This is a genomic window from Leuconostoc sp. XM4 (assembly GCF_055698815.1).
The window spans coordinates 1473089-1530759 of record NZ_CP134507.1; the positions used below are offsets into that span (position 1 = coordinate 1473089).

Sequence of the window (57671 nt, forward strand, 5' to 3'; positions counted from 1 at the left end):
ACTCATGCTTTGGCATACTTTTGCGATCGTGCCCCAGCTTTGTCAATTGTTGCTCAATTGGTAGACCATGTGTATCCCAGCCTGGAACATACGGTGCATAGAAACCTGCCATATTCTTATAGCGAACAATAATATCTTTAGTAATCTTATTCAAAGCATGACCAATGTGAATATTTCCGTTCGCATATGGTGGCCCATCGTGCAAATTAAAATGTGGTTTCAATTGATTTTGGGACAATCTTTTTTGGTATAAATCCTGTGCATACCATTTTGCTTGACGCTCAGGTTCAGTTTTAGGTAGCGAACCACGCATTGGAAATCCTGTTTTTCCAAGATTTAATGTATCTTTATATTTCATTGATAAATTCTCCTTTTTATCATTTTTTAGCCATTTTAAACAAATTTATTTAAACCATAATAAATATAAAAAGCCCCTATGCTCGAAAGCATAGGGACGCAATAGCGTGGTACCACCCAACGTTTAGCAGCATAAAAATGCTGCCCTCAACTGGGGTTTAACGATCCTCACCGGCTTAGCTTACTAAATATTGATATTCAGCTAAACAAAATAGTAACTGATCTGGTCAACATCAGGGACGATCATCTCTAACCACCATGACTCGCTGCACGTATGAATGCCAACCTTGCTGTGTTACGCTTTTTATAATTATTTATCGTCTTTGTTTTGTTCTGATCCCGGAAACACTACCACAGGGCCTTGCTCCTCGCTTGACTCTGGATCCTTCTGTTCTTCATCAGGTTCAGGAATAGCTACTGGCTCAGCCTTAGCGATTTCGCCAATACGATGAGCAGTTACTTGCCCCATTGGTAAACGATGAACTGCTTCTGCTAACTCATCGCTTTCTAATAGTTTACGCTGAGATTCCAATAATTGCAAGAATGAATTTTTAAAATCTTCAACTTCAGTACGTAATTGATTTTGCTCGTTCGTTAGATCAGCATTTTCTTGGGCTAAACGAACAGCATCAGCATCTGCCTTTGCTCGAGCATCATTAATAATTTTCGTCGCTGATTCTTGTGCATGAGTCAACTGCTTTTTCACTTCGACATCAGCATCTTGCTTCAAGCGATCAGCTGCTTCTTGGGCAACAAAGATTGATTGATTCACTTGATCACGTTTTGATTCTAGCTCTTCAATCTTTACTTGAGCTAGTTCATTTTGATGCTTTAATTCATCACGTTCTGCAATCAGGGCTTCATAATCACCGTTAATCTGGTCCAGAAATGCGTCGACATCTGTTGCAATGTAAGCTTTGCTGCCTTTTTTTGTAAATTCATGATTCAAAATTTCATCAGGTGTTAATGCCATAATTTTTCTCCTTTAATATGTTTTGTGCGTTCACAACTACAGTTATTTCATACTTGCTCACTATCTCCGGATAATATTGACAATGGATTTAATCTTGCCTTTTTTACTTATTCCGTCAAGCAATTTAATCTGAACTCGACCATGCTTTCTGACTGAAATAACATCACCGATTGCTAATTCTACATCCGGTTTAGCTATTTCGCTCCAATTCACGCGCACTTGATTTTCTTCAATTAGCTTTTTAGCACCAGAACGCGATAGGTCAAATCCAGCTGAAATTACCGTATCAAGTCGTAAAGAAGATAACAACAAGAAATTTTCTTCCCAGTCATTTATATGGGGTAGTACGTTATTAAGATCACATTCTATTAGAGACACTTGAACATGACCAATTTTGGTAACCATCTGTTGCATGTAATGTTGCATCTTTGAATCAATGATGATTTGCCATCGGCTGTGTGTCTGATCATATAAAATATCACCGATAACATTTCTACTAATTCCACTGTACATCATTGAGCCTAAAATAGTTGAGTGATGCAGGTCATCAAATTTAGTAGGATATTTTATTTCAAGCAATGATATCTCAAATTCCAAATCATCTTGAGGATATTCCTTGGGTATAAGAATAGCACGCTGGCTTTCCGCACCTTGAACACCACCATTAAAGTAAACAGCTAAATCAGCAGCATGATTCACTAAAACATTTAAAATGTACTGTTCCCGTGGATTGAGAAATCGTGTTAAAATACTACGATATTCATTTCTAGATTGTTGAATCCAATTATCAACTTGCTTTACAAATGGTTGTTCATTTAAACGAAAATGTTGACTAATTGTTGATAGCTTGTTTGTCATAGAAACAAATTAACCAAGTGTAATAAACCACTACGAGCAAAATTCAAAGCAATTATGGCGACAATTGGTGAAAAATCAATCATTGCTATAGGCGGAATAAAACGAAACATGCTTAAGTAAGGTTCAACAATTTTTCCAAGGAACCGCCCCAAGCCAGATTCACGTGCGCCAGGAAGCCAAGACATTAAGATATAAACGACAATGGCATATTCATAATATTGAATCAGGTTAAAAACCCATTTAATAATTTCTATTATCATGTGTATTAGTACCGGCTGTTTGGTTCAAGGTTATCCGTCAATGTGCCAGAAATCTCAAATGTATTCGGCGTTACCAAAAAAATTGATTGTCCGATGCGTTCAATTTCCCCATTAACAGCGTATATTGTACCGCCTAGGAAATCTAAAATGCGCTTGGCTTGAGCTTCATCAATTTGAGTAAAATTAACGATTGCAGCCTCACCGCCAAGTATCTGTGACGCAATTGAACGAGAATCTGAATAAACTTTAGGCTCAAATAAAGCAATTTTACTGTTAGCGCTGTTCAATCCTGCAGGAGTTTGTGACTGGGTAGTTTGTCTAACAAATCGTGGTTGTGAAGAAGTTTGTTGTGTTGTCTGCTGCTCTTGCTGCTGACTTTGTTCATACCCATCTTCTTCGTAATAGTCGTCTTCTTCATTGCTGAAAAGACGCTTAATTGTATCACCTAATGCCATAAGTTCTCCTTAACGCTTCTTGAAAAATGGTGGCTGATCATTATCATCATCATTTGACAAATCAACAGATGCACTTGAAGTTGGCGTATTAAACACATCAAAAGATTGCTTTTGAACATCGTCAAAACGTTTTTCCTCAGAGAATACATCTTTTGTATCATTCGTAATGTTCCAGTCTGCAAATGGATCATTTTGTGCCATTGTAGGCTTAGGCGCAGCATTTGAAGGTGCTGGCTTTTCAAATACAGAATTGTTTATTGGCGCTTCATTTGTATTTGTTGTGCTACTTGTATTAACGTTAGAACCAAAAACATTTGCAGCTGAGGCAGCAGTGTTTTCAGTCATTTTAGGTTTTTCAGTCACATTTTGTAAACCAGTAGCAATCACTGTAACTCGAATTGAATCTTCCAGGTTTTCATCAATTGAAGTACCGAAAATAACATTGACATCGTGACCGGCTTCTTGGCTAATCACTTCTGAGGCTGTTTGCGCCTCAAACAATGACATGTCCAAACCACCTGTGATGTTTAACAAAACATCTTCAGCTCCTGCCATATCAACTTCCAACAATGGAGAAGAAATAGCTTGCTTAGTTGCATCAGCTGCACGCGTTTCACCGCTGGCTTGTCCAACACCCATCAAAGCAGGTCCGGCATCTTGCATAACCGTTTTAACGTCAGCAAAATCCAAGTTAATAAAGCCTGGGTTTGTAATCAATTCTGAAATACCACGAACACCTTGTGCCACGACTTCATCAACTACCTTAAAAGCTTCTGACAATGGCGTGCGCAAATCAATACGATCTTTCAAACGTTCGTTTGTAATAACAATCAAAGAATCGACAGATTCTGAGAGTGCTTGAAGACCTTCGGCAGCATAACGACCACGCTTTGGACCTTCCCACTTAAATGGACGAGTAACCACAGCAACGGTTAGAGCGCCTTGCTCCTTGGCAATACGTGCTACAACTGGAGCAGCGCCATTACCAGTTCCGCCACCCATTCCAGCTGTAATAACTACCATATCAGCCCCTGTCATGGCAGAAGCAATTGCCTCTGATGATTCTTCAGCGGCTTTGGTTCCTCTTTCAGGATTAGAACCGGCACCTAATCCACCGGTCAATTTAGGACCAATTTGAATTTTTGTGTCTGCTTTTGATTTGTCTAGTGCTTGTACATCAGTGTTGGCAACGATAAATTCGACACCGCTAACACCTTCTTCTATCATATGATTAACAGCATTGGAACCACCGCCTCCAACACCGATAACCTTAATGATTGCGCCTGCTTGTTGCGCGTCATCAATTGAAAAATCCATGAGTCGTCTCCTTAAATGTTCGATTATTCTTCATTAAATAAATTGCTGAGTTTTTGACGCATTTTGCCAAACCAGCCTTGTTGCGGGTCATTTACAATTTCACCATCATACTGAAAACTTTCTACAGGTTGTTGCACAACTTCATCCCCATACTCTTCTGGTAACATGGAAGTTTGTTGTTCAACTGCATGACGTTGCATAATAGTTTGCTTAATCACCTGTTGTGTCATACTTTCACGAGAAGCAAACATCGCATAGGATAGCGAACGCGAATAGGCTGGATGCCGCAAACCAATTTGATCTGGTACAAACAAGCGGACATTATCACCCAAAACTCGCTTTGCAAAGTCTACCATTTTCGGTAAGGCAGCGTTGCCACCAGTTAGAACAAAACCACCTGGTAGATTCAACGCACCAATTTGCTTTAATTGCTCAAATAGTCGCGTATACATCTGTTCTAAACGTGCAGCGATAATCTCTGAAAGATACTGTTCGTCAAATTGCTTAGTAAATTCTTCGCCGATAACCTCTACTGGAAATTCGTTAGATGACACAGTCTGCGAAGGATCTGCATATCCATAGTCTCGCTTGATTTTCTCAGCGTTAATATATGATGTCCCTAACACAGTTGATATATCTTTAGTAACATTATCTCCACCTTCTATATCGACGAAGGTGAATTTGAGTTTTCGATCATGGATAACTGAAGTACTAGTTTGACCGCCGCCAAGATCTATAAGAACAGTTCCAAAATCTTGCTGCCCATCATTTAAAATGATAGATCCCATGGCCAATGGTGCTAATACAAATTCTCGTAAAGTTAATCCTGCTTTTTGAATAGCCATCCGTGTGTTATCTAAAACTTTTTCCGGCCCAACATAAGCAATGCCATGCATCTCTAACCGAACACCAATCATTTCATGTGGATCTTTGATGCCATCAAAACCATCAACTACAAATTCCTCAGCGACCAATTCTATTACATCATGGTCAGCTGGCAATCCACGCGACAAGGCCTGTGTTGCAACATTTTGTACATCTTGATATGTAATTCTTTTATTCTGATTAGCAATCGACACTAAACCGTCGACATTAATAATTTTAATTTGATTAGCTGGAACACCAGCTACGACTTCACTGATTTGAATATTTGCTTTTTCTTGTGCTTGGTCAATCGCTTCACGAATTGCACTTGCAGTCGCATCAATGTCAACGATGACACCACGTCTCAAGCCCCGAGATGGGGCATTTCCTGCACCAATTACATTGAACTGATTACCAGTCATTTGTGTAATGACAACCTTGATTGAAGTAGTTCCGATGTCTAATCCAACCGTCACGCCTGAATTATTCATGCGTCGTGCCCCTTTATAAATTATTTTTTTAAAATATACCTAGTACTAATGGTACCATACAAATGAGGTGTTTTACCACTCATTTGCCGTTCTATTTAGAACCATATCCGTAGGAATATGCACCATATTGTAAATCAATTATTCCCTTGGTTTGCATTTGAGCTGCAATACCAGGATAATAAATCATTTTTTTCCCAAATGTCTTCAGCGTAGCCAAAACTGTATTCCCATCCGTCATAATAATCTTCAAACGATTATTGTTGTCCTTGGTTGGTGAATATATGATTTGACTTATGTTCTGCCTTAATGATAATTCAAACTGTGAGAAAGTTTTAGCCGTGTTAGTCAGTTGCGCGTTATTTTTGAAGTTACTATAAATTGGTGCATTTCCGTTAGGATTATCAACTTTTTTTGATTTCCCTTGACGGTTAAGTGCATACCATTGACCATCTTTTTTCACAAATCCTGCACTAATATTTTCAACAACTTTGATTGAAACGACATTACTGTCCAAATCAATATCAGCAGAATAAACTTTGGCATCTTTTTTTATTAATTGATGCGCGATGAAAGTCGTTTGTCCAAGAACACGCCAGCGTGGTGTTTTATCGTTAAGGCCAACATATTTTTGAACTTGTTGTTTGGTTAACATATTCGAATCAATGTTAACTGAACTAATCGTACGCCATGGTTGTAAACTCAAAATTAAACCGACAATTAAAACAACAAAAGCCGTCAAACTAATCCAAAGTTGTAACGGTCGTCGCTTCATAAATTGTGATTTAATTTTCTCCATTATTCACCAATTGCATCCAATATTAACGCGTATAAACGATCTCCAGCATCTCTGATGCCAACATTTTTAGCTTGTTCTGTCATTGTTTTGCTAACAGATTCATTTAATAACAGCGAATCCGCTGCTAGCAATAATGCTTTCCCTGACAAAGCTGGTTCAGTAATCATCAATGCAGCGCCTGCATCAACTAGGCTTTGTGCATTTTTTGTTTGATGGTCACCAGTAACATAGGGGCTTGGCACTAGAATTGATGGAATGCCCAGTGCCGTGATTTCAGCAATAGACGTTGCACCAGCTCGAGATACAATAGCCGACGTTTTTGCCAATACCTCTGGCATGTTTTCAATGTACGGTAAAATTCGAACATTATCTGCTGGCTGTGTAGTCAGCCGATCTAAAACATTTTCATATCGCTTTGGACCAGTCACAATAACGACTTGATAATTTCTTTTATTAAACTCTTGCATAGCATCAATGACAGCTAAATTGATTGGCGGTGCCCCTTGAGAGCCTCCAAATATCAATAATGATGGCTTTTCATCGCTCAATCCAATTTGTTGCCATGAAAAATTAGACTTAATAGATGCCACCTGTTGGGCCCGCGGGTTTCCTACAACAAATACTTTGTCTTTAGGAAATTGTGACAGCGCAGCATCAAAAGCGACACCTATCTTAGTTGCACCACGTGACAAAAACTTATTTGTAACGCCTGCCACTGAATTTTGCTCATGTATAACAGTTGGGATGTGCAGCCTTTGGGCAGCATAGACAACAGCGCCACTGACATATCCACCTGTTCCAACTACAACATCAGGATCAAAATCCTTAATAATCTTTTTAGCCTCTTTAACCGCTTTTAAGAATAATGATACTGTCTTGATATTTTCTAATGAAAAAGATCTTTTAAAGCCTTGAACAGTTAATTTTTCAAAAGACATGCCTGTGGCCGGCACAATGTTTGATTCCACACCACGTTCTGAACCAACATACAAAAATTCCGTATCCGGCTCATGTTTACGAATGACTTCAGCTAGTGCCAATGCTGGGTAAATGTGACCACCAGTACCACCACCCGATAGAATTATTTTCATTTTAGTCCTCTCATGAATTCAATGTTTCTTTCAGTGATGCAACAAAATTATCACCGCGCTCTTCAAAGCTACTATATTGATCCCAACTTGCCTGTGCCGGAGAAAGCAACACTACATCTCCTGGTGAAGCTAATTGAACAGCTACTGGCGCAGCATGTTCGACATCAGTCACAGCAATCACTGGTTTTCCAGCCTCACGTGCAAGTGTTACAATTTTTTGTTGCGTTTCTCCAACAGCAATAACTGCCTTCACATTTTTTAGATTTGGTAGCAAACGTTTCAAATCATCGCCACGCTCTAAACCGCCTCCAATCCATATCGTTGGACAATCAAAACTATCCAAAGCGGTTTGAGTGGCTTCAATATCTGTTGCTTTAGAATCGTTATAGTATTTAACATCACCGGCTGTGAACAGATATTGCAGTCGATGTGCTACACCACTAAACGTTTTTAAAACTTCTCGAATAGCTGGTTTAGACACACCGGCTAAATTAGCTACTGTTACAGCAGCTAAAATATTTTCCTGATTATGTGGTCCTACTAACTTAATATCCTTAGTAGGCATCACAATTTCATCTGTTAATGTCAAATTACCATTCGAAAATGCAACTGGAAAATGCTGGTTTGTTCTAGAAAATTCTAAAACTTGAGCCTCAGTTTCATTTTTAAACTTTTCTGTATCTTGCCCATCAGCATTTAAAACCAAGTATTGATTAGCATTTTGATGACGCGTAATACGGAATTTAGCAGCAACATAGTTGGCGCGCGTTTTATGGTAATCTAAATGATTTGAAAAAATATTAGTAACCAACGCGATGTCTGGTTGGATATCAGGTAGTCCTAATAATTGGAAGCTAGATAACTCCAATAATAAAGTATCTTCTCGAGTTAAATCAAAAACCACTTCACTAACTGGAACACCGATATTTCCCGCAGTTATTACATTTTGGCCGTCAGCCTTCAACATATCACGAATTAATGATGTAGTTGTTGTTTTTCCGTTCGAGCCAGTTACTGCTATCAAGCGACCATTGAAAGTGCTCAAGGCAATCTCAACTTCTGTCAATATAGGAATATTAAGTTTTTCAGCTTTTTGCACTAAAGGATGGTCATAATTAATACCAGGATTTTTAATCAGGTAATCATATGTGCTATCAAGCGTTTCGGCATTGTCCATGCCAATCAATGTTACATCAGCAGCCAATAACGATCGATAAGTAGCATCTTGCGCATCAAATTCGCCGCCATTGACCACTGTAACTTTGCTACCTAATTTTGTTAATAGTTGTGCTGCTGCTTTTCCTGAGCGCGCCCAACCAAATACCATTACTTTTTTGTTTTTAAAATCTGTTGCTCGCATAACTAACCTGATTTCTATTATATGTACGCGGCTAATGTCCGCTTTAACTCATATACAAAATACCAATAACTCCTATGATTGCAGTTACAATCCAGAACAAGGCATCAATTTGGCATTCATTCCAGCCAAACTTTTCAAATGAGTGATGTATTGGCGCCATGGGAAAAATTCGCTTTTTCCAGAAATGATAGCCAATTGTTTGAATAACTACTGATAGGGTCTCGATAACAAAAATCAACCCAAACCATAAAAGTGAAAAAGGAATGCCAAGTACAATTGATTCGATTGCCAGCCCAGCACCCAAAGCTAAAGATCCGGTATCGCCCATAAAAATTTTTGCTTTTGGTTTGTTAAATAACAAAAAGCCAACCAACGCACCGATAATTGAGGCGTTAAAAATCACAATTATATGGTTATGAACTCCTAAAGCAATCCACGTATATACGAGATAGACAATAAGACTTGTCCCCGTTAGTAGACCATCTAAGCCATCTGTTAAGTTAGTCGCATTTGACCAACCCACAAGCCAAAACCACAGGAAAATGAAGTAAAAGATTCCTAAATTAAAAACACCAATAAACGGTATATTTAATATGAGTGGTATTTGCATAATCCACATAATAATCATGATGACAACCGCACATAACGTTTGCGCCAAAAGTTTTGGTATGAAGCGGAAACCATCATCCGCATGATGAATCATTTTCAACGCATCATCAATGCCACCAATAATTGCGTAAGCAACAACTGCCAAGATGGGTATAAGTACCATTACAAATCCAATTTTACCCGAATAAGCGACACTACCAATCAGTGCACTCAGCGATGCAGCTGCGATAAACAATGCCCCACCCATACTTGGTGTACCTGCTTTAGATTGATGGTCAGGCCCAAGTTTCCGAATTACGGCCTGTTCTTTAGATTGTTTTAAAAATTTGATCACCGTAGGCATGAATATTACAGTAACAATAAACGCACGGGTGAATGCCCAAAAATACTCTGTCATTTTCTCCCATTACTCCTTCTCTTTTAAAGCAATTGACACAACACTACTTTTTACAATAAGTTGGTTTTCAGCTATACTTTGGCCCGAAATAAATCCAGAACCTTTCCACGTTAGTTTGAAGCCTATTTTATTAGCAAATGTTTGCGCATCAACTAAACTCCAACCAATCATATTTGGCATATATGTGTTTCCTTTTGCAGTCAAAATTACTAATTGGTTTGTCAATGACTTTTGATTAGCTAACAATGACTGACTAGTAATTTTACCTTTTGATCCCACAACTGCAACTCTAAATCCAGCCTTTGTCATTGTAGATTTTGCACTTGAAATAGATTGCCCAACTACATTAGGTACTGTTTGTTTAGTTGTCTTTGATTTTACCGCACTATCACTATCATTTAAAGCCTGGAGCATTAAAGGCTTAAATAGTTTACTCATTGTTGGTTGAATATCACCGTCAGGCAATTTTGAGGGTTGCTTGACAGCCATGTAGAATATATATTTTGGATTTTTTTCCGGCGCTAGAACCATCACCGAATGGATAGCATCTTTATAAGTCTGTGAATATTGACCATTCTCACTGATTTGAGCTGTACCTGTTTTAGCAGCAATCTGATAACCGTAATCACTAAGATCAAATTCCTTAGCAGTTCCATCCGACTTATTAACAACATCTATCATATATTTTCTGACTTGCTTTGCCGTACTAGCTTTGATGGGATGTCCAACTGTCGTTGTTTTGCCTTGTTTAACTATTTCTCCAGTAGACGAATTGACAATTTTATCAATAAAGTACGGTCTAATTTCTTTACCATTATTGGCAATTGCTGAATAAGCTTGTATCATTTGCAAGGGTGTAACACGGATTGCTTGACCAAACGCTGTGTTTGCTTGATCAATCGCATATGAAAACGAGATTGACCCTGCTTCTTCGCCATTTAGCCCTGACTGGGTTGACTGCAAAAACTTGAATTTTTCTAAATAATTTTTCCACGTCTGTGCACCAATTTTTTGCTCTGTTTTTGCAAATGCGACGTTCGATGAACGCCAGAAGCCCTCTCGATATGTCATTTGTCCTTGATCATCACCAAAAGAATCTGTCACTTCCTTTCCGTCAATCAGATAAGTTCCTGACTGGAAGGTTGCGTTAGGCTGCCACTTACCAGTATCAATAGCTGCAGCTAATGTTATGCCTTTCATGGTAGATCCTGGCTCAAAGGCTCCTTGATCTAACAAATTGGACCAAACTGTTGGAGTATCTGATTTATCATTAGGATTAAAATTAGGTCGTTGCGTTGCTGCGACAATACGACCTGTTTTAGCTTCCATTAACACAGCAACTGCTGCTGTTGGTTTAGTGGCTTTCACAAATGTATCCATTCGTGTTTCCAACGTTGTCTGTAGCGAAGAATCTAACGTGAGATAAACGTCATCTCCATTTTTAACACTTTTACTGCTATCAGTTTTTTGCCCCTGATAACTCTTGATACCGTTTTTACCTGATAGCAATTTGTTTTCTGATGCTTCAATACCCATTATGCCAGATATAGTTGACTGACCACTACTACCTTCAACCATGTTCACATTTCCAATCAGATGCGAAGCCATCTGATCATTAGGATATGTTCGAGCCTGATGTGAGGTAAATGAGATACCTGAAAGCTTCATTTTCTCAATTTTATTATGTTGCGAAATCGTCAAGTTTTTACCCGCGGTACCAAACTCAATTTGAAATTGTTTACTGGACAAGCGTTTATAGATTTCTTTTTCTTTTAGATTGATTACCTTGCTTAACTCACGAGCGACTTTAGCTTTGTCCGTTACGTACAATGGCTTACCATCAGTATCTTTCTGATTTTTATTCAATATTGCGTACATATTATAGACTGTGGTATTTTCTGCCAACACCTGCCCGTCCGAATCAAATATTTTGCCACGAGAGGCAATAATATTTTGTTTTCCCATAAAGGCCTCACGTGTGGCTTTTGTAAGATTATGACCATCTACCGATTTATTACCCGCGATAATAAAAAGACGCACACCAAGTCCTAAAATCACGATGGTCGTTGCGATAAGCAGCAGAACGCCAAAGGTCTTGGCGTTTTTCGTGATTTTTTTGTGTGGTATCCGTCTCACTTTGTTTTTCATAATTATTGATTAATATTGCGCACACTGTTGTCAGACAGTGTCATGCCATATTTTTTTGCAACCTTATCTAGATTTTTTTTACTCATGGCTGTTTGCACCTGTGTACGTAAATCGTCATTATTTTGCTTAGTTTCATCAATTTTGGTTTGAACTGCGTTTACACTGGCTGTTGTTTTGGTCGTTTGCATGCTTGTATAAACAACGCCAACCATCAATGCCAAAACAACAGTGGCAACAATAGCTACCATTATTCGCTCTTTTTTTGTCCAAGCGGCTGCTTTATATTTAGTACGACTATGAGTACGCGGCTGAGATGCTGTTAAAGGTGCTTGCTGTGCTAAAGGTGTATATTGATATGCATTTTGTGCCATGTAATATTCTCCAATTTATTTATCATTGCTGATCTTATGTAAGACCACAGCATCTAGTCTATTTTCTTCTTATGCCACGTAGTTTCGCCGACTCTGCACGGTGATTGATAGCCATCTCTTCTGTGCTTGGTGAAATTGGTTTGCGCGTTAATAGCTCATAATCAGCTTCAAATTGCCCCGGTAGCACTGGCAAACCAGCAGGTAATTCTGGTGCCGAAGATTTTTCACGAAACATTTGTTTTACTAAGCGATCTTCTAATGACTGAAAAGTAATCACACTAATTTTGCCGTCAGTTGCTAATAACTCAAGTGCTTGAGTTAATGAATCTTCTAAGGCACCTAATTCGTCATTGACAGCAATACGAAATGCTTGAAATGAGCGTTTTGCAGGATGTCCACCCTTTCGACGGGCGGGTGCTGGAATTGCTTCTTTAATGATGTCTACCAATTCAAAAGTCGTATTAATTGGTGCGTTTTCACGGTGCTGCTCAATCTTTCGAGCAATTTGCTTAGGGAAGCGATCTTCTCCATAACGGCTCAAAACACGCATCAATTCATTAAACGGCCACTCATTAACAATTGTTTTAGCTGTTAATGCTTGGCGTTGATCCATGCGCATATCAAGTTCAGCATCATATTTATAACTGAACCCTCGCTGACCATCATCAAATTGCACAGAACTAACACCCAAATCGTAAACAATACCATCAACTGCTGTCACACCATAATCCGCTAATGCGGAGGTTAATGTCCGAAAATTTTTATGAATTATAACTAATTTACCAGCAGCGATTTCATCTGCGTATTGTTCAGCGTTATATTGGATAGCTGTATCATCTTGGTCAAAACTATAAAGTGTACCGGTTGTGAGTTGCTTTAAAATTTCTCCAGTGTGTCCACCGCCACCTAATGTAGCATCGACATAAGTTCCTTCTGGTTTAATATCTAATAGAGCAATAGCCTCATGTAAGAGTACTGTTACATGTTCAAATGGCATAGCAGCCCTCTTTCTTAAAACTTGTATTATTAATTCGTTTAAAGGTCGAAGTCTACCAAACCTTCAGCAATGTTATCAAAATCATCCGCAGTTTCAGTCGTATATGCTGACCAATTCTCTGCACTCCATATTTCAAATGAATCACCAACACCGGTAACTACAACACTTTTTTCTAGTGACGCGTATTCTCTTAAATTATTAGGAACAACAATTCGTCCCTGCTTATCAAACTCGGCTTCTAATGCACCAGCCATAACAAAACGTCTAAAAGCACGTGCATCTTTCTTGCCTAATGGTAATTGATTTAACTGCTCTTGCAATTTTTCCCAAACTGCCATCGGCATAGCGCGAAGTGATTTCTCCATCCATTTTGTAATAATGAATTGATCACCGAGTTGATTACGAAATTTTGCCGGAATAATTAAGCGACTCTTTGTATCAAGCGTATGTGAATATTCACCCATGAACATAGAGCCACCTCCATTAAAATTTCTATACTATTAATTTACCACATTTCCCCACTTCACTCCACCCAAATTATTGTTTTGTCACAAACTAGTAAATTTTCAGCACACAAAAAGCGCAGTTATCAAGGATAACTGCGCTTCAAAAATGTGGGGTTTAGTGGAGGAATAACCCAATAATTGTTATCAAAATGACAATTATTGCGGCCAATAAACCACTCCATTGCCAGTACCTTCGCCAAAATGTTTGCCATCGCCAGTTATTTTGCAATAAAAACCAAGCTAAAAAGATCCCAACGACCAACCATACAAGTAAAAACCAAGGAACAAAGCTAATACCAAATAGATAACCCATTGTTTGGTGCAATACAATCCAGTTAGGAATCGTAATAATGTCTAATGTTTTAATAGATGCTTGTTTTAAAGCTGTCCATTTCTTAAATATAATGACAACTGTCCAAAAAATAAAACCACCGAGTGGCCAAATCCACCATTGCATGTTAATTACCTCGTATCTAACTTTAACGAATTCGCGTAGAAATTTCAATTATTTTAGAAGATATGTTAGACTAGAAAGTAATATATTAGAGGTGATATCAATGACTGACGAACAAAACCATCGACCGGTTAACACAAAATTACAAGCCGAAATAGAATCAAAGTTAAACCAGCACAAGGTGCCAAAAATTGATAAAAAACCACGGACACGTCTCGAAAAAATGACGTTAATTATGTCATGGTTTATGGTTATCTTAATGGCTGGATCAGTAATATACGCAGCTATTAGCGCATTAGGCTGGCTATAATAAAAAAGACGTAAATTCAGTGTAGTACTGAATTTACGTCTTTTTTATTATTCAACTGATATGAAGAATGGATACAATGGTTGTCCACCATCGTGAACTTCGACTTCTAGACCGTCATCTAATTCTTCCACAAATGCTTTTAACTTTTGTGCAACTTTAGCTTTTGTTCCCTCACCAAAAATAATTGTCACAATTTCAGAATCATCATCAATCATTTTTTGAATAGCTTCTTGCGCAGCTGATTCAACATTGTGAGCTACGACTTCAATGTCACCATCGATAATCCCCATCCAATCACCATGATGAATTTCATGGCCATTAAATTTAGTTTCGCGAACTGCCTGTGTGACTTGCGCCGACTTTACATCAGCCATCATTTCTGACATTTCTGCAGCATTTTGTTCCAAATCAGCATCAGGGTTATAGCCCATCATCGCTGTTAACCCTTGTTGAATTGTACGTGTTTTAACAACTTCTACTGGAATTTCCGCTAATGTAACTGCCTGTTCTGCTGCCATGAAAATATTACTGTTGTTCGGTAAAATAATAGCCCTTTTTGCGCCACTATCTTCAATAACCTTAACAATATCAGCAGTTGATGGATTCATTGTCTGTCCACCAGAAATCACAGTATGAACGCCTAAACTTTTGAAAAGTTCAGCAATACCATCCCCAGCAGCAATGGCAATTACTGCTGTGTCAGATACTGGGACCTGCATTGCAGCTATTTTTTCAACACGTGCTTCTTCTGCACGTTGTGCATCAATAACTGTTTGCTGTTGATCGCGCATATTGTCGACTTTAACTTTAACTAGTGAACCAAAATGTGTTCCCCAACTGATTACCTTACCAGGATTCTCAGTATGCACGTGTACTTTAACAATTTCATCATCGTTGATAACTAATAAAGAGTCACCTAATTCTGCTAAATAATCGTAAAACTTTTGGTAATCAAAATCATGATCATATGTTGTGCCTTTACCAATCTGAACCATAATTTCAGTACAGTAACCATATTTAATATCTGCTGGATCTAAACTGCTACTAGCTTGCGCTCCCGCATGAAGTTCCTTGACCATTTGATCAAGCTCAGCATTATCAGGTGCTTTAATATCTTCTTCATTAAAATCACCACTGATCACTTGATAGAAAGCTTGCAATACGAAAACAAGTCCTTGTCCGCCAGAATCAACAACACCCACTTCTTTTAAGACTGGTAACAATTCAGGCGTTGAATCCAGAGCTACTTGTGCTGCTTCCTGAACAGCAGCCATCAGTTCAACAATGTCGTCTGTTTGTTCAGCCACCTTGTTTGCTTTAGCTGCCGCCTCACGAATAACCGTCAAGATTGTTCCTTCAGTAGGTTTCATCACTGACTTATATGCCACTTGTGCACCACTCATTAATGCATCAGCTAGATCACGTGCCGATAGTGTTTCTTTTCCAGCCATACTATTGGAAAAGCCACGAAAAATTTGTGATAATATCACGCCTGAGTTACCACGTGCTCCCATCAGTAAACCCTTGGAAGTAGCTTTGGCCAAGGCACCAATTTCTGTTTCTAGTGAGTCACGCTCATACTGCGCACCACTCGCCATTGAAAGGCTCATGTTCGTTCCTGTATCGCCATCAGGAACCGGAAATACGTTTAATTTATTAATTTTATCTGCATTAGCAGCAAGTACAGCCGCTGCAGCATTAATCATCTTACCAAATTCAACATTGGTAATCTTTGTTAGTGAATTAACTGACATAATCTCTCCTAGTCACTGACGCGAACACCCTGAACAATCACGTTAACCTCAGAAACATGAATACCCAAAAATGCGTCAAGATTATACTTTACTTTACCTTGAACTGATTTTGAAATCTCGGACAATTTAGTACCGTACTGTGCAACTAAGTAGACATCAACTGCAACACCACTATCTTTTTGATGAACTACAACGCCTTTAGCATAGTTTTCCCGATTCAGAATCTGATTAACGCCATCGCGAAAAGTTGCTTTAGATGCCATCCCAACAACACCAGGATTTTCAATTGCAGATCCACCAACAATTGTAGCAATAACATCATTTTCAAGGCTAATATCGCCATTATTTGTTTTAATTATAATTGCCATAAAATTTAAGAACATTTATCGTTATATTGAGATGTCTTTTATCAACACCCTAAAGTATAACAATAAATGCATTTCCTCCTCACAAAGAGTTTACTAAGTATATTTTACCATACATAAATTAAGTTGCATTGAGAGGTGTTCTATCTATTAATAAAAAAGACCACCCCATGGTGGTCTTACGACGTCAGCAAGCTAACGAAATACTAGCTTAAACGCGTTCGATAGAACCGTTCTTCAATCCAGCCTTCAAAGTACGTGCTGTCAAGTAAACTTTCTTTGGTGCAGCACCATTAATTTTAACCGTAACTTTTTGCAAGTTTGGCTTCCAGCTACGACGACTTGAGTTCAACGCGTGTGAACGTTGGTTACCAAAGCGTGTACGCGCACCAGTAATAGCATCTTTTGCCATGTTTAACCCTCCTTCTTCGAGCTGTTTATTTTTTAAAAGCTCTTTCTACAACAATATTAAATTTTACCAGAAATTCAACCCTTTGACAAGTTAATTTGTATATTTAGCTAAAATCTTTGCTAATTGTTCTTTATTATGGAATCCCGTTAAGCGTTCCACAACTTCTCCATCTTTTTTAATCAAAAGCGTTGGAATAGCACGAATACCGAATGCAGCAGGAGTTTCAGGGTTAGCATCCACATCCATTTTAACAAACTTCACATCGCCGACTTCATCAGATAGCACATCCAGAACAGGTGATTGCATGCGACATGGACCACACCAAGTTGCCCAAAAATCTGTTATGCTAACGCCCGTGTTTGTTTCTTGATTAAAAGTTGCATCTTCTACTGTTTTAACTGCCATGTTGTTTTTCTCCATCTACAGACTGCGTAATCATTATGATTCCTGTATCAAAGGACACGTGAACTGAATTTGATATAAATTCATTCGATGACCACATTTTATACTTATTTTTTGTTAGTGTCAATGGGTACTTGGCATCTATTATTTTGAAGTTCTCAACATCATTGAGCGGCATAAATCCTAAATACTTTGAGTTAGGATACTTTGCAATCTCACTTAAGCCAGGTGTAACATAGCTCACGATGTTTGCATTATCAATAAAATTCGTTTTTTCAACAATACTTTCAAACTTTTCATCAGCCATTAACCACAAATTACTCAACATGTGATCAATTCGTGCACCAGTAGCACCAAATACTTTAATAATATCGGGATCTTTTTCTTGAGCGTACATCAAGGCCAATTCTGTGTCCGTTTCATCTTTTTCGGCCTTGACATGAATAATTTTTTGCGCGGCTAAATGATTTTGAATTGTGGTTAATTCAAAATCTGTTAGAGAATCAAAATCACCAACCGCCATGATCATTGGTATATTTTTTTGGTATAGATACCAAGCACCTCTATCAGCGCCAATCCACATCCCTTGTTCCTGAAATAAATTTTTGGGCCATAATTCCGTTGGCCCACCGGCTAAGATATTAATCTGCATTATTTAATCAAATCTTTCAAAATACCGATTTTTGCAGCAGGATCTACTTTATCGTACACATACGATCCAGCCACAAAAACGTTTGCACCAGCATCATATGCTGATTTAATCGTCTCGTTATTCACGCCACCATCAATTTCAATATCGAAGTCAAAGCCACGCTCCTCACGGAATGTTTGTAGTTGTTCAATTTTTTGCAGCGTTGATGGCAAGAACTTTTGTCCGCCAAATCCTGGGTTTACAGTCATAACTAGTACTTGATCAACCATATCCAGTACTGCTTCAATTGCGGATACTGGCGTTCCTGGATTGATAACAACTTCTGCTTTGACACCTTTGTTCTTAATCATTTGTAAAGCACGGTGAATATGTGGTGTTGCTTCAACATGAACACCAATGATGTCTGCACCAGCATCCGCAAATTCTTCAACAAAGCGTTCTGGATTTTGAATCATTAAGTGAACGTCTAACACTAAATCAGTTTCCGGACGCAATTGCTTGACCCAATTTGGACCATAAGATATAGCGGGCACAAAAGTACCATCCATAACATCGATGTGCAAATACTCTGCACCAGCAGCTTCAACAAGCTTGACGTCACGTTCCAAATTTGTGTAATCTGCGCTCAAAATTGATGGTGCAATGATTCCTGACATGATATACCTCTTTTTAATTGTCTGTTTTATATTTTGGTTTTTGCGCTTTAATCAACTCATAAAACGCCTTATAACTATTATACCTTGACTGTGTGATTGTGCCAACCGCTACAGCCTCTTTAATGGCACATCCTGGTTCATTCAGATGTAAACATCCACGGAAACGACAATCTTGACGTTTTTCAACAAACTCTGGAAAATAATCATCTAATTCTTCAACAGGAAAATCAAACACTTCATATGAAGAAAATCCTGGCGTGTCAGCAATCAAAGCCTCATCTACCTCAATCAACGTTACCTGTCGTGTTGTGTGTTTTCCTCGACTCAACGCTTTAGAAACTTCACCCGTTTCAAGCCCGAGTTGTGGCGATAGATGATTCAGTAATGTTGATTTTCCAGCTCCCGTTTGCCCCATAAAAACTGAAACATGGTCTTTTAACATCATTTTAAGCGCTTCAAAAGCGCTTTTTGAATCTGAAAAAATAACATCATAACCAATACTTTGATAATAATTAGCGACGTGATTTATTTTCTCATGTTCAGATTTTTCCAGCAAATCCATTTTAGAAAAATATATCAACGGTCTTACGTTTGCAGCTTCAAGTGCCACCAACTGACGATCTAACAAATTTGGTGCAAAATCAGGTTCCTTGGCGGCTGTCACAATAACGGCAATATCAATATTTGCTATTGGCGGGCGAACTAAAAAGTTCTCCCGTTCATGGATTGCCCAAATAAAGCCCTCGTCATTTTCACTCTCAAAATCAACAAAATCGCCAACTAGCGGTTTTTGCTTAGATTTCCGAAATTCACCGCGAGCTCGCGTTCTTTGAATGTCACCACTGGGTAACTGTATATCGTAATAACCGCTGAGCGATCTAATAATTCGTCCTGTTTTCATACCATTAATCATAACAAAAAAAGCCGATAATATCGACTTTTAGACACGTTGTTATTGACTCGAAGAGCTCTCAGATGTGGAACTGTCCGATGATGTAGTACTAGAATCCTCACTACTTGTTGAACTGCTTGAGGAACTACTGCTAGAACTAGAAGACGATGAACTACTACTACTTGAGCTCGATTGTTCTGGTCCCTGTGAAATCGTAATTAATAAGGTGTTATCTTTTGTAATCTTTGATCCGCCACGGATTGATTGACTAATAACATGGTCCTTCTTAACAGAATTGGAGTAAGTCGTATTAAAATTAACAGTGACATCATTTTGTGATGCCCAATTTTGAACATCGCTTTGTGTGCTACTTTTAGTGAAGTCAGGGACAGTAATCTTAACCGGTCCTGTTGAGACAGTGAAAGTCACCTTTGTGGCTGTAGGGTCTACCTTCCCATTGGCATTAATAGATTGAGCTATAATTATGCCTGCAGCTACACTATCTGACGCTTGTTGTTCTTTTTGAATTTCGTATCCTTGCGAGCGCAATTGTGCTGCTGTTACATCATAATCCGACCCAACATAATCTCCAAAACGCACTTTTGCCTTACCAGAGGAAATAACCAAGTTGATACTGTCCCCTTTTTTTACGTCAGTTCCTTCTTTAGGCGTTGAACGCACAACACTGCCCTTTTTGATGGTTGTCGAAGTTGTCGAAGTCACACTACCAACATTCAATCCAGCTTCTTGTATTTTCTTTTCAGCCTTGGCTCTTGTTAAGTTGGATAAGCTCGGCACAGTGATTTGACTAGCCTGAATATGAATAAACGCAAAAATAGCAATAATAGCAACAATAAAAAGCACTGCAAAAGCCAAAATTTTAGGTAATTTATTTTCACGATACTTGATGCCATTGCCCCGAAGCACACTTCTAACATAATTAGGTGTCCGGTCAACAATTTTTGCGATACTTTTAACAGCGTAACCTTTTTTACCATACTCAATGATCAGATCTTTTACTGATGGTTCCTCAGGAACTTCCTCCGGTAAAACATTAACAGAGGAAACACCATTCTTGAGCTGGTCTTGAATTTGTTCCATCGGAATAATGCGCGTTTCGTTTTCAATATCCGCAGTTGGCGCAAATCGTTGTTCATTTGAACGACGTGGCGATAGAACTGTTTTTAAATCTTCAGCCATAACTGAGACATCTAAATAACGATCCTGTGGGTTCTTAGCTGTGGCTTTTAAAATAACATTTTCTAGTGCTTGGGGAATTCTTGGATCAAAATCACGTACTGAAGGCATATCAGCAGTTGCATGTTTTAGTGCTACTGCGACCGGCGTATCTCCTTCATACGGCACTTGCTTCGTTAGCATTTCATATAGCATAACACCAAGTGCATAGATATCAGACTTTGCTGATGCCATGCCTCCACGGGTTTGTTCTGGTGACAAATAATGAACTGAACCAATCACGGTATGTGTCTGCGTCAAATCTTGCTCTGATTTAGCAATTGCAATACCGAAATCGGTAATCTTCACTTGATCATTTCTGTCAATTAAAATATTTTGTGGCTTTAAATCACGATGAATAATACCTGCATTATGTGCAGCCTGCACTGCGTTTAATATTTGCATCATAATATCAACAACTTGTTGATATGCAATTGGAAAATGTTCACCAATATATGATTTAAGATTTGTACCATCAACATATTCCATGACAATATATTGTGAACCTTGGTACTCACCAACGTCGTATACTTGGACAATATTGTCATTAATCAGTTCTGTTACTGATAAGGCCTCACGTTGAAAGCGTTTTGCCAAATCTACATCATTTTTCATATCAAGACGCATCATTTTAAACGTTACATCACGATTAAGAAATTCATCATGCGCCAAATAAACATTGGCCATACCGCCATCGCCAAGCGATTTTATAATACGGTATCGATTGTCAACTAGTGTATCTGGTAACATCTCTAATCCTTTTCATGTGTGACGAGTACCGCCGTCACGTTATCTGGTGCGCCTTTTTCATTTGCTTGCTGAATCATATCAAAAACTTTAATATCAAGTGGTTCTTCGTAGCGCATTATTTGCTTAATTGTCTTGTAGTCTAATACTTTTGTAATACCGTCAGATGTTAGAAATAAAATATCATCTGCCACAAAATCGTGTTGAGAAATTTCAATATCTGCGTGTTCATCAACACCTAAAAATCGTGTCACACTATTAGCGTGTACCATGTTACTAGCATCTGCACTGGCCATAGCCCCTCTACGAATGATTTCATTTTTTAAAATATGGTCATTTGACAGTTGGGTTAATTGATTATTATGCAACAAAAAGGCTTTGGAATCGCCTAAATTAGCAATCACAACTTTTTCGTCAAACAATACAGCCAAAACAACGGTCGTTGCCATCTGTGACAGCTCTTGAAAGCGTTGCCCGGCCTTTATAATAGCATCATTTTCAATTTTAGCTTGTTTTTTTAACCACGCAATTGTAGGAACAATTGTCTCCAAATCATTGCTTTCCCAAGCATGTCCGAAGTGCTCAACAGTCATTGCACTGGCAACCTCACCGCCTTCATTCGAAGTAACGCCGTCAGCAACGATCACCATTGTCCGTCCAACTTTATTTATAAAAGAACCTACATAATCTTCATTGTCGTGGCGCTTGGATCCAGGATCCGTACGATAGGCAATTGCCATTAATCATTTTTCCTCAATGTAGCAACGAAAAAGCCATCTGTATGGTAATCATTGGGATACACATGTAAGGCTTTTTCGCCATGATCTAATTTTAATTTATACGTTGTTTCCGTTGGAATTAATTCAAAATTTGGATGGTCTTCCAAAAAATTTGTTACAACATCGTCATTTTCTTGACGCAAGATTGTACAAGTACTGTAAACCATGATACCATTTTTTGCAAGGTTTTGGCTAACTGAATCCAAAATTTGTGTTTGTAAACGAGCTAAACTTTCGACATCTTCCAAGGTTTTATCATATCTAATTTCAGGCTTTCGACGCAATAAACCAAATCCTGAACATGGTGCATCAACTAAAATTCGATCAAATTTTTTGTCAATTTGTTCAGGAACTTTTCTTGCATCTAGGACACGTGCATGAATTTTATCGGCTACGTGTAATCTCTCAGCATTGTTGTTAATTAACTTAATTTTATGCTCATGAACATCTAAGGCCGTAATCACAGCATCTGGAGCGCTGTATTGTGCAAGTTGCGTGGTTTTTCCACCAGGTGCCGCCGCTGCATCTAAAATACTTTTAACCTCAGGCGTCAAATGTAAACTTTCTACTGGTAGCATCGCACTTTCATCCTGCAAAGTTAACCAACCATCATGGTATGCTTTAGAACTGGCCACATGCCCACCGCTGACTAAAAACGCATGTGCAGCAACGCTAGATGCTGTAATAGTGAGATTTTCTGATTCTAGCGCAGTAACCACTGCTTGATCAGTAGCTAGTAACGTATTAACACGAATGGATTGCTTAGGTGCATCATTGATTGTAGCAATGATTTGGCGTGCTCGTTCATCCCCATTTTGCTTAATCAACTCTTCAACCAACCAAACCGGCAAACTTGCTTCAATAGAAAGGCGTTGTATGTCATCACCAATGTCGGCAACACTACGAAGGCCTTTACGACTAATGTTATGCAAGATGGCAGTAACAAATTTTCCTGTTCCAACATGCCCTAGTATTTTAGCTACTTCAATTGATTCATTAAAGATGGCATGCTGTGGTATCTTATCTAGGTATTCCATTTGGAAAATAGCTGTATATAGCAGCTCCCGAACCCATGGATCAATTTTTTTGCTACCTACGAAAGGTTCAAGCCAATACTCAAAAGTTAAGCGATGCTGAATGACACCGTAAACCAAAGTTGTTAATAAACGAGTATCTGCTTCACCCAGCTTATGTTGCTTGATCACTTGATTTAATTGTAGATTAGAATATGCACCATTTTTTATTTTGGCTAGTGTTTGAACTGCTAAAACACGTGGATTGTCACTGTAAACTCGTTTATCGCTCATTAATTGTTGCCCATTTCTGACCTACTTCAAGATCTTTTCCAGCGCCATTTAAATAGGCACTAATCGCCATTTCTGATTTACCTGCCGGCTGTAGTCGGTTGATTTGAACAACCGTACCATTTGCGGAGGCCACTTTTAATTGTTTTTTGCTTTTCTCAACAATGGTGCCCGGTTCTTGCGCTGTTAATTCAGGCAAGGGTGTCACATCAGTGATTTTCACGCGTTGATCCAAAACCTGCACAAAAGCTGGATGAGTTGGATATAAACCACGTATATGCCAGTCTAGTTCTTGGGCTGTTTCTGTCGCAAAATTAAGATTCTGCATGTCGTGCGGTATATTTGGTGAAAAAGTAACTTCTTCTTCATTTTGTACTACTGGGTCAATATTACCGGTAGCGATTTTAGGGAGTGTCTTTAATAGCAAATCACGTCCAGCAATACTTAATTTGTCAAACATCGTGCCAACATTATCGGTGCTCGTAATTGGAACTTTTATCGTATCAATAACATCACCGGCATCCATTTTTTTGACCATGTACATAATTGAAACACCGGTTTCTTTATCGCCATTCATAATGGCATAATGAACTGGTGCACCACCTCGATATTTTGGTAATAGTGAAGCATGCGTGTTAACTGCAGCAATTTTGGCCGCGTCTAATAATTTTGTAGGTAAAAATTGTCCAAATGCTGCGGTCACGATGAAATCAGGATTAATATCAATGACTTGTTGCATCTCAGGAGAACCACTTATTTTTTCTGGTTGTAAAACAGGCACGTCGTGCGCCAGTGCTGCAACTTTAACAGGACTTGGTGTTAAAGTATGCTTGCGTCCCTGTGGGCGATCGGGTTGTGTCACAACCGCCTTCACATCATAATTATTATTTTCAAGAAGCGCTTCTAATATCGGTACTGCAAAACTTGGAGTGCCCATTAATACTACTGAATATGTCATTTTATACCTCTCAAACAGCTGTGTTAGGGTGTTTTATTTTTTATTCGCACGATAACACAAAAATGTCCGAGCAATCTCGGACAGTTATCAGTATTTATTATAACACATCACATAAATGAGACAGGATCACGATCAATGCTTAGCTGCAAATCACCTTTAGCCTTTTGTGCGCGATTTTGTAGTTCCTGTAGCAACGTGTCCATTTCATTACGTTTTTTAAACTTTAGGATAATTTGAAAGTAATAGCGCTTGCGCATTTTAGCGATTGGCTTTGGCGAAGGTCCTAAAATAATCACATCTTTCTTAGCATGCGAACGTAGCCAGCGCGCAACTTTCAGCATTTGAATGGCTGCTTGATTTTCATCTGAATGGCTGGCTTGTATCTGAACCGTGTAGTAGTACGGTGCGTAATTTCCAGCATGCCGGACGGCCATCTCTTGTCTATAAAAACCTTCATAATCATGATTTTGAGCATAAGTAATTGCATAATGCTGTGGATTGAACGTTTGCACCAACACCTCACCAGGTTTTTTAGCCCGTCCAGCTCGCCCACTAACTTGGGTCAACAATTGAAATGTACGTTCACTGGCATGGAAATCCGGCAATCCCAAAGAGGTATCTGCATTCAAAACACCGACTAAAGTGACATCAGGAAAGTCGAGTCCTTTAGCAATCATTTGCGTGCCTAATAAAATATCTGCCTCATGATTACCGAATTTTTGAAGCATCTTATCCATACTACCCTTTTTGCGTGTCGTATCTTGATCCATACGAATCACCCGCGCATCAGGAAATAATTCTTGTAACTCAGCTTCAACCTTTTCTGTACCAGTCCCATAATAACGTATACGTTTAGAACCACATTGCGCACAGATAGTGGGTATTTTTTCTTCATGACCACAGTAGTGGCACTTCAGTGTATGTGTGTCCATGTGCAGTGTCATAGCTAAATTACAATTAGGATCACATGGAACATAACCACAGTCTCGACACATCACGAAACTTGAAAATCCTCGGCGATTGAGCATCAACACACTTTGTTCATCTTTCGCCAAACGGTCGGCTAATTTGATACGCAATTCTTCCGAAAAATTGGTCTCTGGTCTTCGTGACAGCGTTTCTTTCATATCAATCACATTAACGCTCGGTAGTTTTGCGCCTCCTGCGCGCTGTGTCAGTGTTAATAGTTCATAAACACCGCGTTGTGCTCGCGCACGGCTCTCCAAAGAAGGTGTCGCTGAGCCCAAAATAACCGGTATTTGATAGTATTGACCACGCCAGAGTGCGATATTTCTGGCATCATACCGCGGATTATCAGACTGTTTATAGGTTGTTTCATGTTCTTCATCAACAATAATTAAACCAATATTTGTCAGTGGGGCAAACACAGCAGAACGTGCACCAACAACAATTTTCACATCACCACGCTCAATTCTACGCCACTCATCGTAGCGTTCACCATCACTTAATCCCGAATGTAAAACTGCTGTCTGGGCACCAAAACGGCCTTTGACCCTTCTAACCATTTGTGGCGTGAGGGCAATTTCAGGCACCAAAAAAAGAACCGTTTTTCCCTGCTCAAAAACATGTTGTGCCACCTGTAAGTAAACTTCAGTTTTACCTGAGCCAGTAATACCTTCAAGTAAAAATGGTTGAAACCTTTGCGCATCAAATGTACCAGAAATACGTTCATAGGCCTCTTGTTGCTGCGCATTTAACTCAAGTAACGCTGTTTGTTTAACTTCAGCATGAAATGGATCGCGAAGAAGCTCCACTTTTGTTTTCATTAACCATTTTTTAGTTGCAGCTTGGTTTAAGACGGCGTCACTGATATCGATAACATCCTGCAGGTCCTTTTTCACCCATGTTTCAGCCAAATGACCGAGTATGAACTGCAACAACGTTTCTTGTTTCTTTGCTGAAGATCGTAATCCTCTTAACTCATCCTCCAAAAATTCAACATCATCACTGAACTGATAAGCTAATTGTGTCTTTATCTTCGCCTTGTCATGCACTGCCACTTCTACATCAATTTTATGTTGACGACGTAGCTTAAGCAAAGTTGCCATATCTTGCTCAGTAAAGTCGCCTGTTTTAAAAGCTATCTCATCAAGCCCTTTAAATAAACGATCACGTACATCGTCATCCACTTCGTCAATAATCCTTAAAGTACGCTCGTAGTTTGCTTTAAACACATTTGGCAGCATCGTTTGTAAAATTGTAATTCGAAAAGCAAATGTTTCACTGGCTAAGTAATCAGATAGATTTAGTAATTCTGTATTTAATACCGGTGTTAAATCTAATATTTGCTGAATTGGGCGCACTTGTTCCTCTGGTAAGTCAGTTGAAGCGATTAAACCAACAACAAATCCCATCACATTCCGGCGACCAAAAGGCACCGTCACACGCATGCCCAACAATAGCGAATCTATCATATTCTCCGGAACGGCATAGGTATAAGGCTGATCAGTTTGCATTGTTGGCACATCAACAATGATTTGTGCGTATTGTTTCATCATAACTCTATTTTACCAGAGGGGCTTATAGGCGTCATTTCATTTCGCAAAATGCCGTATTTCATGCTATCCCAATACTGACCTTGCCACCATCTCACTTGTCGGATTTGTCCTTCTAATTTCAAGCCCAGTTTCTCGCTTACACGCATCATAGCCTTATTACCAGACCAAGTGGTTAAACCAATATGTGGTAAACTGTCATATTGCTCAAATAATATTTCCAACCACATACCTAATGCACGGGTGCCAATTCCTTGTTGCCATGTTGCTTGTTGATAAATAACAATTCCTACTTCAAGCCAAGATTTTAATTGTCCATCCTCAAAATATGCACTCACATCACCAATAATTTGACCGTCGTATAAAATAACCCGCCGATTCATATTATTCACGAATCTTTCAGGGCCAATATTATTGATAAAATCGTCTTTTTTAGGTAACACATCTTTAAAATATGGTCCGTTCCATTTAGTCCACTCAGCTTGCGGATCACTATAAGCTGTTTCCCAAAATAACGCTAAATCTTCTGTTTTGAATTGTCGTAATTTTATCATTTTTACCTTTCAAAAAAAACCGGTATAAAACCAGTTTTTCTCTAAATATGCTTAATATTAAATCCTGTTCTAGTTTGAATAGCATCTAGTGCTTGTAAGTAACGTGCATAATATCCATAAGGATCATCACTATCGCCTTTTGCATCAAGAATTACTAGTTTGTCCGTAAATCCATATTCTTCAATCACTTCTAACAAATGGCGGTGGAAAGCCCAACGCGAATCATTATCTGAAGTTGTCATATTTCGGAAGCCGTCATCAACATAAGGAGTCACCGGTGGAATAAGTAGAATTAAGTCAATCAACTCCTCACCAATTGTATTATCAAACAATGGCTTCAGCTGCGCATTATCCACATCGTTTAACCACATATCTGCATATACTTTGGTCACCATTGCATCAGTATCAAAAATCGTTAGACCATTGTTAGCTGGAGAATTAATTTCTCTTGAGTTCGCATCATATTGCCCTTGAATTAAACGGATGTAGTCTTTAACGACTAACTCTTCATCGCTAACATTCGATTTTTCTTGATACTCACGAGCATACTCTTCTGAAAATGGTGAATTACTTGTTCGAGCCAAACGACGTACTAATGTGGATTTTCCTGTTGAAGCTGATCCCATCACCGTGACTTTTTTAGCAAAATGGCGTCGAAAAACACGGTTAATGTAATCCCAGTTTCCAATAGGATCTTTTCGAATATCTGTTGCTGATATTTTTAATACAGTGCGATCCATCAAGCTCACTTTGAACTGACCGTTCTTCGGTAATCTTGTTTCTAATTGATTTTTGTAATCTTTCTCACCGGTATAAAATGTAATCGTTGCATCTTTATTAACAATATTACGCTTAACCGTTTCAACAATTATTCGTGTCCACTCATCCCAACCATCAGGCATCATTGGGATATTGTCTTCATTGATGTAATCAACTTTAATATCTGTTTCGTCACTAAATGCTTCTCTCAAATAGCGAAAACGTTTCTCAACGGATAATCCGATTTGGTACCCTCTATCGTTTGTGTAACCAGAAGCAATAACAACGACACCATCATTTAAGGCAGCCGCTTTATAAATTTCTGCTTGGTGCCCTACGTGCATTGGTGCTAACGTACCAAAGAAAACGCCAATTTTGTCACCTTGAAGATCATCTGTGAATAAGTTCCCTGCAATTGTTCTCATGACTTTATTAATTATATCCTATTAAAATTTGAACATTGCGCATGTTCATTCTTTTTTGGTTAACTTTCGCCACTGAATAATACCGTATATAGCATTGACAGATAAGGCGAGGTTCATACCTAACATAGCAAACGCACTAGGATCCGCATGTCCCGTCCAAGCACGTCCCCACAAAACAATTTCGACTATATCAAAGAGTAGCCAAGCATACCATGATTCCGCAAACTTTGCGGTTTGCAGAATTTGAGCCCCCATTGATATGGTTGTTGTCAATCCATCCATGTACGGTTGTCTTGACCCAGCCTGATGTAAAATCATACCAACAATCACTAATATAACTAGGAATACTGGGATAACTAGAAGCCATTGTTTGAAGGTCATATATTTAGTCGCTACCACATCTTGACTGTCTTTTTCTGATAAATTATCGCGTTTCATAAAGCCAAGCCAAGCTGCAACACCAACAAATTGCATAACAACCCAAAATGCACTTAAAGCAACCTCACCAAACAACTGTGACTGAAAGGCCAATGGCATGTACATAACAGAATAAATCAGGCCCCAAAAATAATTTGTTATACGACCCTTGGCGACCAATACAACAGTGATAATGTTCATCATCCCGGTTGCCAAGCCAAACCAATCGAGCGTGCTATTGTGAACAACACCCAGTGTCCAAACTAGTAATTGCAGTAAAATCAGTACTAAAAACAATACACCTTCAGCCCATTTCCAGCCAAATAACAATTCTTTGAAAATGTTCACGGGGTTAAAGTAGCGCCAAAAACGATGCCAGACTGGTTCCTCAACCATTATAGATTCTCCCTAATAATTATTTATTTCATTATATCAGTAAATAGCCTAAAAAACCGATTAGTTTAGGGAGATTTTGCCGTCCAAAAACCAGCTATTAATCTAATCTTTAAACAATTTCAAATATTTGCCGTAGCCATCTTTTTCTAAATCTTTTTTTGGAATGAACCGTAAGCTAGCTGAATTGATACAATATCTTAAGCCACCACGGTCAGGTAATCCATCATTAAACACATGACCCAAATGAGATGCCGCTTCTTTTGAAGTAATTTCTGTCCTTGTCATTCCTAATGAACGATCTGTATTTTCTTGTAAATGCTCGTCGTCATCGATTCCTTTTGTAAATGATGGCCAACCACAGCCGGAATCGTACTTATCCGTTGAACTAAACAATGGTTCACCACTGACAACATCAACGAAAATACCATCCTCCCACCATTGGTCATACTTACCAGTGAACGGGCGTTCTGTCGCCGCATGTTGAGTCACCTCGTATTCTTCCGGTGTCAAACGAGCACGCAATTCTTCATCGTTATATTTTGTCATAAAATCCTCTTTTTATTTTTTAATTTTACGCTGGTTTTAAGATACGTCAACCAATAGAACTTAGCGGCGAAAATAAAAAAATGTTGGCATTTCTGCCAACATTTTAGATATGTTGTTCAATCCAACGCCACACTTCATCTTTACCATATTTTGTTTCCGATGAGAAAAATTGGAAATCACTGTCTTCATTATCAAAGCTTAATGCTTTTTTAATGACTGATTCAGCTTTATTAAACTTACCGCGCGAAATTTTATCTGACTTAGTTGCTACAACTAAAATTGGAATATTATAGTAATGTAGCCATTCGTACATTGAGATATCGTCTTCACTAGGCTCATGGCGTGCATCTACTAAACTAATAACACCACGTAGCTGTTTACGACTAGTGATGTATTCTTCAATCATTACACCGAAAGCTTCACGCTGGGCCTTTGAAACTTTAGCATATCCATACCCAGGAACATCAACGAAATATAATTTATCTTCAACATCATAAAAGTTTAACGTTTGTGTCTTACCTGGTTGTGAAGATGTGCGAGCAAAATTTTTTCGTTGGATTAGTGTGTTTGTTAAAGAAGATTTACCGACATTTGAACGGCCAACCAAAGCTATTTCAGGTTTTCCGTCTGTTGGATACTGAGACGCTGATACAGCACTCATCACCATTTCGACATTGTGTACATCCATTTATTCACTCACCTTTTTTAATTGCAGTTCTGGCTGTTCACCCTGTTCCACGCTGGCTTTGGTAATAATAACTTTAGCAACATCATCACGACTGGGAATATCGAACATGACATCCTTCATCACATTTTCAATGATTGAGCGTAATCCTCGAGCGCCAGTGTGTCGCTTAATCGCAACACTAGCCATTGCATCCAATGCATCCGGTTGAAATTCAAGTTCAACATCATCTAGACCCAAAAGAGCAGTGTATTGCTTAATTAAAGCATTTTTAGGCTCTGTCAAAATTCTTGTTAAATCAGAAATAGTCAACTCGTCTAACACAGTTACAATAGGCAGACGACCAATAAATTCTGGAATTAACCCAAACTTGGTCATATCTTCTGGTTGCACATGATGCAAAATATTGTCGTCATTCAAAGCCTCAGCGTTTTCATTTGCATCTGAACCAAAACCAATAACTCGTTCGCCCAGTCGTTCCTTAATGATTGTGTCAATCCCAGCAAACGCACCACCAACGATAAACAAAATGTTGGTCGTATTCACTTGAATCAACTCTTGCTGTGGATGCTTACGGCCTCCTTGAGGTGGCACGCTGGCAGTTGTCCCTTCAAGCATTTTTAATAGTGCCTGCTGAACTCCTTCACCAGAAACATCACGTGTGATGGAGACGTTCTCTGATTTTTTAGCAATTTTGTCAATTTCATCAACGTAAATAATACCACGCTCAGCTGCTGCAACATCAAAATCAGCTGCTTGCAGTAATTTCAAAATAATATTTTCAACGTCTTCACCAACATAACCCGCTTCAGTCAATGTAGTTGCATCAGCAATTGCGAATGGTACGTTCAGAATACGTGCCAAGCTTTGTGCTAAATAAGTTTTACCCGAACCAGTTGGCCCCATCAAAGCAATGTTTGATTTTTGTAGCTCAACATCTAATGTTGGCGCCACGTTTTCATTAATACGTTTATAGTGATTATATACAGCTACCGCCAGAGTCTTTTTAGCATCTTCTTGTCCAATAACATAATCATTTAACTCATTAACAATCTCGTGTGGTGTTGGCAGTGACAACACTTCTGCTGCACGATCTACAGTCAATTCTTCTTCAATAATGCCTTCAGCCAAAGCGACACACTCATTACAAATGTAAACATCATTTGGCCCGGCAACAATCTTTTTTACTTCACTTGCAGATTTTCCACAAAAACTGCAGTGTATTTCTTCTTCAAAATTTGGTGTATTCGCCATGATTTTCCTTTTTTATTGATCCGCTACATTTTTATGCAGATTATATATATTTTATATGCAGCTCGTATCTTACCATTATACTATTTTATGGCAGTCTTATAAACCGTGTTTCAAATTTATATTTTAGATCTTATTTCTTTTATTTTTGTGTTTTTCTGTTGACTTAAGTTCTAGGATTTTTGGATTTATGACATGATAGTTTCCTTGGGAACAGCGTAAGTTGGGGGATTTGACTAATAGTTTTGAATATGGACTTAATGCTTCAGCTAAAAAATTTGATGGAATTCATAAATATATTCGTATTACAGATATAGATGATTCAAGTCGGAAGTTTAATAGTGAGTCTATAACCTCACCAGATATAGATTTCAGTTCAGCTGATAATTATGAATTAAAACAAAATGACCTTTTGTTTGCTCGTACGGGAGCTAGTGTTGGTAAAAGTTATATATACACTGAATCTGATGGGCTAGTTTACTATGCAGGATTCTTAATAAGAGTACGAATAAAACCTGAATTTGATTCGAATTTTGTATTTCAAAATACATTTACTAGCTCTTATGAAAATTTTATTCGTATTACTTCACAACGCTCAGGGCAACCTGGTGTAAATGCAAAAGAATACGCCAGTTTTGAGATAAGTATACCAAGTTTAGAAGAACAACAAATGATCGGTTCTTTATTCAAACAATTCGACAATCTAATCACTCAAAACGAGCGTAAGGTCAATCTTTTGAAGCAATTAAAGCAGGCGTATTTGCAAAAGATTTTTAGTCAGGAACTGCGTTTTGCTGGCTTTAGTAATGCCTGGAAAGAGCGTAAGTTAAAAGATGTTACTGAGCGAGTAAGATCTAACGACGGGAGAATGGATTTACCTACACTAACAATGTCTGCTAGCAGTGGTTGGTTAGATCAAAAAGATAGATTCTCTGGAGATATTTCAGGTAATGAGAAAAAGAATTATACCTTATTGAAAAAGGGCGAACTATCGTATAATCATGGAAATTCTAAGCTAGCTAAATACGGCGTTGTATTCAGTTTAAAAAATTATGAAGAAGCACTTGTTCCAAGAGTTTACCATAGTTTTAAAGCGTTAGCGAATACGTCAGCTGATTTCATTGAGTATATGTTTTCAACTAAGCTACCTGATAGAGAACTAGGAAAATTAGTATCTTCTGGGGCTCGTATGGATGGACTGTTAAATATTAACTATGATGATTTCATGAATATTCATATAACTTTCCCTAATTACGAAGAACAAATTTTGATGTCCGCTTTCTTTAGAAAACTAGACAATACTATCGCTCTTCACCAACAAAAGCTCAACCTCCTCAAAAAACAAAAACAAGCCTACCTCCAAAAAATGTTTATCTAACATTAACATGGTTTAATGTAAATTGGTCCAACAACAAGTTGCGACTAATTTTTTATTTGGAGGTGTCTATTATGACACAAAATCAGACGTTTCACGCATATTTTAAGGACTGGATGACGCTTTATAAACAAGGCGCTGTCAGACCTGTTACTTATCAAAAATATGTTATAACACATCAACATCTCGTTAAGCTTGCACCAAGACTCAAAACAAGTAAACTCTCACGTTCAACTTATCAACAATTACTTAATGATTTCGCGCAAAATCATGAGCGTCAGACAGTTATGGATTTTCATCATCATTTAAAAAGCTCGATTATAGATGCCATGGAAGAGGATATTCTAAAACGAGATCCGACTCGCAAAATTGTGGTTAAAGGAACTGTTCAGCGACTGCATAAGCCAAAATTTTTGAACCAATTTGAGGTGCAGGCTCTACTAAAACAATTGAATTTACAGGACGAAGTTAATTGGGATTATTTTATCTTACTCATTACAAAAACGGGGTTGCGCTTTGCTGAAGCTTTAGGGTTGACGCCAGCAGATTTTGACTTTGAAAAACAAATTATCACAATTGATAAAACATGGAATTATAAAGCGGTACAAGCTGACTTTGCGCCAACAAAAAATAATTCATCGGTCCGAAAAGTACAAATTGATTGGCAAACTGCGATACGATTTTCAGTCATCGTTCGCAATCTACCAAGAGATGAGCCGATATTTGTCCGTGGACGTGTTTACAATGCGACAGTGAATGACAGATTAGCCACACTTTGCAAGCAAGTTGAGATACCAGTTATCTCAATTCATGGCCTGCGCCACACACATGCCTCATTATTGCTTTACGCAGGCGTATCAGTTGCTTCGGTGGCACGTAGGTTGGGACATTCAAATATGACAACAACACAAAAAACTTACATTCACGTCATTCAAGAATTAGAAAATCAAGATAATGATCTAGTCATGAAACATTTAGCACAATTGATGTAAAAAATAACGGTGTCTACGTAAGATAGACACCGTTTTATAATTTGCTGGTTATTTGCTGGAATTTAAATAAACATTTTTTGAAGAAAAGCCTGTTTTTGTTTTTTGAGGAGGTTGAGCTTTTGTTGGTGAAGGGCGATGAGGTTGTCGAGTTGTTTGAACAACGTACCAATCTTTTGTTGTTCTTTTTTTTGTGGAATTTTAGTTGTGATTTTCTTGAAATCTGTTTTATTAATTTTAGACTGAACACCCGGTGTAGCTTTCTTATTTATCTTCGATTGCATGGTTTCGCCAATCATCATTTGATAAAGAAAAAGATTATTACTTGTTGAAGATTTAATCAGAACAGCATTAGGCGCTAGAGTCATGGGTTTATCTAAATCTGGTACTAAAAAGAATTTACCTACACTACCAACATTAGACATTATAATATCATTCGAATACAACTTTGATTTAGATAAAAACAAATACCCTGCTTGATCAGTGTAAAGCCAAGGCCCTTTCCAATCATTTGACGCATCTTGAAGTCTGATCATATATGCATAATTTTCTGTGGTATATGATTTAACATTATTTCTCAGGGATTCAAAGCTTCCGTTTGCGACATAATCTGTGACGGTATCAAAAAATTCTCCCAACTCACACTCTTTCCAGGCATCACTAAAGCCAGCAAAACGCAGTTCCTGACTGAAAATCTTTTGCAAATACGCCTGTTTTAATTGCTTTAGAAGGTCAATCTTACGCTCGTTTTGAGTGATTAGATTGTCGAGTTGTTTGAAAAACGAACCTATTTTTTGTTGTTCGGTATTACCAGGAATCAGTATGTCCTGATTTCTAATTAATTCAGAGTTCAAATTTACTTGACTACCAGGTTGTCCATATTTTTTCCACTGGGGTCTAAACATTTCAAGCCACTGGAACATAAATTCTCTTTCAAATAAAGGATCTAAAAATATCAAAAATCCATCGTGTACGCCTGTTTTAATGTAATTTACTAATGGTTTACCAACTGTGGCAGCGATGCTTAATAGTAGATGTGGCTCTGTCAAAACTCGTGTTTTTTCTTGGCCTAATTTAGATATGTGCTGATCAAGATGATAAATTCTACCATTTTGCTCTGTTACATCTGAGATTCTTAACCAACCAATGTTGCTCTCTTTGTCAAACCATTTTGGGTCTTGAATTGGTCTTGGGCTTGCTCCACGAACAATATTTGCTAAATCTCCCAACTTACGCTGTTCCCAAGCATCATAAAAACCCCTAAACCTCAACGCAGGCATAGTTTTATCAGTCATTTTTAGTCTCCACTAATTCAGCTACCATTGCGTCAAATTCGGCTTGCGCTTTGGCGATTTCAATATCAACAGCCTTTAATTCTGCTTCAACTTGTGCCAAATCAATAGGTTCTTCTTCTTCAAATGTGTCGACATAACGTGGAATATTCAGATTAAAATCATTTTCAACAATTTCATCAAAACTTGCAACGTGTGCATATTTATCCACACTTTCACGTTTTGCATAGGTCTCAATAATTTTGTCAACATGAGCATCGGTCAGCGTATTTTGATTTTTACTCTTATCAAAATCATTTGAAGCGTCAATAAAGAAGACATCTTTCGTCGAACGATTTTTCTTAAATACTAAAACAGTCGTTGGAATACTTGTACCGTAAAACAAATTAGCTGGCAGGCCAATCACAGCATCCAAAACATTCATATTTTCAATCATATAACGGCGAATAATGCCCTCTCCCGCACCACGAAAAAGTACGCCATGAGGCAAGACCACAGCCATTGTCCCATCTTCAGCAAGATGATATAACATGTGTTCCACAAAAGCAAAATCGGCTTTTGATTTTGGTGCTGTCTTACCGTATGCTCGGAATCGTTCATCGTCCAACTTACCATCTGGATTCCAGTTAGCAGAGTATGGTGGGTTAGCAACCACGGCAGAAAACTTCTGATCACCAAAATGATCATTTTCCAAAGTATCCCCTTGTTGCACATTAAAGTTGGTATAGTTCACACCATGCATCAGGAGGTTCATTCGACCCAAGTTATAAGTTGTACCGTTAAGTTCCTGCCCAAAATAATTGTATACTTTGGCTTCATCTCCGACACGCAGCAATAATGACCCAGATCCCATCGTCGGATCATACACACTTTTTAACGTCTCACGACCCAAAGTCACTGCTTTAGCCAATATTTTAGAAACTTGCTGTGGTGTGTAAAACTCGCCCGCCTTTTTACCAGCATTGGCAGCAAATTGACCGATCAGATACTCATAGGCGTCTCCTAAAATATCAATTTCAATTTCATCATGTTTAATTTCTAAATCGTGTAAATTTAAGATCACCGCAGCTATCATTTTAGAACGTTCTGCTGGCGTGCTACCCAATCTTGAAGATGACAAGTCTAGGTCTTCAAATAACCCGCGAAAATCATCTTCCGAGCGCTGCCCAATGGTCGAGTTTTCCACAGCAATCACTGCATTCTGTAAATCTTCAATATCAAATTTACCTTGGCTAATTTCTTTGACCAAAGTTGAAAACAAATATTTAGGCTCAATAAAGAAGCCTAAATCGTTTAAAGCCTCCTCCTGGATTCCCTCACGATAATCATCTAATTCATAGGCTTGAATAAAGTCGACATCTTCAGCCTCTAATAAATTGTTATTAACATAATCTTCGATTTTATCTGATAAAAACCGATAAAAAATTAAGCTTAAAATATAGTTACGGAATTCATTAGCGTCCATATTGCCACGTAAGTCATTAGCAATTTTCCAGAAGCGCTTTTGTAATTCAGCTTGTTGCGATTGCTGCGTTTGATTGGTATTTGACATGTCTGTTCTCTCTAATTCATCACAAACTTTTTGGCAGTTTCAATGATGAAGTTTTTAATAGATTGTTTTGCTGTTCTTTTTTCTTTGAATGTCATGCCCGTGGTCAGTTCACTAAGTGCTTTAGAATTTTCATGTTGACTCACTTCATATTCAGCGACTTGTTCTGCTAACTGGGATGGCTCTAAACGATGTTCTTCTGCAAAATGATAAATTTCAGCTTGACGCTTATACGCCAAGAAATGGTTAAGTTCGCCTGTAATGTCCGCATCATCATTCAACTCCGGAATAACGGAATCCAAGAACTGTTCTAACAATTCACGCTTAGAAAACAGCGTAGGTTCGGTATTGTTAGTAAGGGCTTTTTTTACTTTTTCTACACCCTCAGTCCGTGCATTAGGTGACGATAAGTCGATTTGTGAAATAAGGCGATTGATATAATCAACATCAATTGCATCAACCATCAGGAGCTCGGGGTAAAAATCTACATCATCGATGATTGATGCTTTTTCTTTTTGTCGTGCCTTGTGCCGTTCATAGAATGTTGCATACTTGCCTTTGAAATCATCAAATATTTGTTGCGTCCAGTCGAGCTCTGTTTCAATTTCCGCCCAATCAAATTCTTCGTAAACGCTGATACGACTTTGAAGTGACATGACATTTCTGAATAGTTTGATAAATTCAAGTTCCGCTGTTTCACCCTCATCTAATAACCGATTTGTGTCTTCAGGTGTAGCTACCTTGTCCCTCAAGGCGCTTATTGCTTGTTGAAAATCTAGTTTTAAGTTTTCATAACTCGGTGCGAAAAACGCTGCCTTGTCCCCTTGCGAGAAAAGCTGGACCGCTTCATCTGTTTTACTTTTGATATTACGGTATGCCACAATATTGCCGTAATCTTTTGGCGCTTTTTGAACACGATTGGTTCGTGAAAAAGCTTGAATGAGTCCGTGGTATTGCAAGTTTTTATCAACATATAACGTATTCAGTGTCGGTGCATCAAAACCTGTCAAGAACATGTTGACAACTATCAAAACATCAATATTATTTTCAGGTGATTTGGCGTCATGATTCTTCATACGTTTAGATACGTCGTTGAAGAAATCGGAAAATGTATCTGTACTGAAGTTTTGGTGATATTTGTCGTTATAATCATCAATGACTTTTTCCAAGCCATGACGGGAAGTTAATGTGTCGTCCTTTTGGTGCTCGTCATTATCTTCTTCATTAGCGGCCCATGTGAAAATCGTCGTTACTTTCAAATCATTGTTTATTTCTTTAAAAATATCGTAATACTTTAAAGCTGTTCGCGTATCTGAAACAGCAAAAATAGCGTTATATTGGCGATTATACGTTTTGCTACTATGATTGAGGATAATATGTTGTGCAATTTGATTTAGGCGTTTTTCATTCTCATACACTTCTTTAATATTGAGCGCTTCAACTTCTCCGTTTAAATTTTCAATATCTTCTTTGCTATGAATAGTATTGATGTAGGTGACATTGAACGGTAATACATTATGGTCGCGTACAGCGTCTTTTATCAAATAAGTATGCAAACGGGTATCATAAATATCGTCAGTTGTACGCCCATCTGCCCCTATGTTTTCTTTAAATATAGGCGTTCCAGTGAAACCAAAATGTTGTGCATTTTTAAACCAGCTATTGACCTGTTTACGCATTTCACCGAATTGGGTTCGGTGTGCCTCATCTTCAATAAAAATCACACGCTGTTCTTTGTATGGCTCTAAAACTGACCGATGACGCGGATTTTTTACAGCATTGGCAAGCTTTTGAATAGTAGTCACAATCAACGTGTCTGTCGAATTTTTAAGTTGTTCAACTAAAACGGACGTATTATCTGTACGATCAATTGACGATTGTCCATCCGCACGCCTTGGTAGATAGGCATTAAAATTATTAATTGTCTGCGAATCCAAATCACGTCTATCAACAAGAAAAATAATTTTCTGTGCGTCTGTATGAAGTGCCAACTGAGATGCGGCTTTAAAAGCTGTGATTGTCTTGCCAGAACCGGTTGTATGCCAAACATACCCGTTTGTAGCGGGATGTATTTCAGCCTGACTCATGATGGATTTTTGCGCATACACCTGATATGGGCGCATAATTTTCATTACTTTTTGGTCCGCATCAAAAATTGTGTATTTTGAAATCATTTCATGGATATTCAGAGGAGAAAGAAAACTGGCAGTAAAAGGTTCAATTTCATCAATCCACCTGTTATTTTCATCAGACCAATTGAAAATAAAATTTTTATTTAACTCACCATCATTATTAGAAAAATAACGTGATGACATGCCATTGCTGATCACAAAAATCTGTAAATATCGAAATAAACTACCACCAACATTAAATGACTCACGACGATACCGCAATATTTGTTGAAACGCTTGTGACATTTCAATACTGTGACGTTTCAACTCAATTTGAACAAGTGGTAAACCATTAATTAGCAATGTGACATCATAACGATTTTCATATTTGTCATTCACAACAACTTGATGAGCAACTTCATAAACATTATTTTCCGCGTCACGAGGATCGAAAAACGACAACGTTATGTCTGATCCATCGTCACGCTGTATTTGTGCTCTTCCACCTTGAAATTGATCATCGCCACGTAAATAGCGTCCCAACTGATAGATTGATTTAGATCCCACAATTTCATTTAAAAATCGTTGAAATTCTTGATCAGTCAGTGGTGTACCATCTAGTTTGTCAATATTCCGTCGATTTAAAAGCACACGAAAATGATTAACAATCAAACTATAATGATTTAATTCTGGTCGAAACTGCCAACCAGATTTCCCGAGCTGTGCAATCAACTGATTCTCAAGCTTTGATTCTGTCTGTACCATTACTTTCTCCACACTGTTATGAATGACACTACCCTTTCATTATACCTTACGCTCAGGTTCAGCGTAAGGCATAAGATTCACCATTTTTGGTGTTATCAAAATATTATTTTTTTAATTACAGATAATAAGTGCACAAAAAAACACTTCAAACTGAAGTGTTTTTTAAATCAAACTAATTTGAACTTAAACTGCTTTAGCAGAATCAGTAACTTTCTTAATAGCTTCACGCATAGCAATGTCATGCTTCAACATTGATTCAGAGATAGCAGCACGCACCTTATCTTCTTCCATGTTGTATTGCGCAGCCAAGCTAGCAACTTCTTCAGAAACTTGTTCTGCTGAAGGATCGATCTTTTCAGCTGCAACGATTGCTTCTAATACCAAGCCAGTCTTTACACGTGTTTCAGCACCTTCTTCGAATTGCTTATGCAAATCATCTTCAGTTTGACCTGAAATTTGGAAGAACATTTCACGTGAAATACCTTGTTGTTGAAGTTGTCCCAAGTATTGGTCGATTTGACGATGTACATCTTCATCGATCATTTCTGCTGGAATTTCATCGCCATCAACTGAGGCATTATCAACTGCCTTAGAAATAACAGCGTCTTCAAACGCAGCTTTAGCAGCTTGTGCCTTCTCATCAGCTAACTTCTTAGATGTCTTTTCCTTCAATTCAGCTAATGTTTCAACTTCTTCATCAACATCCTTGGCAAATTCATCATCTAATTCAGGCAATTCCTTGCGCTTCAATTCGTGAATTGTTACTTCGAACAAAGCTTCCTTGCCTGCCAAATCAGCAGCTTGATAGTCTTCAGGGAATGTTACGTTAACATTGACATCTTCACCAGCTGTGTGACCAACTAATTGTTCTTCAAAGCCAGGAATAAATTGACCTGATCCCAAAGCTAGAGAGAAGTCCTTGCCTTGTCCGCCATCAAACTTAACGCCATCAACTGAACCGTCAAAATCAATCACAACAGTATCGCCGTTTTCAGCCTTAACTGATTCTTCTTGCAAAACTAATTCTGCTTGTCCATCTTGCAAACGCTTGATTTCAGCATCTACATCAGCATCAGCAACTTCTTCGTCTTGTGCTTCAACTTCAAGGTTCAAGTATTCACCCAACTTAATAGCAGGGGCAGTCTTGACAACAGCCTTTAAAGTCCAAGCTTCACCCTTATTCATTGAAACGGGTTCGATGTTTGGACGACCAACTGGTGTGATACCAGCTTCATCAATTGCGGCTTCATAGGCAGCAGGCAAAACAATGTCCATTGCTTGTTGGTACAAAGCTTCTTCACCAAACTTTTGGAAGAAGAGTTGCTTAGTTACCTTACCCTTACGGAATCCAGGAATACTAACTTCGTTCTTGTTACGTTGGAAAGCTTGTTCCAAACCTTCTTCAACTTGCGCACGCGCGATTTCAAATTCTAATGTGCCTTGGTTTTTTTCATCCGCAGCTGGTGTCCACTTAGACATGTTATTTCCTCCGAGTTTTCAATACTATATAATTTTAGACTAAATTCAAGAATATCACAACCATTTTATCTATTTTTATCGCTTCAAATAAAACAAATTGACATACTTTTTAGAAATAGCATTTTATGGCGTTTTCATTATTATAGCTGTGCACCCTACAACAAATTATGGTAAGTAGGCAATTACGCGAGTTGGAAAACCTGGCGCTTTCTCAAACTTGGGTGTCATAACAGAAATAATTGCTCCGGTAGCCGGAACTTCATCCAAATGTGTTAGCATTTCAACTTGATAATGTCCTGACCTCAAAACTAGTTCTTCAGCTATAAAACCTTTTGTTGGTTGATTTACAGCTGTATCCGTGTCATAAGTTTCGTGACCATTAGCTATTGCATGGCGCGTTTCATAAATATATTCAATGGCCTCAGCTGACCATCCAGGATAGTGCTTTTGACCATCACTATCTAAATTATCCATTAACTTTTGATTTGGCCAGCGTTTTGACCAATCAGTTCTAAAAGCAACAAAAGCACCTTCTGGTATTAAGCCGTTTTTATTTTCCCATTCTTTAATATCAGCAACTGTTAGTGAATAATCCGGATTTTTCTTGACAACGTCGGATTTATCAATAACAACTAATGGGGCTATTAAATCTTTCAACGGAATGTCAGTAACCCATTCGCCACTTTTAGCACCAAAATGAATTGGCGGGTCAATATGCGTGGCGTACTGACCCACGAAACTAAATTCTTTAACCAAAAAGCCATCCTTTTCGTTAGTAAAGATCGTTTTTGCAGAGGCCGCATTAAATTTTGGGAAATGCGGTGAGTTTGGTCCAAATTCATGAGACAAATCTACCCATTTACTTTTTTTTAATTCCATCAGAAAATTTTGGATTGACATAGAACTACTGTACTCCTTGGATTAATAATAAACACCATTCTAACATTAAGCTCATAAAAAAACATAATAATGCTAATACTATTATCATTATTATGTTTTTATTAATATTTACTTCATTCATCACCATACATCGATACTTGTTTAACTCAAAATAAGGCACATGATAATATACACTTATTATATCGAATATAAGAGGATGTTAATTTATTTAGCGATCATTTTTCACACGAACTGGCTGCGGTTGTCCGACACGTAAAACTTTTTTCAATGAAAAACCAATTAAACCTACAGCTACAATAATTAATAGTGTCATAGTCGTTTCTCCTTTGTTTGATTGTTTACTATTTTAGCGTTTCAACATTAAATTTAAATCAATTAAACAAAAATAAAAAACAGCCCTAAAGAGCTGTTTAGTCCAAATTAGTAATTTCGGCAATTGCTTGCGCGTATATCGAAATTGAACGATACAAATCATCAAGCAGAGCAAATTCATTAACTTGGTGCATTGTGTCTGGTGAGTCTGGGAATAATGCGCCATAAGCGACACCGCGTTTCATTAAGCGACCGTATGTTCCACCACCAATGACTTGATCGTGTGCTGGCAATCCTGTTTGATCATGATAAACACGAAGTAGTGTTTCCACAATTGGGTCACTAGGTGCAACATAATGAGGCACTTGAGCATGTCCACCGATAGTTGGTTTCACATCCCATCCATTCAATTGAGAAGCAAGACCCGCTTCAATTTCTTCCGGTGTGATTCCCTTTGGATAACGGAAATTAAAGTTGATAAAGACCTCACCACCATCAACAAATTTCTGGATACCGACATTCATAGACAAAGGTCCCATCACATCATCAGTATACTTAACACCGAATTTTTCGCCAACAGTATCATTGTGTGCTGGTGTGCCCAAATACGTTAAGAATGACTTAGCTGTACCACCAAAATCAAAGTCTTGAAGGAAGTTTGCTAAGTAAGTCCCAGCATTTTCTCCTGTTTCTGGCATTGCCCCATGAACTTGCTTACCGTTTAAGACAAATTTGATGATCTCACCATCAGTTTCAGTTGAACCAGATACCTTTGGATTTTCTACCAAAAACTCTTGGAATTCTGTCACAATTTTTTCTGAATGAGATGATTTTACCGTTGCACGAGCAATACCTGGGACCATGTTTGTCCGTAATCCAGACTCAAAATCAACAAGCTTAACAGTGCCACCATTAGTGGCTTCACCTTTAATGATTACTTGAACGTTACCCTTTTCACCATTAATGATTGGGTATTCAGCATCAGGTGAGAAGCCAAATACAGGCTCTGGCTCAACTTCAAAGTAACGAGTCATCCCCGTCCAATCATTTTCTTCATCAGTTCCAAAAATCAGACGAACCCGACGCTTCAATGGCACATTCAAATCAGACAAAATTTTGAAAGCATAGTAGGCTGACATTCCTGGCCCCTTATCGTCTGAAGCACCACGGGCGATAATCTTATCATCCGTTACAACAGGTTCAAATGGTTCGGTATCCCAACCCTCGCCTGCAGGCATCACATCAACATGAGACAAAATAGCGACATATTCATCAGCATCTTTGGGACCAATTTCAATATAGCCCACAATGTTATCAATATTTTTGGTAGTGAAACCATCTCGCTCAGCAGTAGCCAACATCTTAACTAAGGCAGCTGTTGGTCCAGGACCTAAAGGTGCATCAGGCGTTGCTTGTGAATCGTCACGAACAGATTCAACAGCCAATAAGGCTTTTAAATCTTCGATATAGGCTGCTTTACGTTTCTCTGTTTCTTGTTTCCAATCAACTGTCATATTTTTTTAACCTTTCTAGTAACTCATATGATAATTATACCCTGTTATGGCATTTTTTTCTAATATTCATGTCAGGAACAAGGATTAAATAATCAAAGTATCCATATACTATATAGCGCTATAACCACTATTTTTTAATAATCGTGGCTAGCTTTCTACGCAATGCATGGTCCGCAGCACAAATATATAACCCTTGTCGGCCACGCTTTAATAGCACATTTAGCGCGTTCAGCATAATAGCTTCTTTCTCTTGCTCACTAAATGAATGACCCTTTGTTTGTCGAAAAGCGGCGTTATCCTCATATTTTTCGGTATGAACCACGATTTTATTTTTATCTTCATCAAGTGTGATACTGGGTCCAATAATCACACCAGCATAGTTCAAATCAAAACCTTGAATTGTGTACACTGATCCTACTTCATTAATTGTGTCCGGTCTCAATGCCCATGGTGTTGTACCTGTGTCTAACTGATCCCAAGGTAATTTGAAATCATCAACCGTCACATACCAGGTACCGCGATTAACGGTATACGGATAATCCGTTGTTGCTAACAAACGTGACATTCCTACCTGCTTATTTTTTTGTTGAATCATTCTGTAGAGATCATTAGCATTGGAAAAAATCTGAAAATCAAATCCGTCAACGAGGCCTAATGTTGAAATTTCTTTATTTTGCGTTAGATTGTCAATCCATTGAACAACATGCTCGTTATTACCTAGCATACGATACTGATTACTTAATTGATAACGCGTTGGTGCGTACTGTGAAACGATTTGTTCCAACCTTTGATTAGTCCACATACTTTTGAATTTTAAGACTTGATGGCTATCAAAAACTAAAATGATAACTTGAGCACGTTTGACAATCTCGACCAGTTGGTTGGTTTGATTAAATTTATTGTAGCGATCAGGTTCAGTTAATAGTAAATGTGCTTCATCAATTAATACAACATCTGCATGACGCTGCTCTTTATCCATTTGATGAATAAAAGTTGTGGGTTTTAGGAACTGTTTCTTTTTTAATTCTTCAGTTTTCCCTGCTAAATTACGATATATTTTCCAAATTTCGGCGTGATTGACTAGTAAATAATTATTAGTTTGATAAAGTGCTGATGACTCATTATTTAAAACAGCATGTTGAAGTTGTTTAAATATTTCAAATAGTACAACACTTTTCCCAGAACCAGCGCCCCCTTCAATAATAAATACTTTCTTTTTTTCTTGCTTCAAACCCTGATTTGCAAAGTCAACCACATCTTGAATCAAATGCACTTGTTCAGTTGACAATTTTTCCTCATCAGAGAGAATAAAACTATTTTTTTCCATAAACATATTGTACACTATCTACATAATGAGTCACATAAAAAGTCACGCTAGATGAGCACTCCTATCACCTTCTTTGTGCATTAAACAAAACTATCGTGTAGAATAATGTTAAGGATTAAACTATGAAAACATTAACTGAAGATATTTTATACCGAGTTATTAAAAAAAGAGCCAAGGACTCACACAAAGGAACCTATGGCCGTGTTTTAATCATTGGCGGCACGGCACAATTTGGTGGTGCAGTGATTATGAATGCATTGGCTGCAGTTAATTCTGGTGCCGGACTAGTAACCGTAGCCACAGATCCATCAAACTTTACCGCTTTACATAGTCACCTACCAGAAGCAATGGTTGTTGATTTTAATGAGGATCTGACCGAGTATATTAAAAAATCAGACGTTGTTTTAATCGGATCAGGTTTAGGCGATCGTATTGATTTAGTACAACATACCTTCTATGCTATTTTGCCACGTCAAATACTCATCGTTGACGGTTCTGCCTTAACTCTAGTTGCTAAACATAAACTAAAGTGGCCAAAATCGCGACTCGTTTTAACACCACATCAGATGGAGTGGCAACGTCTAAGTGGTGTGACAATCAATGAACAAGCCTTTGAAGCGTTTAATATGCTAGCGCAACAAAGGATGAATGTTGAACCGATTTTAGTTTTAAAACAACATCATACTCAAATTTATACCAATGACTGCGCTTTTGAAATACCAGTTGGTGGACCTTATCAGGCCACAGGGGGCATGGGTGACACACTCGCCGGAATGATTGCTGGATTTACGGCACAGTTTATGTTGTCGTTTTCCGAAGCAATTTTAGCGGCGGTCTATGCTCATTCTGCTATTGCTGACGAACTAGCTGAAACCCGCTACATCACACTACCCACAGAAATCAGTGCCTCAATACCTGAATTTATGCATCGATATGCTCGCTAATACGTGAAAACAAACAGTATGTTAAAATATTTATATAACTCTCAGGGGGACGAAAATTTGAAATTTATCTCATGGAATATTGATTCCATCAATGCTGCAGTTGAACACAAAAGTGTCCGTGGTGAAATGACTTGGAGCACATTAAACGAAATTGCGACCATACGCCCTGACGTTTTTGCCATCCAAGAAACAAAATTGAAATCAACAGGCTTAACTAAAAAACAAGCGACAGCCATTGCAGAACTTTTTCCAGAGTATCATTTGTATGTAAATTCTAGTACTGCGCGCTCTGGCTACTCTGGCACGATGGTGCTTTCCAAAGTGGAACCTATTCAGGTGGAATATCCTACTATTGGTGCGCCAGGTCCCATGGATTTAGAGGGACGCATCATCACCTTAGAATTTCCAACTTTTTTCCTATCAACTGTTTATACACCTAATTCCGGAAGCTCGTTGATACGTCTACCTGAACGTGGTGAGTGGGATGATAAATATCGTGAATATATCAAGCGCCTAGACGCTACCAAACCAGTTATTTTTAGTGGTGATATGAACGTCGCGCACCAAGAAATTGATTTAAAAAACCCAAAACCAAATCGTCATTCTGCTGGATTTACTGACCAGGAACGGGAAAAGTTTTCAGCACTATTGGATGCTGGATTTACAGACACTTTTCGATCATTAAATCCAGACACACCAAGTGTTTATACTTGGTGGGCACAAATTAGTAAAACAAGTAAAATCAATAATTCCGGGTGGCGAATTGATTACTACTTGGTTAGTGATCGAATCGCTGAAAACGTCACAGAATCCTGTGTTATAGATACGGGTGCACGTCAGGATCACGCACCGATTCTTCTCGAAATTAATGTATAAATAAAAAGCCATGCATAAATTGCACGGCTTTTTATTTATTTATTTTTAACATATGGCTTAAGTACTTCTGCTCCAAAATGATTAGATTCATAAATTAAGATATTGGCTGCGGCTACTGCATCATCAAGCGCGTTATGGTGATGATCCAATGTAATCCCTAAATTACCAGCAACAGTGTTTAACTTATGATTTTCGAAATTTGGAAATAATTTACGACTGGTTTGAACCGTATCCAACAACAAATAATGCGGTTCATCAATATCGTAATACTGCAATGTTCCTTTCAAGATACTATTATCAAATGATGCGTTGTGGGCCACCACTAATTTATTTTCTGTGAAAAAAGGTGAAATTGTTTGCCAAACTTCGGGAAACTTTGGCGCGTCAGCTACATCTTGTCGATGGAGACCATGAATAGCTGTGTTGTACGAGCTAAACGTTGTTTCCGGCTTGATTAATGAATAAAATTTATCAACTACTTGATTATCACGCACAATTGCTAAGGCTATAGAAACTGCCGAATGCTTTTCGCGGTTTGCTGTTTCAAAATCCATTGCTACAAAATTCATAGTTATAACTCCAAGATCATTCTTTGTAACTCTGTATCACGACCATTTGGTAAGGTAAAGTGCTCTTTTTCATCAACACTTAAGAACCCGTATTTCTGATAAATATGCACGGCGATGTCATTATCAATTTGTACATCTAACCATACCTTTGATAACCCGTTAAGTTTAGCCCAGTCCAGAAGTGACCGCATTAAATCCTGACCAAGACCAGCACCGTGAAATTGTTTCAAAATAGCCACACCGATTTCTTCATTTTCGATAGATCCTATTCCTACCGGTAATGATTGTTCACCTTGTTCAGCAATCAACAACAAAGTAATCGCCGGCGCATCGTTTTTTACAGGTACTTCATCCCCATCACGCATACTTGCAATCAAAAAAGTATCTGTTTCCGTCATTAATTCTTGAATTAATTGTTGCCATTCAGCAGCTCTAGCTAAGCTGGCTTCTTCTAAGCTGAACGCAATCGGCTGGCTCATATCGAATGTCATAGTTTTTCCTCAATTTCAATAACTGAACCAACACCTGCGATACTTATTGTTCGTTCGTTATCATCCTCACCTCGAGTAAATGTGATGTCCAATCGATTATTTGGCAACAAATCATTCATATATTGCGGCCACTCAATAAGCGTTACACCATCCGTACCGATAAAATCCTCGAATCCTTGATTAGCAGCACCAGTCATTTCCAATCGATAAGCATCAAAATGATAAATGGGAAAATCACGCGCCATATAAGTATTCATAATATTAAATGTCGGGCTCTTAACCCTTGACTTCACACCTAAAGCGCGTGAAAATCCCTGGGTAAAGGTTGTTTTCCCCGCTCCTAAATCACCATTCAGCGTGATCACTAAACCAGGATAAACAAATGATGCTATTCTACTAGCTAAACTTTGTGTTTGCTCAAAATTGTTTGTTAAAAATTCTTTCATTGTTTTATTATAGCACGAGAGAATTGGTAAGATTAAATCGAAATATATTTACTTTTTTGAGTTCATACATTATCTAATAATCCACAGTTTATTGTTATCCGAATGGAAAAAAGGTTTTGACTTTTTAGTTGGATAAAAGGTCATATTCTTATCCTTTAGCTTTTTTACACCAGCAATAACCCCGCTATTTTTGTTAGTTGTAGCCTCTTTAACATAGTAGAGTCTGCCTGGAATATCATCAAATGTAACAAGCCCTTCATCATTTGAATGGCGAATTAATGATTCTCCATCTCTTTTTAAAGCAACTTTTTTATTCTTAGAAAACAATTGAAAGGCAACAGATGAAACGGGATTACCATCAGCATCTAAACGATAAAATGATAAATCAAACTTTTTCTTAGCTAATTTGATACGTATGATGCGCTTATACAAGAAAAGAAATTGCAATGCAATTAATAAAATGATGCCAACAATAATAAGAGCTTGCTTGATATTGTTAAACTTATCAGCATTTTCAATATTTTTTGCCATATTTTTATTATAAGGAACTCGATATCCTGTCACCAACAAACGATGTGAATTGACCATATAAGGTGTGCAGGTTATTAGCGTTACCAAGTCTTTATCAGGTTCAACTTGCAGCCCTTGGTAATCTTCAGGTTTGACAACTTCAATTTTAAAAACTTTATAGGCTAATTTTTTATGAAATACCGTTAATACAAAAGTATCGTTTTTCTTAACATGATTTAAGTTCGTAAATAACATTCGTGAAGCTAAGCCACGGTGCGCCGAAATAACACTATGCGTGCCTTTCCCACCCAGAGGAAAAGATGTTCCTTGTAAGACGGTTGCGCCATAGTTAAGTGTTTCTTCATTTGTCGTATCAAAAAGCGGAATATGCACATTAATTTTAGAAATACTAATTGTACCAATTAAATGCTTCTTCAATACCACATGCTCTTTGTAAGTGGAACCAGAAAATGGGTCACTCCCAGGTTGAATGCCATCTTTTCTTAACTGTGCATTTTTCTGTTGCATACGTGTTTCTTTTGCTGATATATCTTGATTAGTTTCCTTTTGAATTGTCTTGATTCGTTGCTGGTCAATAAAATGATTCAATGCACCGACATAAAAAGGATACAACGCTACTAAAAATCCTATAAGAAAAATAATATTTAAAAATATATTTTGTTTATTCTTTTTTTTACTGGTTTGCTTAGTCATTTGTTGCATCACCTTCTGTTTGAATTTGGTAACCATTTTTAACTACTTTTTTTATATAGAATTTTTTATCCTTTAAATGTTTAACTATCGCTTTAAAAGGTTTGAGGTTCATGTTTGGATTCATCGGAACTATTTTATACCTGCCACCATTAATTTCACCAAACGATACATAGCCTCTTGAGTCACTCGTAGACTCACATAACTCACCTTGGTCATTTAATATTCTTTTACCAAAATAATCTACTACAGTGAATTTATAACCAGAAATGAGACGTCCATTATTATAAACAAAAAATGATAACTGATAATTTCTTTTATGTGACAATAGTTCAATAAGCTCACGTTTGATGATATAAAAAATTAAAGCCATAAAAATAAGAATCAGTGCTGTCAGACAAAACAAATATTTTCCTTGATATGATACTGCCTTTTTTTCTTGTTTATCAAATGAACCTTTATCCAACGGCACCCTTTTCCCAGTAACTAACAATCGATGTGTGTTTACCATATAGGGTGTACATGTGACCAACGTTGCCAAATCTTGGTTATTTTGTATTGTGATATCACTTAGATCTGTTGGTAAAACTACTTTGATTCGAATAACTTGATAAACTAAACGTTTCCCATACACTTTCAAAAAAAACTTATCGCCTTTTTTTAATTCGTGCAGATGAGTAAATAATTCTTGATTAGGCAAACCACTGTGCCCCATCAAAACGGTATGCGTACTTTTGCCACCAACAGGATAAGAACTGCCAGGTAATAATGTAATTCCTTTATACAAAAGGCTGTCAGTCGTTGTATCAAACACCGGTAAACTCAGAGATATTTTAGGAATGAATATACTTCCTAACGAGTGCTTTTGATAGTACTCTCTACTCTCCTTGGGTACATTTTCCAGCGTTTGCCCCAAGATATTCTTGACAGGTGATATACCAAGTTGTTGATTTTCTTTTGACTTTTGTTTGTTTTTTTTGATTAATTTTTCGAGTTTCTTGGCACTGGCTTTCTGATTGCTTTGATTTAGTTGATTCACAGCATTTAATTCTTTTTGGGCCACATAATTATTCACGCCATTAGCAATAAAAGGATACATGAACACCAAAAAACCAATGAAAAACATTAATGCAATGAACAGTTTCAGAAAAATATTAGCGTTGTTTTGTTTTTGTTCTGCCATCGTTCTAGTTATCCTTTGAAACCACGGCTCATAATATCAATGAAAACCATTATTCCAAAGAATTATGAACATAGTATTCATTTTTATAAAAAAAGTGCTTACCACGAACATGGTTTGCACTTTAGTTTTCAAATATGATTAAATATTTTGGTTCTTTTTATTACGCTTATTCCAAACATATGCGCCACTCATCAAAAGTGCACCTGCAATCAAGAACAAGTAGATACCAGAACCACCAGTTGATGGTAAGATACCCTTCTTAATGTTTGTCACAGTGATTGTTTGATTGTCAGCATAGCTTCCTTTAGTAACTGTAAACTTAACAGGAGCTGTCAAAAGCGCATAACCAGCTGGAGACTTTGTTTCAACAAGTGCATAGCTTTGACCATCAGCCAACTTGTTTGAATATTCAAGACCCTTTAATTCAACTGATCCTTGATCATTTGATGTATATGTTGTCGCTGAGTCATTATTTGATGCCCATGTGTATGAACCATCAGTTGCTTGCGTTGCGTAGGCAACTTTGTCACCATTAGCATTTAACTTAACCAACTGGAACTCTGCACCAGCAAGCTTTGCAGCACTTTGCTTGTCTTGCTTAACAAATTTCACACCACCAGTGTAAATTTCAGGTCCTGTTACTGATGATTCTGGATCATTACCAATTTTAACAGTCGCAGTGTTGTTTAATGCTTTGTCAGGAACAGCAGCATTAGTCAAGGTAGCATCATAAGTAACTGTTAACTTTTTACCGGCAGCAGCCTTAACAGCAGCTGCAGTTGGATTAAATGTTATTTTAAAACCTTTACCATTTTTGTCAGTTGCATCAGTTGCTGAAACTGTATAGTCAGTTCCTTCAGTTAATCCTGCAACCTTTACCGTAGTAGCATCATCATCAATACCTAAGTTGGGCGTATCAACTACATTAAATGTATCTTTATCCGCAATGTTCCATGGTACTGCTATTTGCAATTGATAACCAAATTTTTGACCATAAGTGGCATTATAAACCTTTGATCCATCAGGCAATGTCACAATCAAATCTTTTTTACTTTCGTCACTTAAATCTTTTGTAATAGCATCAGTTTGTTCGTTCTTGGGATAAACGTGAACATCAGAATTAATTTCTGAGTCTGACCCTGACTTATAAACAGGTAAAGCTAACACAATTGGAGCAGCTTTTTGTGTAATATTTGTTGGTGAATTTGTTTCAACAAACAAGTAAACCTTGTCTTTATCGCCGTCCTTAGACTTCAAATTTGAAAAAGTTACTGTGCCATCGGCTCCAGCTGTTACACCTTCTGCAACTTTTGTGGCGTAACTTGGTGCAGCATCAGCGGCATCAGATTGAACCTCTTGGGATGCTTTTTCAGCAGTGTCACCACTAGAACGTAAGTTCAAATAATGGTCAGTTACATCATAAGCTGTAAAAGTAACACCTGCTAATGGCGTTCCACCAAAATTATTATCTACTTCACCTGTATTGGTCTTACTATCCGGTACTTGTCCTTCATCAAAGACCCTTTTATGCAATGTAACATTAACACTATCTGTTGTGTCCGCAGATACATTAGTAATACCAAACAAGGCTGATACTAAAAGAGGAAGTACGAGTAAAATCGCATTAGCCATTTGTGACCATGATTTACTTTTCATTTTTAAAACTCCTTTTTAATTGTAATTTCTTCTTATAAATTTTTATCAATATTACCAATAAAATAATCAACAAACCGACTAAAGAAATTGAACCAATTGCTATTCCTGTTTCTGGTAAGAATGGCAAGCTAAACGGTGGTTTCTTAGTGGGTTGCTTTTTTTGGTAATTCAAAACTCTCGGACTTGCATTTTGATACACGTCATTAGGTATCACACCCGCAGCTATTTTAGACAACGGCTCGCCATTAACAGTAATTGGCGGTACATTAGCTAAGCTAGTGACTGCTGGGATATTAACACTAATGTGTTTTGCCTGAGAAGATATTTCAAAGTTCTTTAATGTTTGAACCTCTTGAAAATAATATTGACCCGTGGGTAGCTTACTATTATTCAAAGCAACTAAACCGGTATCATCAGATACGACTTTTTTTACTTCTTTTTCATGTAATGGGTCATCAGTGGTTTTCCAACTATTGTCATCAGTCAGGTATTTTTTTTGGTTGTCAACTGTTTTATACAACACAAATTTGACACCTGCTAATGGTAATTCTTTATGATCAAGCGTTTTTCCATATTTAAAAAAATATGGTATGCGTGTCACAATAGCAGATTTGGTCTCAATTTCAAGCTTGTTTTTATCCATATCTTGATTTCTTAGCGAAAATGCGACTGGATCACTAACCTGCTCATAGGATAAACCATCACTTTCAAGTTGGCTACTTTTTTGTTGCACAATAAGATAAGCTTTTCCATATTCTTTTGAAACATGAAATGTTGCTTGTCCATTGGCATCAGTAGTTTTAGTATCCATCAAACGAATATGATTGTCTTGAATATAATTTTGAATACCCTGATTTTGAGATTTCAAATCTTCAAAATAATTTTCATCATTTTCATGCTTCTGGTAATCAGCCGTCAAATCATACAATTGAAATGTTACGTTACTGCCAGGAGTATAGGATACTGGATTTGATTCATACACACTCAACTGATGATGCAATTCTATCGTAAATTGGTTATCAGTATCGGCTAAAACCTTTAAATTGTCTTGTTGCAAGCTAAGCAACCCAAATGAAATACAGGTAATGATAAACACAATCATTTTTTTAATCATGATCGGTTCCCCCTCTTTATTCGGAAAATATAATAACCGCTAGCACCCAAGGCAATTAATATAAAGGCACCAGCTATCAACATGTAGCGCACAATACCAGTGCCACCTGTAGATGGAAAAACAGTTTTATTTGAATTGTTGACCGTTAGGCTAATCTGATTGTTACCTGCATCATTTTGTAAAGTTGATTTCCAATCGCCATTATTGTTAGTTACCTTAACACTGCCATCATCAGAAATTATTATTGTGACATCTTTACTAGCAATGTATCCATCAGGAGCTTTTGATTCTTTCAAAGTATATGTTCCTGATGAAAGATTTTCAAAAGTGAAAGTCGACGTTGGATCGGTTTCTTTGTAAACTGATGTTTTGCCATCAGAGTCAGTTAATGTGAATTTAGCACCTTTTAGCGCATTTCCAGTTGTTTTGTCAACTTTATTAACTGTCAGATTAAACTTCTTGAAAGTATCATTTTTGACAAATCTAACAACATTATTCTTATCAGTATTGTTTGATTTGTCAGTAGCAATAGAAAAACCATCTTTATAGCCGTTGCCATCCGTGGTTGGTGATTTCACATTAATACCTTGACCGCTACTTGACCATTTTCCATCTTGCGATAGTGTTATTGGATAAACCGTAGAATCAAGTTGATACCCAGATGGACTCTTAGTTTCTTGAATGGTGTAATCCCCTGGTGTCAGTTGCTGTAGCTGATTATCTTTTAATGTATAGGACTGCTTTCCATCCGTTGATTTAACAATAAATTCAGCACCAGTGAGTTTATTTTTCGAGTTACTTGCATACTTATCAATAATCAAACCATATTGTGTATTTGTTATCGTTGACTCATTTGTTTTGTTAGTAATGCTTGAAACGTAACCATCCGTACTTTCGTTTAGCACCTGATAATTGAACGTTCCACCTTTGTTATCATAAGCTGGTAACGAAACCGATTGATTATTTCTATTCAACTGTTTGAAAGTTTTAGACCAATTATCCGATTTACTCAAAGTACCAGTCGCCCGCCAATCGTTTGATTGGTTGTTCGTAGTTCGCGTTACTTCAAAATTAATACTATCTGGTCGCTTCGATGAATCTGTCAACTCTTGCCATTGTTTGATAACCTTTAGCACCGTTCCAGGTGCTTTCGCAGAAGGAACACCAAATTCTACAGCGTTACTATCCTTTGTCGGTGTAAATGTTGTTTTGCCATTCATCTGATACCAGTAATCCGGTTTAAAATTATCTGATTCAGTATTTAAATGCACCTGATAATGTATTTGAATTTCTTGATCTTTCCCCAGATTAATATTACTTACAGAGATACTTCCGTTTGATTTGGTAACTGTTGGTAAATTCTGAACAACACTACTTCCTACACTCTTAACCGTCGGCGTGTCATCTCCGTAAATAAATTGAGAACCTAACGGATCTGAAATACTGCCTTGGTTGACCGTGTTGAATTGACTTAGGACTGTTTGTGCCTGATCATAAAGATATTTTTGTACCCCTACTGCATCATTTGCGTCTTGATAGTGAGACGGGGAAACAAGAAGATTCATCCGTGCTCGAATCTCACTCTTACTAAGATAAACATTATTTCCTTGATAATAATCATCAGCTAGCTGAATTCCTAAAGCATGAATTTCTGTACCTATTTTTTTTGAGATAGCTGCTTCTCCTAATGTTCCTGACCATGTATCTTTAATTGGCAGTCCATCTACGTTATAATAAAAATTTACGCCATCAGATATGTATTTTTGTGTGTAACTATCCCATCTATACTTATTATTATTAAATGCTGAAGTAACCCCTGGGGCGTTATAATTTTTGTAATCAAATGACGTACCAAGAGTCATACCATTAGAAGAAACAGCAGATAAAACTTTGTTTGAATAAGAAGGAACTCCGTCAGTCATCAAGATTAACATTTTCTTATTGTCACTGCTTTGACCGGAAAGCATATTCTGAGCTTGATGTAACCCTAATTGTGTGAACGTACCACCCTTAAAATTAGCTTTGTTCAGCTTATTATTTAAAATATCATTTATATTATCCTGATTATCACTTCGGCTAATTGGCCCAGTAACATAACCTTGTGCATTCATACCAAATTTATCAGGACTGGAAAATCCAACTAAGCCAACATTAACATATTGAGCAAACCCAGAATTCTTTATTTGTTTGAAAAAATCGCTAATACCATTTTTAACCGCTGTTATTCTATCTGTACCACCATTACTTTCTGGATTCATTGATCCAGACATATCAACCACTAACACAATGTCAATCGGCTTGTAAACTTTTAATTTATTGCCTTTAGCATTCAAGTAGACATCGTATAACCCAGGTGTGGACGTTTCTTTAGCATACTTACGAATTTGGTAATCTGGGTTACTAGTGTCAGTACCAAATTTCAAATATGATTTTGATGTATCAGATGAATCCCCATTCCAACTGCTATTCTTGTCCCAGCCATTACTAGCATCTCCACCTTGATGATTTATTACCGTATTTTGACCTGGAATAGTCCACGAATTAGTGGGAAATACGCCTGTACTATTACTCGTATACTGTGGCGTAATATCACTCGCAGCAGATACTGTAGTTAGTGGAATCATCAGCGCATTTGCTACTAATGTTGACAATATCAACAAAATTCCAAAGACACGCAGAAATAAGCCGTTCACAATCTTGTGAATGTTATTTTTCATATTTCTCCCTTCTAAGAACTCTTCAGCGTTCTTGTTTTAAAAATCATCACTTCTCTCACAAAGTGTTAAAATTGCTAGTTTGTATTGAGAACCGCAATTTTAAAAATACAAACTCTTTTTGATAAAAGTTTAGTACAGGCTAAAATATATTATGACTTTCACCAATTACAGAATCTGTAACTATGTGATGTACTTCTCTATTTTTATCCACCTTTCTCTACAAATTACATGTGATTATTCTCTCGAAATTAAGCTATATGATCACAAGTACTTCATATTATGTATGAATCCTTTTGCAATTTCATGATAAAAAAAGGTAGTTTATATCAAAAAAAGATATTTTGCTTCCTGATGTTATATTTATTACTCAATAGTTTTTATACAATTATGAATAAACATATTTTATAAAGAGAGAACAAATGTTAATAACACGTTTAGTGATTAAATGTAATTTCCGGGAGAAGTAATGAAAGATATTAAAAAGTTAGCAAACATTTTAAATGCTGATGTTATTTTGATTG

At 37.6% G+C, this 57671-nt stretch carries 54 protein-coding genes and 1 pseudogene (2 of these 55 running past the window's edge); 6 read left to right on the forward strand and 49 right to left on the reverse strand.

Going from position 1 to position 57671, the window contains the following annotated elements; all coding sequences use genetic code 11:
- The 16 genes from ileS to RHP64_RS07500 all read right to left on the reverse strand — a co-directional run.
- Positions 1-358, reverse strand: partial view of an isoleucine--tRNA ligase gene (gene ileS / locus RHP64_RS07425; protein ID WP_025268311.1) — the 5' portion only. The gene continues 2435 nt to the left of window position 1, outside the view; only the first 358 of its 2793 coding nucleotides appear in the window; the start codon lies at positions 356-358; the stop codon falls past the left edge of the window.
- A 309-nt stretch (positions 359-667) separates the two neighbouring features.
- Positions 668-1330 carry a DivIVA domain-containing protein gene (locus RHP64_RS07430; RefSeq protein ID WP_014324975.1) on the reverse strand — a complete coding sequence of 221 codons (663 nt, stop codon included), beginning with the start codon at positions 1328-1330 and terminating at the stop codon, positions 668-670.
- A 60-nt stretch (positions 1331-1390) separates the two neighbouring features.
- Positions 1391-2188, reverse strand: coding sequence for a YlmH family RNA-binding protein (locus RHP64_RS07435; RefSeq protein ID WP_025268312.1), 798 nt, complete (start codon positions 2186-2188; stop codon positions 1391-1393).
- Positions 2185-2448, reverse strand: coding sequence for a YggT family protein (locus RHP64_RS07440; protein ID WP_010286031.1), 264 nt, complete (start codon positions 2446-2448; stop codon positions 2185-2187). The genes RHP64_RS07435 and RHP64_RS07440 overlap by 4 nt, the downstream gene beginning before the upstream one ends.
- Positions 2449-2453: 5 nt before the next feature.
- Positions 2454-2903, reverse strand: a complete 450-nt coding sequence (locus RHP64_RS07445; RefSeq protein WP_002815191.1) for a cell division protein SepF — start codon at positions 2901-2903, stop codon at positions 2454-2456.
- Between the two features lie 9 nt (positions 2904-2912).
- On the reverse strand, positions 2913-4220 hold the full coding sequence (gene ftsZ, locus RHP64_RS07450; protein ID WP_011680168.1) for a cell division protein FtsZ: 1308 nt from the start codon (positions 4218-4220) through the stop codon (positions 2913-2915).
- Between the two features lie 23 nt (positions 4221-4243).
- A complete protein-coding gene (gene ftsA / locus RHP64_RS07455) occupies positions 4244-5575 on the reverse strand; it encodes a cell division protein FtsA (protein ID WP_011680169.1) in 1332 nt (443 codons plus the stop codon).
- Between the two features lie 91 nt (positions 5576-5666).
- On the reverse strand, positions 5667-6371 hold the full coding sequence (locus tag RHP64_RS07460; protein WP_025268314.1) for a cell division protein FtsQ/DivIB: 705 nt from the start codon (positions 6369-6371) through the stop codon (positions 5667-5669).
- Positions 6371-7462, reverse strand: a complete 1092-nt coding sequence (gene murG, locus RHP64_RS07465; RefSeq protein ID WP_025268315.1) for an undecaprenyldiphospho-muramoylpentapeptide beta-N-acetylglucosaminyltransferase — start codon at positions 7460-7462, stop codon at positions 6371-6373. Before murG ends, RHP64_RS07460 begins: the two co-directional genes overlap by 1 nt.
- Before the next feature lie 10 nt (positions 7463-7472).
- Positions 7473-8822 carry a UDP-N-acetylmuramoyl-L-alanine--D-glutamate ligase gene (murD, locus tag RHP64_RS07470; protein WP_025268316.1) on the reverse strand — a complete coding sequence of 450 codons (1350 nt, stop codon included), beginning with the start codon at positions 8820-8822 and terminating at the stop codon, positions 7473-7475.
- A 43-nt stretch (positions 8823-8865) separates the two neighbouring features.
- Positions 8866-9828: a phospho-N-acetylmuramoyl-pentapeptide-transferase gene (gene mraY / locus RHP64_RS07475; RefSeq protein WP_462785005.1), complete on the reverse strand. Its 963-nt coding sequence runs from the start codon at positions 9826-9828 to the stop codon at positions 8866-8868.
- A 9-nt stretch (positions 9829-9837) separates the two neighbouring features.
- Positions 9838-11976, reverse strand: coding sequence for a penicillin-binding protein (locus tag RHP64_RS07480; RefSeq protein WP_025268318.1), 2139 nt, complete (start codon positions 11974-11976; stop codon positions 9838-9840).
- A gap of 2 nt (positions 11977-11978) precedes the next feature.
- On the reverse strand, positions 11979-12347 hold the full coding sequence (ftsL, locus tag RHP64_RS07485; protein WP_011680173.1) for a cell division protein FtsL: 369 nt from the start codon (positions 12345-12347) through the stop codon (positions 11979-11981).
- Between the two features lie 58 nt (positions 12348-12405).
- Positions 12406-13344 (reverse strand): 16S rRNA (cytosine(1402)-N(4))-methyltransferase RsmH, encoded by a 939-nt coding sequence (rsmH, locus tag RHP64_RS07490; protein ID WP_011680174.1) that lies wholly within the window; start codon positions 13342-13344, stop codon positions 12406-12408.
- 38 nt (positions 13345-13382) lie between these two features.
- Positions 13383-13814, reverse strand: coding sequence for a division/cell wall cluster transcriptional repressor MraZ (gene mraZ / locus RHP64_RS07495; RefSeq protein WP_025268319.1), 432 nt, complete (start codon positions 13812-13814; stop codon positions 13383-13385).
- A 151-nt stretch (positions 13815-13965) separates the two neighbouring features.
- The gene (locus RHP64_RS07500) at positions 13966-14307 is read right to left on the reverse strand and encodes a DUF3397 family protein (RefSeq protein WP_011680175.1); all 342 of its coding nucleotides are present in this window, start codon (positions 14305-14307) and stop codon (positions 13966-13968) included.
- A gap of 100 nt (positions 14308-14407) precedes the next feature.
- Between RHP64_RS07500 and RHP64_RS07505 the strand changes: the two genes are divergently transcribed.
- Positions 14408-14614, forward strand: coding sequence for a DUF4044 domain-containing protein (locus RHP64_RS07505; protein WP_014324983.1), 207 nt, complete (start codon positions 14408-14410; stop codon positions 14612-14614).
- 47 nt (positions 14615-14661) lie between these two features.
- Here the strand turns inward: RHP64_RS07505 and RHP64_RS07510 are convergent, their stop codons facing one another.
- The 18 genes from RHP64_RS07510 to clpX form a co-directional block, all read right to left on the reverse strand.
- A complete protein-coding gene (locus tag RHP64_RS07510; protein WP_025268320.1) occupies positions 14662-16368 on the reverse strand; it encodes a DAK2 domain-containing protein in 1707 nt (568 codons plus the stop codon).
- 8 nt (positions 16369-16376) lie between these two features.
- Positions 16377-16736: an Asp23/Gls24 family envelope stress response protein gene (locus RHP64_RS07515; protein WP_014324985.1), complete on the reverse strand. Its 360-nt coding sequence runs from the start codon at positions 16734-16736 to the stop codon at positions 16377-16379.
- A gap of 208 nt (positions 16737-16944) precedes the next feature.
- Entirely contained in the window at positions 16945-17145 is a 201-nt protein-coding gene (gene rpmB / locus RHP64_RS07520) for a 50S ribosomal protein L28 (RefSeq protein WP_002815208.1), read from the reverse strand.
- Positions 17146-17235: 90 nt separating this feature from the next.
- Entirely contained in the window at positions 17236-17550 is a 315-nt protein-coding gene (trxA, locus tag RHP64_RS07525) for a thioredoxin (RefSeq protein ID WP_025268321.1), read from the reverse strand.
- Positions 17540-18199, reverse strand: a complete 660-nt coding sequence (locus tag RHP64_RS07530) for a thiamine diphosphokinase (RefSeq protein WP_025268322.1) — start codon at positions 18197-18199, stop codon at positions 17540-17542. The genes trxA and RHP64_RS07530 overlap by 11 nt, the downstream gene beginning before the upstream one ends.
- Entirely contained in the window at positions 18199-18855 is a 657-nt protein-coding gene (gene rpe / locus RHP64_RS07535; protein ID WP_002815217.1) for a ribulose-phosphate 3-epimerase, read from the reverse strand. Before rpe ends, RHP64_RS07530 begins: the two co-directional genes overlap by 1 nt.
- A gap of 13 nt (positions 18856-18868) precedes the next feature.
- On the reverse strand, positions 18869-19756 hold the full coding sequence (gene rsgA / locus RHP64_RS07540) for a ribosome small subunit-dependent GTPase A (protein ID WP_011680182.1): 888 nt from the start codon (positions 19754-19756) through the stop codon (positions 18869-18871).
- 51 nt (positions 19757-19807) lie between these two features.
- The gene (pknB, locus tag RHP64_RS07545; RefSeq protein ID WP_014324988.1) at positions 19808-21733 is read right to left on the reverse strand and encodes a Stk1 family PASTA domain-containing Ser/Thr kinase; all 1926 of its coding nucleotides are present in this window, start codon (positions 21731-21733) and stop codon (positions 19808-19810) included.
- Between the two features lie 2 nt (positions 21734-21735).
- On the reverse strand, positions 21736-22470 hold the full coding sequence (locus RHP64_RS07550; protein ID WP_025268324.1) for a protein phosphatase 2C domain-containing protein: 735 nt from the start codon (positions 22468-22470) through the stop codon (positions 21736-21738).
- On the reverse strand, positions 22470-23816 hold the full coding sequence (gene rsmB / locus RHP64_RS07555; RefSeq protein WP_025268325.1) for a 16S rRNA (cytosine(967)-C(5))-methyltransferase RsmB: 1347 nt from the start codon (positions 23814-23816) through the stop codon (positions 22470-22472). The genes RHP64_RS07550 and rsmB overlap by 1 nt, the downstream gene beginning before the upstream one ends.
- A complete protein-coding gene (fmt, locus tag RHP64_RS07560; protein WP_025268326.1) occupies positions 23806-24771 on the reverse strand; it encodes a methionyl-tRNA formyltransferase in 966 nt (321 codons plus the stop codon). The genes rsmB and fmt overlap by 11 nt, the downstream gene beginning before the upstream one ends.
- A gap of 107 nt (positions 24772-24878) precedes the next feature.
- On the reverse strand, positions 24879-27290 hold the full coding sequence (priA, locus tag RHP64_RS07565) for a primosomal protein N' (RefSeq protein WP_025268327.1): 2412 nt from the start codon (positions 27288-27290) through the stop codon (positions 24879-24881).
- A complete protein-coding gene (locus RHP64_RS07570) occupies positions 27287-27841 on the reverse strand; it encodes a GNAT family N-acetyltransferase (RefSeq protein WP_025268328.1) in 555 nt (184 codons plus the stop codon). Before RHP64_RS07570 ends, priA begins: the two co-directional genes overlap by 4 nt.
- A 41-nt stretch (positions 27842-27882) precedes the next feature.
- Positions 27883-29025 carry a nicotinamide-nucleotide adenylyltransferase gene (locus RHP64_RS07575; RefSeq protein WP_002815228.1) on the reverse strand — a complete coding sequence of 381 codons (1143 nt, stop codon included), beginning with the start codon at positions 29023-29025 and terminating at the stop codon, positions 27883-27885.
- Positions 29026-29070: 45 nt separating this feature from the next.
- Positions 29071-29838: a nicotinamide riboside transporter PnuC gene (gene pnuC, locus RHP64_RS07580; protein ID WP_011680189.1), complete on the reverse strand. Its 768-nt coding sequence runs from the start codon at positions 29836-29838 to the stop codon at positions 29071-29073.
- A gap of 102 nt (positions 29839-29940) precedes the next feature.
- Entirely contained in the window at positions 29941-30384 is a 444-nt protein-coding gene (gene msrB, locus RHP64_RS07585; protein WP_010281611.1) for a peptide-methionine (R)-S-oxide reductase MsrB, read from the reverse strand.
- 103 nt (positions 30385-30487) lie between these two features.
- Entirely contained in the window at positions 30488-31072 is a 585-nt protein-coding gene (gene yihA / locus RHP64_RS07590) for a ribosome biogenesis GTP-binding protein YihA/YsxC (protein WP_025268329.1), read from the reverse strand.
- Complete coding sequence (gene clpX, locus RHP64_RS07595) at positions 31073-32323, reverse strand: ATP-dependent Clp protease ATP-binding subunit ClpX (RefSeq protein WP_011680190.1); 1251 nt, start codon at positions 32321-32323, stop codon at positions 31073-31075.
- A 217-nt stretch (positions 32324-32540) separates the two neighbouring features.
- Here clpX and RHP64_RS07600 point away from each other — a divergent pair.
- Positions 32541-33698: pseudogene (locus RHP64_RS07600) on the forward strand (restriction endonuclease subunit S); the annotation flags it as partial.
- A 71-nt stretch (positions 33699-33769) separates the two neighbouring features.
- Positions 33770-34687, forward strand: coding sequence for a site-specific integrase (locus RHP64_RS07605; protein ID WP_025268331.1), 918 nt, complete (start codon positions 33770-33772; stop codon positions 34685-34687).
- Between the two features lie 62 nt (positions 34688-34749).
- Here RHP64_RS07605 and RHP64_RS07610 read toward each other — a convergent pair whose 3' ends face one another.
- The 7 genes from RHP64_RS07610 to RHP64_RS07640 all read right to left on the reverse strand — a co-directional run bounded on the left by RHP64_RS07610 (position 34750) and on the right by RHP64_RS07640 (position 45939).
- Positions 34750-35979 (reverse strand): restriction endonuclease subunit S, encoded by a 1230-nt coding sequence (locus RHP64_RS07610; protein ID WP_462785006.1) that lies wholly within the window; start codon positions 35977-35979, stop codon positions 34750-34752.
- Complete coding sequence (locus RHP64_RS07615) at positions 35972-37528, reverse strand: type I restriction-modification system subunit M (RefSeq protein WP_462785007.1); 1557 nt, start codon at positions 37526-37528, stop codon at positions 35972-35974. The genes RHP64_RS07610 and RHP64_RS07615 overlap by 8 nt, the downstream gene beginning before the upstream one ends.
- Before the next feature lie 11 nt (positions 37529-37539).
- On the reverse strand, positions 37540-40401 hold the full coding sequence (locus RHP64_RS07620; RefSeq protein WP_025268334.1) for a type I restriction endonuclease subunit R: 2862 nt from the start codon (positions 40399-40401) through the stop codon (positions 37540-37542).
- A 183-nt stretch (positions 40402-40584) separates the two neighbouring features.
- Positions 40585-41880, reverse strand: a complete 1296-nt coding sequence (gene tig / locus RHP64_RS07625) for a trigger factor (RefSeq protein ID WP_025268335.1) — start codon at positions 41878-41880, stop codon at positions 40585-40587.
- 165 nt (positions 41881-42045) lie between these two features.
- Entirely contained in the window at positions 42046-42780 is a 735-nt protein-coding gene (locus RHP64_RS07630; RefSeq protein WP_071952290.1) for a cyclase family protein, read from the reverse strand.
- 410 nt (positions 42781-43190) lie between these two features.
- Positions 43191-44606 (reverse strand): dipeptidase PepV, encoded by a 1416-nt coding sequence (pepV, locus tag RHP64_RS07635; RefSeq protein ID WP_462785008.1) that lies wholly within the window; start codon positions 44604-44606, stop codon positions 43191-43193.
- Between the two features lie 127 nt (positions 44607-44733).
- Complete coding sequence (locus RHP64_RS07640; RefSeq protein ID WP_014324999.1) at positions 44734-45939, reverse strand: DUF2075 domain-containing protein; 1206 nt, start codon at positions 45937-45939, stop codon at positions 44734-44736.
- A gap of 116 nt (positions 45940-46055) precedes the next feature.
- On the opposite strand from RHP64_RS07640, the gene RHP64_RS07645 reads away from it, so the two are divergent.
- Together RHP64_RS07645 and RHP64_RS07650 are read left to right on the forward strand one after the other, a co-directional pair.
- Complete coding sequence (locus RHP64_RS07645; protein WP_014325000.1) at positions 46056-46877, forward strand: NAD(P)H-hydrate dehydratase; 822 nt, start codon at positions 46056-46058, stop codon at positions 46875-46877.
- Positions 46878-46934: 57 nt separating this feature from the next.
- Complete coding sequence (locus tag RHP64_RS07650; protein ID WP_014325001.1) at positions 46935-47753, forward strand: exodeoxyribonuclease III; 819 nt, start codon at positions 46935-46937, stop codon at positions 47751-47753.
- 35 nt (positions 47754-47788) lie between these two features.
- On the opposite strand, the gene RHP64_RS07655 is transcribed toward RHP64_RS07650, so the two are convergent.
- The 8 genes from RHP64_RS07655 to RHP64_RS07690 all read right to left on the reverse strand — a co-directional run bounded on the left by RHP64_RS07655 (position 47789) and on the right by RHP64_RS07690 (position 57150).
- Positions 47789-48322: a 3'-5' exonuclease gene (locus RHP64_RS07655; protein ID WP_011680197.1), complete on the reverse strand. Its 534-nt coding sequence runs from the start codon at positions 48320-48322 to the stop codon at positions 47789-47791.
- 2 nt (positions 48323-48324) lie between these two features.
- On the reverse strand, positions 48325-48813 hold the full coding sequence (locus RHP64_RS07660; RefSeq protein WP_025268337.1) for a GNAT family N-acetyltransferase: 489 nt from the start codon (positions 48811-48813) through the stop codon (positions 48325-48327).
- On the reverse strand, positions 48810-49259 hold the full coding sequence (gene tsaE / locus RHP64_RS07665; RefSeq protein WP_011680199.1) for a tRNA (adenosine(37)-N6)-threonylcarbamoyltransferase complex ATPase subunit type 1 TsaE: 450 nt from the start codon (positions 49257-49259) through the stop codon (positions 48810-48812). The genes RHP64_RS07660 and tsaE overlap by 4 nt, the downstream gene beginning before the upstream one ends.
- A gap of 69 nt (positions 49260-49328) precedes the next feature.
- On the reverse strand, positions 49329-50519 hold the full coding sequence (locus RHP64_RS07670) for a class C sortase (protein WP_242826886.1): 1191 nt from the start codon (positions 50517-50519) through the stop codon (positions 49329-49331).
- The gene (locus RHP64_RS07675) at positions 50476-51663 is read right to left on the reverse strand and encodes a class C sortase (RefSeq protein ID WP_025268339.1); all 1188 of its coding nucleotides are present in this window, start codon (positions 51661-51663) and stop codon (positions 50476-50478) included. Before RHP64_RS07675 ends, RHP64_RS07670 begins: the two co-directional genes overlap by 44 nt.
- A gap of 138 nt (positions 51664-51801) precedes the next feature.
- On the reverse strand, positions 51802-53319 hold the full coding sequence (locus tag RHP64_RS07680; protein WP_025268340.1) for a SpaH/EbpB family LPXTG-anchored major pilin: 1518 nt from the start codon (positions 53317-53319) through the stop codon (positions 51802-51804).
- Positions 53309-54433, reverse strand: coding sequence for a pilin N-terminal domain-containing protein (locus RHP64_RS07685; RefSeq protein WP_025268341.1), 1125 nt, complete (start codon positions 54431-54433; stop codon positions 53309-53311). The genes RHP64_RS07680 and RHP64_RS07685 overlap by 11 nt, the downstream gene beginning before the upstream one ends.
- Positions 54430-57150, reverse strand: coding sequence for a SpaA isopeptide-forming pilin-related protein (locus tag RHP64_RS07690; protein WP_025268342.1), 2721 nt, complete (start codon positions 57148-57150; stop codon positions 54430-54432). Before RHP64_RS07690 ends, RHP64_RS07685 begins: the two co-directional genes overlap by 4 nt.
- 466 nt (positions 57151-57616) lie before the next feature.
- Here RHP64_RS07690 and RHP64_RS07695 point away from each other — a divergent pair, with 466 nt between their 5' ends.
- On the forward strand, positions 57617-57671 hold the beginning of the coding sequence (locus RHP64_RS07695) for a helix-turn-helix domain-containing protein (RefSeq protein ID WP_025268343.1). It continues 1058 nt past the right edge of the window; the window shows 55 of its 1113 coding nt (coding positions 1-55); it begins with the start codon at positions 57617-57619; its stop codon lies beyond the right edge, outside the window.

What these genes read in the sequence shown, in the direction of transcription:
- pepV (WP_462785008.1), bottom strand. Translation starts at nt 44,606, where the DNA reads ATGACAGTTGATTGGAAACAAGAAACAGAGAAACGTAAAGCAGCCTAT.
- RHP64_RS07480 (WP_025268318.1), bottom strand. Translation starts at nt 11,976, where the DNA reads ATGAAAAACAAAGTGAGACGGATACCACACAAAAAAATCACGAAAAAC.
- rsmB (WP_025268325.1), bottom strand. Translation starts at nt 23,816, where the DNA reads ATGAGCGATAAACGAGTTTACAGTGACAATCCACGTGTTTTAGCAGTT.
- mraZ (WP_025268319.1), bottom strand. Translation starts at nt 13,814, where the DNA reads ATGTTCATGGGTGAATATTCACATACGCTTGATACAAAGAGTCGCTTA.
- tsaE (WP_011680199.1), bottom strand. Translation starts at nt 49,259, where the DNA reads ATGAAAGAATTTTTAACAAACAATTTTGAGCAAACACAAAGTTTAGCT.
- rsmH (WP_011680174.1), bottom strand. Translation starts at nt 13,344, where the DNA reads ATGCCATTTGAACATGTAACAGTACTCTTACATGAGGCTATTGCTCTA.
- fmt (WP_025268326.1), bottom strand. Translation starts at nt 24,771, where the DNA reads ATGACATATTCAGTAGTATTAATGGGCACTCCAAGTTTTGCAGTACCG.
- RHP64_RS07675 (WP_025268339.1), bottom strand. Translation starts at nt 51,663, where the DNA reads ATGGCAGAACAAAAACAAAACAACGCTAATATTTTTCTGAAACTGTTC.
- RHP64_RS07530 (WP_025268322.1), bottom strand. Translation starts at nt 18,199, where the DNA reads ATGCAGATTAATATCTTAGCCGGTGGGCCAACGGAATTATGGCCCAAA.
- pnuC (WP_011680189.1), bottom strand. Translation starts at nt 29,838, where the DNA reads ATGGTTGAGGAACCAGTCTGGCATCGTTTTTGGCGCTACTTTAACCCC.
- RHP64_RS07645 (WP_014325000.1), top strand. Translation starts at nt 46,056, where the DNA reads ATGAAAACATTAACTGAAGATATTTTATACCGAGTTATTAAAAAAAGA.
- murD (WP_025268316.1), bottom strand. Translation starts at nt 8,822, where the DNA reads ATGCGAGCAACAGATTTTAAAAACAAAAAAGTAATGGTATTTGGTTGG.
- pknB (WP_014324988.1), bottom strand. Translation starts at nt 21,733, where the DNA reads ATGTTACCAGATACACTAGTTGACAATCGATACCGTATTATAAAATCG.
- RHP64_RS07435 (WP_025268312.1), bottom strand. Translation starts at nt 2,188, where the DNA reads ATGACAAACAAGCTATCAACAATTAGTCAACATTTTCGTTTAAATGAA.
- RHP64_RS07640 (WP_014324999.1), bottom strand. Translation starts at nt 45,939, where the DNA reads ATGTTTATGGAAAAAAATAGTTTTATTCTCTCTGATGAGGAAAAATTG.
- RHP64_RS07575 (WP_002815228.1), bottom strand. Translation starts at nt 29,025, where the DNA reads ATGAGAACAATTGCAGGGAACTTATTCACAGATGATCTTCAAGGTGAC.
- RHP64_RS07620 (WP_025268334.1), bottom strand. Translation starts at nt 40,401, where the DNA reads ATGGTACAGACAGAATCAAAGCTTGAGAATCAGTTGATTGCACAGCTC.
- RHP64_RS07680 (WP_025268340.1), bottom strand. Translation starts at nt 53,319, where the DNA reads ATGAAAAGTAAATCATGGTCACAAATGGCTAATGCGATTTTACTCGTA.
- RHP64_RS07685 (WP_025268341.1), bottom strand. Translation starts at nt 54,433, where the DNA reads ATGATTAAAAAAATGATTGTGTTTATCATTACCTGTATTTCATTTGGG.
- RHP64_RS07515 (WP_014324985.1), bottom strand. Translation starts at nt 16,736, where the DNA reads ATGGCAATTATAATTAAAACAAATAATGGCGATATTAGCCTTGAAAAT.
- RHP64_RS07570 (WP_025268328.1), bottom strand. Translation starts at nt 27,841, where the DNA reads ATGATAAAATTACGACAATTCAAAACAGAAGATTTAGCGTTATTTTGG.
- RHP64_RS07690 (WP_025268342.1), bottom strand. Translation starts at nt 57,150, where the DNA reads ATGAAAAATAACATTCACAAGATTGTGAACGGCTTATTTCTGCGTGTC.
- rpe (WP_002815217.1), bottom strand. Translation starts at nt 18,855, where the DNA reads ATGTCAGGAATCATTGCACCATCAATTTTGAGCGCAGATTACACAAAT.
- RHP64_RS07615 (WP_462785007.1), bottom strand. Translation starts at nt 37,528, where the DNA reads ATGTCAAATACCAATCAAACGCAGCAATCGCAACAAGCTGAATTACAA.
- RHP64_RS07510 (WP_025268320.1), bottom strand. Translation starts at nt 16,368, where the DNA reads ATGTCAGTTAATTCACTAACAAAGATTACCAATGTTGAATTTGGTAAG.
- RHP64_RS07460 (WP_025268314.1), bottom strand. Translation starts at nt 6,371, where the DNA reads ATGGAGAAAATTAAATCACAATTTATGAAGCGACGACCGTTACAACTT.
- mraY (WP_462785005.1), bottom strand. Translation starts at nt 9,828, where the DNA reads ATGACAGAGTATTTTTGGGCATTCACCCGTGCGTTTATTGTTACTGTA.
- RHP64_RS07630 (WP_071952290.1), bottom strand. Translation starts at nt 42,780, where the DNA reads ATGTCAATCCAAAATTTTCTGATGGAATTAAAAAAAAGTAAATGGGTA.
- RHP64_RS07505 (WP_014324983.1), top strand. Translation starts at nt 14,408, where the DNA reads ATGACTGACGAACAAAACCATCGACCGGTTAACACAAAATTACAAGCC.
- RHP64_RS07660 (WP_025268337.1), bottom strand. Translation starts at nt 48,813, where the DNA reads ATGACATTCGATATGAGCCAGCCGATTGCGTTCAGCTTAGAAGAAGCC.
- tig (WP_025268335.1), bottom strand. Translation starts at nt 41,880, where the DNA reads ATGTCTAAGTGGACACCAGCTGCGGATGAAAAAAACCAAGGCACATTA.
- murG (WP_025268315.1), bottom strand. Translation starts at nt 7,462, where the DNA reads ATGAAAATAATTCTATCGGGTGGTGGTACTGGTGGTCACATTTACCCA.
- trxA (WP_025268321.1), bottom strand. Translation starts at nt 17,550, where the DNA reads ATGGCAGTTAAAACAGTAGAAGATGCAACTTTTAATCAAGAAACAAAC.
- ftsL (WP_011680173.1), bottom strand. Translation starts at nt 12,347, where the DNA reads ATGGCACAAAATGCATATCAATATACACCTTTAGCACAGCAAGCACCT.
- ftsZ (WP_011680168.1), bottom strand. Translation starts at nt 4,220, where the DNA reads ATGGATTTTTCAATTGATGACGCGCAACAAGCAGGCGCAATCATTAAG.
- rpmB (WP_002815208.1), bottom strand. Translation starts at nt 17,145, where the DNA reads ATGGCAAAAGATGCTATTACTGGTGCGCGTACACGCTTTGGTAACCAA.
- RHP64_RS07655 (WP_011680197.1), bottom strand. Translation starts at nt 48,322, where the DNA reads ATGAATTTTGTAGCAATGGATTTTGAAACAGCAAACCGCGAAAAGCAT.
- RHP64_RS07440 (WP_010286031.1), bottom strand. Translation starts at nt 2,448, where the DNA reads ATGATAATAGAAATTATTAAATGGGTTTTTAACCTGATTCAATATTAT.
- RHP64_RS07430 (WP_014324975.1), bottom strand. Translation starts at nt 1,330, where the DNA reads ATGGCATTAACACCTGATGAAATTTTGAATCATGAATTTACAAAAAAA.
- ftsA (WP_011680169.1), bottom strand. Translation starts at nt 5,575, where the DNA reads ATGAATAATTCAGGCGTGACGGTTGGATTAGACATCGGAACTACTTCA.
- msrB (WP_010281611.1), bottom strand. Translation starts at nt 30,384, where the DNA reads ATGACAAAATATAACGATGAAGAATTGCGTGCTCGTTTGACACCGGAA.
- priA (WP_025268327.1), bottom strand. Translation starts at nt 27,290, where the DNA reads ATGATGAAACAATACGCACAAATCATTGTTGATGTGCCAACAATGCAA.
- RHP64_RS07670 (WP_242826886.1), bottom strand. Translation starts at nt 50,519, where the DNA reads ATGGTTACCAAATTCAAACAGAAGGTGATGCAACAAATGACTAAGCAA.
- yihA (WP_025268329.1), bottom strand. Translation starts at nt 31,072, where the DNA reads ATGGATGTACACAATGTCGAAATGGTGATGAGTGCTGTATCAGCGTCT.
- RHP64_RS07550 (WP_025268324.1), bottom strand. Translation starts at nt 22,470, where the DNA reads ATGGCAATTGCCTATCGTACGGATCCTGGATCCAAGCGCCACGACAAT.
- clpX (WP_011680190.1), bottom strand. Translation starts at nt 32,323, where the DNA reads ATGGCGAATACACCAAATTTTGAAGAAGAAATACACTGCAGTTTTTGT.
- RHP64_RS07500 (WP_011680175.1), bottom strand. Translation starts at nt 14,307, where the DNA reads ATGCAATGGTGGATTTGGCCACTCGGTGGTTTTATTTTTTGGACAGTT.
- rsgA (WP_011680182.1), bottom strand. Translation starts at nt 19,756, where the DNA reads ATGAAAACAGGACGAATTATTAGATCGCTCAGCGGTTATTACGATATA.
- RHP64_RS07605 (WP_025268331.1), top strand. Translation starts at nt 33,770, where the DNA reads ATGACACAAAATCAGACGTTTCACGCATATTTTAAGGACTGGATGACG.
- RHP64_RS07610 (WP_462785006.1), bottom strand. Translation starts at nt 35,979, where the DNA reads ATGACTGATAAAACTATGCCTGCGTTGAGGTTTAGGGGTTTTTATGAT.
- RHP64_RS07445 (WP_002815191.1), bottom strand. Translation starts at nt 2,903, where the DNA reads ATGGCATTAGGTGATACAATTAAGCGTCTTTTCAGCAATGAAGAAGAC.